General features: G+C 60.3%; 54 protein-coding genes, 1 tRNA gene and 1 riboswitch (2 of these 56 running past the window's edge). Of the genes, 27 read left to right on the forward strand and 28 right to left on the reverse strand.

Annotation, left to right across the window (positions count from 1 at the left end):
* Together Q1A51_RS03460 and Q1A51_RS03465 are read right to left on the reverse strand one after the other, a co-directional pair.
* Positions 1-1,126: the 5' portion of an ankyrin repeat domain-containing protein gene (locus Q1A51_RS03460; RefSeq protein WP_299603857.1), read on the reverse strand. 416 nt of this gene lie to the left of the window's left edge; the window shows 1,126 of its 1,542 coding nt (coding positions 1-1,126); the start codon lies at positions 1,124-1,126; the stop codon falls past the left edge of the window.
* 219 nt (positions 1,127-1,345) lie between these two features.
* Positions 1,346-2,191, reverse strand: coding sequence for a LysR family transcriptional regulator (locus Q1A51_RS03465; RefSeq protein WP_299603860.1), 846 nt, complete (start codon positions 2,189-2,191; stop codon positions 1,346-1,348).
* A gap of 94 nt (positions 2,192-2,285) precedes the next feature.
* On the opposite strand from Q1A51_RS03465, the gene Q1A51_RS03470 reads away from it, so the two are divergent.
* From Q1A51_RS03470 to Q1A51_RS03500, 7 genes are all read left to right on the forward strand, one after another.
* Positions 2,286-3,755 (forward strand): aldehyde dehydrogenase, encoded by a 1,470-nt coding sequence (locus tag Q1A51_RS03470; RefSeq protein ID WP_299603862.1) that lies wholly within the window; start codon positions 2,286-2,288, stop codon positions 3,753-3,755.
* A 4-nt stretch (positions 3,756-3,759) separates the two neighbouring features.
* Positions 3,760-4,791: an LLM class flavin-dependent oxidoreductase gene (locus Q1A51_RS03475; RefSeq protein WP_299209401.1), complete on the forward strand. Its 1,032-nt coding sequence runs from the start codon at positions 3,760-3,762 to the stop codon at positions 4,789-4,791.
* Entirely contained in the window at positions 4,791-5,387 is a 597-nt protein-coding gene (locus Q1A51_RS03480) for an amino acid synthesis family protein (RefSeq protein WP_299603865.1), read from the forward strand. The genes Q1A51_RS03475 and Q1A51_RS03480 overlap by 1 nt, the downstream gene beginning before the upstream one ends.
* Positions 5,380-6,171 carry an alpha/beta fold hydrolase gene (locus tag Q1A51_RS03485; RefSeq protein ID WP_299603868.1) on the forward strand — a complete coding sequence of 264 codons (792 nt, stop codon included), beginning with the start codon at positions 5,380-5,382 and terminating at the stop codon, positions 6,169-6,171. Before Q1A51_RS03480 ends, Q1A51_RS03485 begins: the two co-directional genes overlap by 8 nt.
* The gene (locus tag Q1A51_RS03490; RefSeq protein ID WP_299603870.1) at positions 6,168-7,856 is read left to right on the forward strand and encodes a thiamine pyrophosphate-binding protein; all 1,689 of its coding nucleotides are present in this window, start codon (positions 6,168-6,170) and stop codon (positions 7,854-7,856) included. The genes Q1A51_RS03485 and Q1A51_RS03490 overlap by 4 nt, the downstream gene beginning before the upstream one ends.
* A 1-nt stretch (position 7,857) precedes the next feature.
* Positions 7,858-8,193, forward strand: a complete 336-nt coding sequence (locus Q1A51_RS03495) for a hypothetical protein (RefSeq protein ID WP_299603873.1) — start codon at positions 7,858-7,860, stop codon at positions 8,191-8,193.
* Between the two features lie 350 nt (positions 8,194-8,543).
* The gene (locus tag Q1A51_RS03500) at positions 8,544-10,301 is read left to right on the forward strand and encodes an ABC transporter ATP-binding protein (protein ID WP_299603875.1); all 1,758 of its coding nucleotides are present in this window, start codon (positions 8,544-8,546) and stop codon (positions 10,299-10,301) included.
* A 177-nt stretch (positions 10,302-10,478) separates the two neighbouring features.
* Here the strand turns inward: Q1A51_RS03500 and Q1A51_RS03505 are convergent.
* A tRNA-Leu gene (locus Q1A51_RS03505) sits at positions 10,479-10,565 on the reverse strand.
* A 119-nt stretch (positions 10,566-10,684) separates the two neighbouring features.
* Positions 10,685-12,046, reverse strand: coding sequence for a peptidoglycan-binding domain-containing protein (locus tag Q1A51_RS03510; protein ID WP_299209418.1), 1,362 nt, complete (start codon positions 12,044-12,046; stop codon positions 10,685-10,687).
* A 155-nt stretch (positions 12,047-12,201) separates the two neighbouring features.
* Here Q1A51_RS03510 and Q1A51_RS03515 point away from each other — a divergent pair, with 155 nt between their 5' ends.
* Together Q1A51_RS03515 and lipB are read left to right on the forward strand one after the other, a co-directional pair.
* Positions 12,202-12,861, forward strand: coding sequence for a DsbA family oxidoreductase (locus tag Q1A51_RS03515; protein WP_299603879.1), 660 nt, complete (start codon positions 12,202-12,204; stop codon positions 12,859-12,861).
* A gap of 4 nt (positions 12,862-12,865) precedes the next feature.
* Entirely contained in the window at positions 12,866-13,522 is a 657-nt protein-coding gene (lipB, locus tag Q1A51_RS03520) for a lipoyl(octanoyl) transferase LipB (protein WP_299603882.1), read from the forward strand.
* 88 nt (positions 13,523-13,610) lie between these two features.
* Here lipB and Q1A51_RS03525 read toward each other — a convergent pair whose 3' ends face one another.
* Entirely contained in the window at positions 13,611-16,091 is a 2,481-nt protein-coding gene (locus tag Q1A51_RS03525; protein WP_299603885.1) for a Hint domain-containing protein, read from the reverse strand.
* 376 nt (positions 16,092-16,467) lie between these two features.
* On the opposite strand from Q1A51_RS03525, the gene ctaD reads away from it, so the two are divergent.
* The 5 genes from ctaD (at position 16,468) to Q1A51_RS03550 (ending at position 20,286) form a co-directional block, all read left to right on the forward strand.
* The gene (gene ctaD / locus Q1A51_RS03530; protein ID WP_299209430.1) at positions 16,468-18,141 is read left to right on the forward strand and encodes a cytochrome c oxidase subunit I; all 1,674 of its coding nucleotides are present in this window, start codon (positions 16,468-16,470) and stop codon (positions 18,139-18,141) included.
* Positions 18,142-18,217: 76 nt separating this feature from the next.
* A complete protein-coding gene (locus tag Q1A51_RS03535) occupies positions 18,218-18,568 on the forward strand; it encodes a hypothetical protein (protein WP_299671142.1) in 351 nt (116 codons plus the stop codon).
* A 6-nt stretch (positions 18,569-18,574) separates the two neighbouring features.
* The gene (locus tag Q1A51_RS03540; RefSeq protein ID WP_299603892.1) at positions 18,575-18,790 is read left to right on the forward strand and encodes a hypothetical protein; all 216 of its coding nucleotides are present in this window, start codon (positions 18,575-18,577) and stop codon (positions 18,788-18,790) included.
* A 297-nt stretch (positions 18,791-19,087) separates the two neighbouring features.
* On the forward strand, positions 19,088-19,693 hold the full coding sequence (locus tag Q1A51_RS03545) for a peptidoglycan-binding domain-containing protein (RefSeq protein ID WP_299209436.1): 606 nt from the start codon (positions 19,088-19,090) through the stop codon (positions 19,691-19,693).
* A 110-nt stretch (positions 19,694-19,803) separates the two neighbouring features.
* On the forward strand, positions 19,804-20,286 hold the full coding sequence (locus Q1A51_RS03550; protein ID WP_299209439.1) for a DUF2244 domain-containing protein: 483 nt from the start codon (positions 19,804-19,806) through the stop codon (positions 20,284-20,286).
* Between the two features lie 215 nt (positions 20,287-20,501).
* Here the strand turns inward: Q1A51_RS03550 and Q1A51_RS03555 are convergent, their stop codons facing one another.
* Positions 20,502-20,972 carry a GatB/YqeY domain-containing protein gene (locus tag Q1A51_RS03555; protein ID WP_299209442.1) on the reverse strand — a complete coding sequence of 157 codons (471 nt, stop codon included), beginning with the start codon at positions 20,970-20,972 and terminating at the stop codon, positions 20,502-20,504.
* Between the two features lie 205 nt (positions 20,973-21,177).
* On the opposite strand from Q1A51_RS03555, the gene carA reads away from it, so the two are divergent.
* A complete protein-coding gene (carA, locus tag Q1A51_RS03560) occupies positions 21,178-22,326 on the forward strand; it encodes a glutamine-hydrolyzing carbamoyl-phosphate synthase small subunit (protein WP_299603895.1) in 1,149 nt (382 codons plus the stop codon).
* 81 nt (positions 22,327-22,407) lie between these two features.
* Positions 22,408-24,297, forward strand: a complete 1,890-nt coding sequence (locus tag Q1A51_RS03565; RefSeq protein WP_299603899.1) for a glycosyltransferase — start codon at positions 22,408-22,410, stop codon at positions 24,295-24,297.
* Here the strand turns inward: Q1A51_RS03565 and Q1A51_RS03570 are convergent.
* Positions 24,294-24,947 (reverse strand): GntR family transcriptional regulator, encoded by a 654-nt coding sequence (locus Q1A51_RS03570; protein WP_299209450.1) that lies wholly within the window; start codon positions 24,945-24,947, stop codon positions 24,294-24,296. The genes Q1A51_RS03565 and Q1A51_RS03570 overlap by 4 nt on opposite strands.
* Before the next feature lie 105 nt (positions 24,948-25,052).
* Here Q1A51_RS03570 and Q1A51_RS03575 point away from each other — a divergent pair, with 105 nt between their 5' ends.
* Together Q1A51_RS03575 and Q1A51_RS03580 are read left to right on the forward strand one after the other, a co-directional pair.
* Positions 25,053-25,700, forward strand: a complete 648-nt coding sequence (locus Q1A51_RS03575) for a pyrimidine 5'-nucleotidase (RefSeq protein WP_299603903.1) — start codon at positions 25,053-25,055, stop codon at positions 25,698-25,700.
* 62 nt (positions 25,701-25,762) lie between these two features.
* On the forward strand, positions 25,763-26,968 hold the full coding sequence (locus tag Q1A51_RS03580; protein ID WP_299603906.1) for a UbiH/UbiF family hydroxylase: 1,206 nt from the start codon (positions 25,763-25,765) through the stop codon (positions 26,966-26,968).
* A 39-nt stretch (positions 26,969-27,007) separates the two neighbouring features.
* Here Q1A51_RS03580 and Q1A51_RS03585 read toward each other — a convergent pair whose 3' ends face one another.
* From Q1A51_RS03585 to Q1A51_RS03595, 3 genes are all read right to left on the reverse strand, one after another.
* Positions 27,008-28,135: an aminotransferase class V-fold PLP-dependent enzyme gene (locus Q1A51_RS03585; RefSeq protein WP_299604051.1), complete on the reverse strand. Its 1,128-nt coding sequence runs from the start codon at positions 28,133-28,135 to the stop codon at positions 27,008-27,010.
* A gap of 115 nt (positions 28,136-28,250) precedes the next feature.
* Complete coding sequence (locus tag Q1A51_RS03590) at positions 28,251-28,709, reverse strand: Lrp/AsnC family transcriptional regulator (RefSeq protein ID WP_299603909.1); 459 nt, start codon at positions 28,707-28,709, stop codon at positions 28,251-28,253.
* Positions 28,706-29,161 carry an Lrp/AsnC family transcriptional regulator gene (locus tag Q1A51_RS03595; protein WP_299604054.1) on the reverse strand — a complete coding sequence of 152 codons (456 nt, stop codon included), beginning with the start codon at positions 29,159-29,161 and terminating at the stop codon, positions 28,706-28,708. Before Q1A51_RS03595 ends, Q1A51_RS03590 begins: the two co-directional genes overlap by 4 nt.
* A gap of 133 nt (positions 29,162-29,294) precedes the next feature.
* Between Q1A51_RS03595 and ilvC the strand changes: the two genes are divergently transcribed.
* Positions 29,295-30,317: a ketol-acid reductoisomerase gene (gene ilvC / locus Q1A51_RS03600; protein ID WP_299546074.1), complete on the forward strand. Its 1,023-nt coding sequence runs from the start codon at positions 29,295-29,297 to the stop codon at positions 30,315-30,317.
* Positions 30,318-30,355: 38 nt separating this feature from the next.
* On the opposite strand, the gene Q1A51_RS03605 is transcribed toward ilvC, so the two are convergent.
* From Q1A51_RS03605 to Q1A51_RS03615, 3 genes are read right to left on the reverse strand one after another with little or no spacing between them, the layout of a single operon-like run.
* Positions 30,356-30,808 carry an SRPBCC domain-containing protein gene (locus tag Q1A51_RS03605; protein ID WP_299603912.1) on the reverse strand — a complete coding sequence of 151 codons (453 nt, stop codon included), beginning with the start codon at positions 30,806-30,808 and terminating at the stop codon, positions 30,356-30,358.
* Positions 30,780-31,118 carry a metalloregulator ArsR/SmtB family transcription factor gene (locus Q1A51_RS03610; protein ID WP_299603914.1) on the reverse strand — a complete coding sequence of 113 codons (339 nt, stop codon included), beginning with the start codon at positions 31,116-31,118 and terminating at the stop codon, positions 30,780-30,782. The genes Q1A51_RS03605 and Q1A51_RS03610 overlap by 29 nt, the downstream gene beginning before the upstream one ends.
* A 30-nt stretch (positions 31,119-31,148) precedes the next feature.
* A complete protein-coding gene (locus tag Q1A51_RS03615; protein WP_299603917.1) occupies positions 31,149-31,832 on the reverse strand; it encodes a winged helix-turn-helix domain-containing protein in 684 nt (227 codons plus the stop codon).
* Positions 31,833-31,903: 71 nt separating this feature from the next.
* On the opposite strand from Q1A51_RS03615, the gene Q1A51_RS03620 reads away from it, so the two are divergent.
* From Q1A51_RS03620 to Q1A51_RS03630, 3 genes are read left to right on the forward strand one after another with little or no spacing between them, the layout of a single operon-like run.
* On the forward strand, positions 31,904-32,227 hold the full coding sequence (locus Q1A51_RS03620) for an NIPSNAP family protein (protein WP_299603921.1): 324 nt from the start codon (positions 31,904-31,906) through the stop codon (positions 32,225-32,227).
* Positions 32,224-32,571 (forward strand): antibiotic biosynthesis monooxygenase, encoded by a 348-nt coding sequence (locus Q1A51_RS03625; protein WP_299603924.1) that lies wholly within the window; start codon positions 32,224-32,226, stop codon positions 32,569-32,571. The genes Q1A51_RS03620 and Q1A51_RS03625 overlap by 4 nt, the downstream gene beginning before the upstream one ends.
* Entirely contained in the window at positions 32,561-33,478 is a 918-nt protein-coding gene (locus Q1A51_RS03630; protein ID WP_299603927.1) for a DMT family transporter, read from the forward strand. Before Q1A51_RS03625 ends, Q1A51_RS03630 begins: the two co-directional genes overlap by 11 nt.
* Before the next feature lie 50 nt (positions 33,479-33,528).
* Here the strand turns inward: Q1A51_RS03630 and glmM are convergent, their stop codons facing one another.
* The 9 genes from glmM to Q1A51_RS03675 form a co-directional block, all read right to left on the reverse strand.
* Positions 33,529-34,875 (reverse strand): phosphoglucosamine mutase, encoded by a 1,347-nt coding sequence (gene glmM, locus Q1A51_RS03635; protein ID WP_299603930.1) that lies wholly within the window; start codon positions 34,873-34,875, stop codon positions 33,529-33,531.
* Position 34,876: 1 nt separating this feature from the next.
* The gene (gene folP, locus Q1A51_RS03640; RefSeq protein WP_299603932.1) at positions 34,877-35,854 is read right to left on the reverse strand and encodes a dihydropteroate synthase; all 978 of its coding nucleotides are present in this window, start codon (positions 35,852-35,854) and stop codon (positions 34,877-34,879) included.
* A complete protein-coding gene (locus Q1A51_RS03645; protein WP_299603935.1) occupies positions 35,854-36,783 on the reverse strand; it encodes a dihydroneopterin aldolase in 930 nt (309 codons plus the stop codon). Before Q1A51_RS03645 ends, folP begins: the two co-directional genes overlap by 1 nt.
* A 92-nt stretch (positions 36,784-36,875) precedes the next feature.
* On the reverse strand, positions 36,876-37,517 hold the full coding sequence (locus Q1A51_RS03650) for a cell wall hydrolase (RefSeq protein WP_299603938.1): 642 nt from the start codon (positions 37,515-37,517) through the stop codon (positions 36,876-36,878).
* A 154-nt stretch (positions 37,518-37,671) separates the two neighbouring features.
* A complete protein-coding gene (locus Q1A51_RS03655) occupies positions 37,672-40,209 on the reverse strand; it encodes a putative PEP-binding protein (protein ID WP_299603940.1) in 2,538 nt (845 codons plus the stop codon).
* 231 nt (positions 40,210-40,440) lie between these two features.
* Complete coding sequence (gene glyS / locus Q1A51_RS03660) at positions 40,441-42,666, reverse strand: glycine--tRNA ligase subunit beta (RefSeq protein WP_299603942.1); 2,226 nt, start codon at positions 42,664-42,666, stop codon at positions 40,441-40,443.
* A gap of 9 nt (positions 42,667-42,675) precedes the next feature.
* A complete protein-coding gene (gene gltS, locus Q1A51_RS03665; RefSeq protein ID WP_299603944.1) occupies positions 42,676-43,878 on the reverse strand; it encodes a sodium/glutamate symporter in 1,203 nt (400 codons plus the stop codon).
* A complete protein-coding gene (locus Q1A51_RS03670; protein ID WP_299603947.1) occupies positions 43,875-44,396 on the reverse strand; it encodes a DUF6446 family protein in 522 nt (173 codons plus the stop codon). Before Q1A51_RS03670 ends, gltS begins: the two co-directional genes overlap by 4 nt.
* Positions 44,393-45,334, reverse strand: a complete 942-nt coding sequence (locus Q1A51_RS03675; RefSeq protein WP_299603950.1) for a glycine--tRNA ligase subunit alpha — start codon at positions 45,332-45,334, stop codon at positions 44,393-44,395. The genes Q1A51_RS03670 and Q1A51_RS03675 overlap by 4 nt, the downstream gene beginning before the upstream one ends.
* Positions 45,335-45,510: 176 nt before the next feature.
* On the opposite strand from Q1A51_RS03675, the gene Q1A51_RS03680 reads away from it, so the two are divergent.
* Both Q1A51_RS03680 and Q1A51_RS03685 read left to right on the forward strand, forming a co-directional pair.
* The gene (locus Q1A51_RS03680; protein WP_299603953.1) at positions 45,511-47,247 is read left to right on the forward strand and encodes a serine protease; all 1,737 of its coding nucleotides are present in this window, start codon (positions 45,511-45,513) and stop codon (positions 47,245-47,247) included.
* A 124-nt stretch (positions 47,248-47,371) separates the two neighbouring features.
* A complete protein-coding gene (locus tag Q1A51_RS03685) occupies positions 47,372-47,650 on the forward strand; it encodes a hypothetical protein (protein ID WP_299603956.1) in 279 nt (92 codons plus the stop codon).
* A 26-nt stretch (positions 47,651-47,676) separates the two neighbouring features.
* Here the strand turns inward: Q1A51_RS03685 and Q1A51_RS03690 are convergent, their stop codons facing one another.
* From Q1A51_RS03690 to metZ, 5 genes are all read right to left on the reverse strand, one after another.
* Entirely contained in the window at positions 47,677-49,344 is a 1,668-nt protein-coding gene (locus tag Q1A51_RS03690) for a thiamine pyrophosphate-binding protein (RefSeq protein WP_299603959.1), read from the reverse strand.
* Entirely contained in the window at positions 49,344-50,792 is a 1,449-nt protein-coding gene (locus Q1A51_RS03695; RefSeq protein ID WP_299603962.1) for a TrkH family potassium uptake protein, read from the reverse strand. The genes Q1A51_RS03690 and Q1A51_RS03695 overlap by 1 nt, the downstream gene beginning before the upstream one ends.
* Positions 50,793-50,896: 104 nt before the next feature.
* A complete protein-coding gene (locus Q1A51_RS03700) occupies positions 50,897-51,124 on the reverse strand; it encodes a hypothetical protein (RefSeq protein WP_299209523.1) in 228 nt (75 codons plus the stop codon).
* Positions 51,125-51,340: 216 nt separating this feature from the next.
* Entirely contained in the window at positions 51,341-52,444 is a 1,104-nt protein-coding gene (gene folE2 / locus Q1A51_RS03705) for a GTP cyclohydrolase FolE2 (protein WP_299603966.1), read from the reverse strand.
* 152 nt (positions 52,445-52,596) lie between these two features.
* Positions 52,597-53,784 (reverse strand): O-succinylhomoserine sulfhydrylase, encoded by a 1,188-nt coding sequence (gene metZ / locus Q1A51_RS03710; protein WP_299603967.1) that lies wholly within the window; start codon positions 53,782-53,784, stop codon positions 52,597-52,599.
* 71 nt (positions 53,785-53,855) lie between these two features.
* Positions 53,856-53,933: riboswitch (SAM riboswitch) on the reverse strand.
* A 113-nt stretch (positions 53,934-54,046) separates the two neighbouring features.
* Here metZ and Q1A51_RS03715 point away from each other — a divergent pair.
* Genes Q1A51_RS03715 through Q1A51_RS03725 form a run of 3 tightly spaced genes read left to right on the forward strand, consistent with a single transcriptional unit; the run spans position 54,047 to position 56,442 of the window.
* Positions 54,047-54,985 (forward strand): alpha/beta hydrolase, encoded by a 939-nt coding sequence (locus Q1A51_RS03715; protein ID WP_299603968.1) that lies wholly within the window; start codon positions 54,047-54,049, stop codon positions 54,983-54,985.
* A 24-nt stretch (positions 54,986-55,009) separates the two neighbouring features.
* Positions 55,010-55,696 carry a glutathione S-transferase N-terminal domain-containing protein gene (locus Q1A51_RS03720; protein ID WP_299603969.1) on the forward strand — a complete coding sequence of 229 codons (687 nt, stop codon included), beginning with the start codon at positions 55,010-55,012 and terminating at the stop codon, positions 55,694-55,696.
* Between the two features lie 29 nt (positions 55,697-55,725).
* Positions 55,726-56,442 carry a cyclic nucleotide-binding domain-containing protein gene (locus Q1A51_RS03725; RefSeq protein WP_299603970.1) on the forward strand — a complete coding sequence of 239 codons (717 nt, stop codon included), beginning with the start codon at positions 55,726-55,728 and terminating at the stop codon, positions 56,440-56,442.
* On the opposite strand, the gene Q1A51_RS03730 is transcribed toward Q1A51_RS03725, so the two are convergent.
* A protein-coding gene (locus Q1A51_RS03730) for an inner membrane-spanning protein YciB (RefSeq protein WP_299603971.1) crosses the window boundary here: on the reverse strand, positions 56,439-56,847 show its 3' portion. The gene runs 212 nt beyond the window's last position; the window shows 409 of its 621 coding nt (coding positions 213-621); its start codon lies beyond the right edge, outside the window; the stop codon is at positions 56,439-56,441. The two genes, Q1A51_RS03725 and Q1A51_RS03730, sit on opposite strands and share 4 nt — an antisense overlap.

Below are 56,847 nucleotides of genomic sequence, written 5' to 3' on the forward strand. Positions count from 1 at the left end.
AGGCGTCCGGAATCTCATCCGGGTCCAAAACGCCGGCATTTGGCGCTGCATCCGCAGCTGCCGCCAGACCTCGCTCAATCGCGCTCAACCTCGTATCGGCACCGCGGTCGGCAAGCAAGTGGGCCAATCGCTCATTCCCGAACACACGGGCATAGGCATACGGTGTCGCGCCCTCAAAGCGGCGGTTCAGATCGGCACCATTCCTCACGATCAGGTCGATCATGTCCGGGTCGGCCATCCGTCGCGCGGCCTGGTGCAGGGCTGGCACGACCCAGGGCGCTTCGCCGCCAACATGTGCGCCGTTGAACTCATCCACCTTTGCACCATGGTCGAGCAGCATCTGCACAGCCGTCGTGTCGTGAAAATCCATCGCGCGCAGCAGCGCATTGGTCCCCTTCGGATCGGCCCCATGCTCAAGCAGCATCCGCAAACCTTCGTGATGGCCCAGCTCGGTCGCATGATACAGGCTCTCGTCATCGTTGGGGTTGGCACCATTTTCAAGCAACCAGCGGCCAAGCGGCATGTTATTTGCATGCCCAATCGCAAAATAGAGCGGCGACAGCTTATGGGGATTGCCGTCATACATCGGCGACCCAAGATCAATGTCCGCGCCATTGGCAAGAAGTGCGCGCGCGATGTCCAGCATGTCATCCGCCAATTCGGGCGCATGATGAATCCACTTCGACCGTGCCAAAACGGTCAAAGGGGGCGCGATGTTGCCAATCAACTGCGCCGCCAGGTCCGGGCTTTCCTGCAAAAACGCCAACACATCCGCCTTGCGATACAGGCCCAGGCAAAGGCTAAAGTCGCCTTCCGCAAGTGTTGGCGTATCCGCAAGCAACTGGTCCGCCACGCTGAACTGACCATTATAAAGCGCCGCCTTCAGACGCTGCCGCTTGGCCGCTGTCTCCATCCCAACCATATCGGCGGCAAATTTGAGTGCGGGCCATGACAGAAAGCCATTTTCGCGGGCGATCACATGCAGGTAGTCCGCGTGTTTGAGGGCAACACCTTCGGGGCGCGGAGGATAGTTTGCAATGCGCTGACCGGCGCGTATCTCACCGGCCTCGTGGGCTGTGCGAAGCGCCTTGGCGTCACGGCGCAATTGTTCAAGGGATTTTGTCATCGGAGTTCTCACTTTTGGCTCGACGGTCCGCTGGGCACGAGCATGAGACATACCGAGATGAATGTGTCGGTCTCTGTACTGGGGTGCCGATGACAGCTTTCCGCGGACCTGGATGCTTTCCCAAAAGCCCCTTCATGGTAGACAGCCACTTTTTCACCGGCAAGGTTTTTCTCGGGGTCCCTCAGCCACTCAAGACAAGTGATACGGCAGTGCAGATGGTTAAGATGAGAGGCCCAGCAACGCTCCCAATGCCAGATCAAACCATGTTGTACTGTCCTTCAATCGTCTGTTGTAGGTCAGAAACACGGCACGGCTGAACGCCGGAGCGTCCGGCAATCGGAACAGACGCCCCTCCTCCACCAGCCCCTCAACCGATCTCCACGGCAAATATGCACTGCCACCATTTCGCAAAATGTGCTCTTGCGCAATCGACGCGTTGCCAAAGCTGATGCGTGCAGTGTCCGCATCAGCATAGTGGATTGCATGCTCCCGGCCAAAGGCCTCCCCGGCATCAACAAGGACGTATTTGGGATCAAACCGGACAGGACCATTCGGATCAGTTGACACCAACACCAATTCGTCAGGCTTCAGGGTCATCTGCTCATGCGCCGACGGGCACGCCGACCTGTAGGTAAACGCAAGGTCAGACTTCCCCTCATCCAGCCATTTCATCACATCCGACTGGCTGCCCAGCCAGACTGAAATGCCCAGATCCGGAAACTGATCCATCAAGGTCTGGGCGCGGCGATCCCCCAACCCAAGCCACAGATCGAATTCGCAGGCGAGGTTGCACACACCCGACATCCCGTCGGGCAGCGCCGTCTCTTGCCGCGCCTGCTGCCAAAGCTTCACGATGGTGTCGGCATAGCGATGCAGACTGAGCCCTGCCGCCGTCAGCGTCGCGCCAGACTTGTTGCGGATAAGCAGGGTCTGCCCAAGGTCATCCTCCAGCGTTTTCAAACGGGCGGTCACGGTGGACTGCGTGACGTTCAGCCTCTCCGAGGCCCGCACAAGGCTGCCTGTTTCGACAATTGCAAGGAATGTACGGAGCGCTTGAAGGTTCATGGATAAGTTCGACTATCTCGAATTTAACATGCAATATTATTCAATATCCTGCTTTTAAGCTTCGCGCTAGCCTGCCGCAAGGGAGGATATGCCGATGACTGCAGAACGGTATCAGATGCTGATCAATGGTGCCTGGGTCGATGCATCGGATGGCGCCCGGTTTGACAGCCTCTGCCCGGCAACGGGCCATGTCTGGGCCACGGTGCCAGAGGCCACCCCGCAGGACGTGGATCGCGCGGTACAGGCAGCAGCGGATGCCATGTCAGGTCCATGGGGGCAGATGACGCCTACAGCGCGCGGTAAGTGTCTGACAAAGCTCGCTGATCTACTGGCTGCGAATTCAGAAGCCATTGGCCGGATCGAAACCACAGACACAGGCAAGATGTTCAAGGAAACCGCGTGGCAGGCGACATATATCGCCGAATACCTGCATTTCTACGCAGGGGCTGCGGACAAGATACAAGGGGAAACCCTGCCCATCGACAAACCGGACATGTTTGTCTTCACCGACCGTGAACCGATTGGCGTAGTGGCCGCCGTTGTCCCGTGGAACAGCCAGATGTTCCTGAGCGCGGTCAAGATCGGCCCGGCCCTCGCCGCAGGCAACACCATCGTACTCAAGGCATCCGAACACGCATCAGCCCCCCTGCTGGAATTCGGCAAGCTGGTGGCACAGGCCGGTATCCCCGACGGCGTCGTCAACATCGTCACCGGCGGCCCGGTTTGTGGAACTGCACTCACCACGCATCCCCTGGTTGCCAAGATCGCCTTCACCGGTGGCCCAGACGCAGCCCGCCACATCGTGCGCAACTCGGCTGAAAACTTCGCCGAGGTCTCGCTTGAACTTGGCGGGAAGTCCCCGTTCATCGTCTTTGACGACGCGGATCTCGAAAGCGCGGTCAATGGTTCTGTTGCCGGGATTTTCGCCGCCACCGGGCAAAGCTGCGTCGCAGGCTCGCGGCTCTATCTGCACGAAGACATCGCAGACGCCTTTCTGGAAAGGATGGTCGCGATTGCCAAGAATATTCGCATTGGTGACCCGCAAGCAGACGAGACCGAAATGGGCCCCCTCTGCACCCCGGGACAATTGCAACACATCGAAGCGCAAGTCGCCCTCGCAACAGAAGAAGGCGGCACAGTGCTGGCCGGTGGCCAGCGGGCCGACCTGGACGGGCTGTATTACCAGCCGACCATTATCGAGTGCCCGCGTCAGGGCATGACGATCGTGGACACGGAGCTCTTTGGCCCCGTCCTCGCCGTGCAACGCTTCCGAACCGAGGAAGAAGTTGTCGCGCTTGCCAACGACACCAAACACGGCCTTGCCGCGGGCATTTTCACCCGTGACGCCGCGCGATCCCTGCGCATGTCCAAGCGCGTCAAGGCGGGCATCATCTGGGTCAACACCTACCGCGCCATCAGTCCGATTGCAGCTTTCGGTGGCCTGAAGTCCAGCGGCTATGGGCGCGAGGCGGGCTTACAAGCCGTCTATGACTACACCCGCCCCAAGACGGTTTGGATGAACCTCTCGGACGCACCCATCGCAAATCCTTTCAAGCCAAGGTGAAATCATGAAATTTCAACTCGCCATCAACCTGGAGCGCATGAACGATACCACCGCGATGACGGATGTACGCGACCATACGCTTGAGATGGTAAAGACAGCCGATCACGCCGGGTTCGAGGTGGTGTGGGCGGCCGAACATCACGCGCTTGAAATGACCATCGCGCCGAACCCGTTCCAACTGATGACATGGTGGGCGAACCACACCCAAAACATCCGTATCGGCTGTGGGGTCGCCAACGCATCCTATTGGCACCCGATCAACCTGGCCGGAGAGGCGGCGATGGTCGATCTGTTGTCCGACGGACGCTTGGAACTGGGACTGGGATCAGGTGCCTACCAGCGTGAGTTTGACCGGATGCACCCGGGCCTTGATCAAAAGGACAGCCATCATTTCATGCAGGAAATGATGCCACTGGTGCGCAAGCTGTGGAAAGGCGATGTCGAACACAACGGCGAAAAATGGCAGTTCCCGAAATCCACCGCCTGCCCCAAACCGTTGCAGGACGAAGTTCCGATGTGGGTCGCCGCGCGGTCGCCCATCACCTTTGACTATGCCGTTGCCAATGATTGCAACGTGATGTGCTGGCCTTTGACGATGCCCATGTCCGAAGCGGAGAAGTACAAACAGCAACTGGATGAAGCCGTGGCCAAGGCGGGTGGCTGGAACCGCACTTTCGCCCTGATGCGCCACACAGCGGTTTATGAGACAGAGGCCGACAGGGCCTCCGTTTTGACCGCCGTGCGCAGCGCCCTCGGCCGGTTTGGCAATCTGATGATGAAAAAGGGGGACGTCATCAATGGCTTCCCCGAAATCGTGCCGTTGGATGAATTGGAAGGCAATGTCAGGGTGGACCCGGACATGCTGGAAGAGAACCTTGTATTCGGATCCCCCGAACAGGTCATCGCCAAACTGAAAGCCTACGAAGCCTTGGGCGTTGACGCCTTTATCTACTACGCCTCGATGGGGCTCGATATGGAGGTACAGAAACGCTCCATGGACCTGTTCATCACCAAAGTCATGCCGGAGTTTGCCTAATGCCTGCCGAAATTCGCAGAACGATCCTCAACATTCAGGACACCCATATCGAGGGTTGGAAGAAGGTCGAAACGCCCACACGCCTTGTCGCAGCAATGGCCATCATCAAAAACCCATGGTTCGGGCGCGGTCATGTCGAAAACCTGCGCCCCGAGATCCGCGAGATCGGGCCGGAAATTGGTGCGCTGCTGACCAAGATGATCCTGGATGTGACCGGCGACAAACTCGAAGGCTACGGCAAGGCGTCTGTTGTCGGAATGGGCGGTGAGATTGAGCACGCCCAGGCACTGACGCACACGCTTTGGTTTGGCAACAAGTACCGCGAAGCCGTGAACGCGCAGTCCTACCTGGTCTTTGCAAACACACGTGGCGCTGCCGGAACATCACTGATGATACCGCTGATGAACAAGGACGATGGCGGCATGCGATCACATTACCAGACCATCCACCTGTCGGTCCAAGACGCCCCGGCCGAAGATGAGATCATCGTGGCATTGGGCGCATCGATCGGCGGGCACCCGAACCACCGGATCGGCAACCGTTATGAGGATCTCAAGGAAATGGGACACGACGTGGATAACCCGGCCGGTGTCTGAGGTTGCGCCAGACGGCACGGCGTATGACCTGACAGGCCCAGCGGATGCGCCCTGCGCGGTGCTGATCCATGGGCTGGGCCTGTCACGTGGGTTGTGGGACCCACATCTGGCCGCGTTCAAGGGCTGGCGCGTGCTCCGCTATGACCTGTACGGCCACGGCGACAGCGCCCCGGCACCTGCGCCCGCCACATTGACCTTGTTCGCCGACCAGATCGCCACGTTGATGGACAGCCTTGGCATCGATCAGGCGCACATCGTCGGCTTCTCCATTGGCGGCATGATCAATCGCCGCTTCGCGCTCGATCATCCGGACAAGTGCCTGTCGCTCGCCATACTCAACTCACCCCACGACCGTGGGACCAAGGCACAGGCCGAGGTCGAAGAACGCGCGCGTGCAGTCCGCGATCAGGGCGCCTTTTCCACCTTCGACGCCGCGCTCAAGCGATGGTTCACCCCTGCTTACCTTGCCACAGGCGATGGCCCAGCGCAGGTTCGCGCATGGCGCGAGATCGTCGATGCAGAAAGTTATGCACAAACCGCCTGGGTTCTGGCCCATGGGGTCCGAGAGCTCACCGGACGCCCAAATGAGATTGCCGTACCTACCCTTGTGATGACATCCGAAAATGACAGCGGTTCAACGCCTGCCATGGCCTATGACATTGCCGCCGAAATTCTGGGCGCTCAGACGATCATCATCCCGCACCTGCAACATCTGGGCCTGATGGAAGACCCCGACGCCTTCACAAAACCCCTTCTGCAATTCCTGGGAACCCAAGCCACATGACCACCCAAATGAGCGGCGGACAGGCTGCAATCGAAGCCCTGAAAGCCGAAGAAACCAGCCATGTCTTTGGCCTGATCGGATCGGCCACGATGGAGATGTTCGACGCACTTTACGACGCGAAGGACATCGCCTTCATTGGTGTGCACGACGAACGAACCGGGACGCATATGGCAGACGGATTTGCCCGTGCTTCAGGCAAGGCCGGTGTGGTGTTGGCCGGTCAAAACGGCCCGGGCGCAACAAATCTGGTGACCGGGCTCAGCCAGGCCAAGGCGGCCTTCTCGCCCGTAGTGTCCATCGCGGGAATGCTGGCGCAGGGTCACATCTACCGCGATGCGTTTCAGGAGGTGGATCAGCAATCGCTTTTCACGCCGGTGACCAAGAAAACATGGACGGTCCCCTCTGCCGATCGCGTGCCGGAACTGTTCCGCGAAGCCTTTCGGACGGCCCTGTCACCGCGACAGGGTCCGGTGCAGCTCAACCTGCCCCGCGATGTGTTGTCAGCGCAGGCAGAGGTCCCACCGTTTCAAGAGCCCAAGGGATACAGAAACATGTCTGTCCCCGCAGGCCACCCAGAGAGCATTGCGCATGCGGCCAAGATGCTCGCCGGGGCGACACAACCGGTCATCATCGCCGGTGGCGGCATCAAAAACACGCGCGGGCACGAGGAGTCGATTGAACTGGCTGAAACGTTGAACTGCCCCATCGTGACTTCGCCCGGGCATGGTGATGCGATCCCCTTCGGACATCCCCTGAACGCCGGGCAGATGGGTCCACGCGGCAATGCCGTCGCCTCGCGTCTGGTCAAGGAAGCGGATGTGATCCTTGCGCTGGGCACACGGCTGGGGTTCAATGCGACGTTCTACACTTACGACAATATCAACCGCGATGCGGCGATCATCCAGATCGAACTTGAGCCAACCGCCATCGGGCGCTTCTTTCCTGTCGATCTTGGCATCTGGGCCGATGCGCCCACCGCCGCCCGGCAACTCACAGATGCGCTCAAAGGATTGCAAAACCGCGCCAAGGCCGACGCCTGGACGAAGGCATTCCAGTCAGAGCGCGCAGCCTTTCTGGCCCAGCGCGACACGGACGCCATCGAAACCAACCCGACCCAGCCGTCCGGCCTGTTCAAGGCCTTGCGCGGAGTCCTGCCCCGCGACGCGGCCATCACGATGGACGCAGGCACATTGTGCCTGCAAGCCACCGATGCGCTGAACTACTGGACCCCCGGCAGCCTGTTCACACCGCTCGATTTCGGTCTGGTCGGCTTTTCCATGGCCTGCGGTATGGGGGTGAAATGCGCGCAACCTGACCGGCCGGTCGTCAGCCTCATGGGCGACGGCGGGTTCGGTATGACAGTCAGCGAACTGTCCACTGCGGTCGACCACAACATCAACACGGTCACGGTCGTGATGAACAACCAATGCTGGGGGGCTGAAAAAGCCTACCAACGCGATTTCTTCAACGGGCGCTACATCGGGGCTGATGTCTCCAGTCCGCGCTTTGATGAACTGGCGGCACTTTACGGGGCCAAAGGATACCGCGCCGACACACTCGCCGATGTCGCCCCGGCGATCGAAGCGGCATTGGCCTGCGGCAAGCCCGCCGTCGTGGACGTGGCTGTTGACCCCAACGCGCTCTACTCCTTCCGGCGCGACAGCTTCAAACACAGAGGTGGCTAAGATGATCACGCGCTATGCGATTTTCGGCGGCAAGGTCAAAGACGGCAAAGAGGCCGAAATGCGGGCGTGGGTCACAGAACACCTCACCCCGCTCTGGCGCAAATTTGCCTGTGCCGAGGAGGTGCGCGTGCTCTACGGGATGGATCAGGACGCCGACGGGCCAAACATCCCCCTGATCCTTGCAATCACCTATGCGGACCGGGCAGCCATGGAAAAAGGGATTACCAGCCCCGCCCGTCACGCCGCCAAGGCGTTGCTGCCAGAGTTGTACGACCGGTTTTATGACAAGATCGAGCTCTGGCACTACCTGATGGATCGAGAGCAGTATTTCGACTAGCGCAGCAAGACGCCGGCCTCACCCACCACATTAAGCCGTTCACATCCGAACGTCTTTTGGATCCGCAAAAGGTCTACGGACACAGCTCTCGGCGCAGAATTGCCTACCGCTGGATGCGGCGCTTGACTCGGACATTCCGATACTACTACTTCAACCTCAAGGTGTCGTATAGCAAGGAGGGCAACTATGATTATCAGCATGTATTTCCTCCCGGGACGCTTCCGTGTCGGAGCTTCCCCGTCCTGACAGCACAAGGCTAACGCAGCCTTTCACGTCAGTTGCAAACGTCCACCCTTCGGACACCCTTCCATTTGAATAATAGGCGCGGCTTTACTGTCCGCGAACGTTCCATGTCCCGCATTACTGCCAGTGGCGCCTTTGCGCGCGTGCTCACCTTTGCCCTGCGTCTTTGGTTGCGCAGGCGTGGCCTTCTTGCGGCCATTCTCTTGCTTGTCCTGACCTCAACCGCAGCCGACGTGGCAATCCCGGTCGTCACCGGGCGCCTTGTTGCCGCCGTCTCTGAAACAGCCTCCCCCTGGGGTGCGTTCGGATTGCTTCTTGGCCTGGGCGTGGTGTCGATTGCTGCCAAAATTCTCAGCTATTTCTCAATCATTGCGCTGACCATTCCAACAATGCGTGTGGCCGAGGCCGAAGCCTTCGCGCATGTCCAGCGACTGCCTGCAGACTGGCACGCCAACGCCTTTGCCGGTTCGACCGTGCGCCAGATCACGCGCGGCACCTGGGCTCTGGATGACATTGCCGACGTATTGCTGCTGGCGCTGCTGCCTTCCACGCTGGTCCTGCTGGGCACGATCGGCACATTGACGGCCTTCCAATGGCAAGTCGGCCTTGTCGCGGCCCTGGGGGCGGCACTGTTCCTCACGCTGTCCCTGCTGCTCACGCTGTTCTGGGTCGCTCCGGCGGCGCGGCTGTCAAACGCGCAGGACAGCCGGGTTTCGGGTGCCCTGGCCGATGCGATCACATCGAACGCCGTTGTCCGTGCCCATGCGGGTGAAGTGCGCGAAGACGACCGGCTGGGCCGTGTCCTGTCGAAATGGGCGCACAGGACACGCCGGACATGGCGGCGTGGCACCTGGTCCGGGTTGACGCAGGACCTGTCGCTTTGGACCTTGCGTGCCGCGGTACTTGGTGGCGCATTGCTTGCATTCGTCAGGGGCCTCGCCGGTGCCGGAGAGATTGCCTATGTCGTGTCGGCCCTTGGCATGCTCGATGGCTACCTGCGGCAGATCGGCAATCACGTGCGTCAGCTCCAGAAGTCGGTGAACGATGCCGAGGAACTGGTCGATCTGATGTCCGCCGTCGCCGAGCGTGACGTGGCCCGCCTGCCCGCCACAGTATTGCCCGCACGCGCGGCAACGCTTGCCTTCAATCACGTGGATTACGGCTATGCCGGGGCGCAATCGCCGCTCTTTAGCAACCTCAATGTGCACATACCCGCTGGTCAAAAGGTGGGGCTGGTTGGGCGTTCGGGCTCGGGCAAGACGACCTTTGTCAAATTGATCCAGCGGATTCACGAATTGACCGATGGGTCGATCACGTTGGGCGGCACGGACATTGCGCAGGTTTCGCTGTCCGAACTGCGCCGCCACATCGCGCTTGTTCCACAGGAGCCCGTGCTGTTTCACCGGTCGCTGGCTGAAAACATCGCCTATGCCCGTCCCGGGGCCACTTTGGATGAGGTCCGCGAAGCGGCAGAGCGTGCAGGCGCGGGTGACTTTATCGCCCGTCTGCCCAAAGGATACGGGACCGCAGTGGGCGAGCGCGGCGTGAAGCTGTCGGGGGGTGAGCGTCAGCGCGTGGCCATCGCGCGCGCCTTCCTGTCGGATGCGCCTGTCCTCGTGATGGACGAGGCAACGTCTTCGCTCGACTCGGAAGCCGAGGCAAAGGTTGCCGAGGCCGCCGAGCGGTTGATGGAAGGGCGCACGACACTGGTCATCGCCCACAGGCTTGCGACGGTCGAAAGGATGGACCGCATCCTCGTCTTCGACCGCGGCAGAATCGTGGAGGACGGCACCCCCGCCGAACTGATGGAACGCGAAGATGGCCTGTACCGGGCGCTCCGCCAGCGCCAGATGCTTGCAGCTTGATGAAAACAGGCGGGGCGCATCTCCTTTTGTTGGAGATATGCCCCGCCATATGTCTGATTTGCGCGGAAAACGCTGCCACTCACGTTCAAGGCTCAATAGCCCACGAATGAACAGCGGCCTTCGCAACGCGCAGGCATCTGCCGTGACGTCTATGGTCTCGAAACAAGATGTGGGAAATGGTGCGGCCGGCGAGACTCGAACTCGCACGAGTGTTACCTCACAGCGACCTCAACGCTGCGCGTCTACCAATTCCGCCACGGCCGCACGCCTTGACTTGGTGAGCGGGGTTTAGCGATGAACGCGCCCCTTGCCAAGACCGAAAACTCAAAGAAAAACCGGGGCCGTGGATCGGCCCCGGTGTCTGTCCTCGAACGAGGTGTCTATCAGTCGCTCGCCAGACCAAAGGTCGGCAACGCAGCAGGCTGCACCGTGGGTTGGGCAGGTGCCACCAGACCGGAGTTTGACGTGCCCAGACGCAGCGATGCCTGACGCAGCAACTCGACACGCTCGGGCTGACCGGGTGCGAACACGGCCGGCGCGCCGGAATCAACGGCCTTCAGCCCTTCGGCATACCAGACACGGGCGCTATCAATCCGTTTGCTGGTGCCAAAGCCCTGCGCCAGATGGTGGCCCATCATCTCACCATAAACCTGGTCGCCCATGGCAAACAGCATCAGGGCCGAGCCCAGCGCGACATCCATGTTGTCCGTCCGGTATCCGACACCCATGCAAATCTTGGCGGTGCCCTGCAACTGCGCGGGGGACATGCCTGTTGTCAGGATGAAGCCCGCAACATCCTGAACCACTTCAGGCTGCGACTTGAGCGCGAGGGACGCCACATAGGGCTGCATCGCCGGACCAAACTGCTCGCACTGCGAGGCAACCTGAGCAGGGGTAAAGCCCTGCACCTTGGCAATCATGTCCTCGCTCGTGGCGATGGCATAGGTCCGCGCCAGGCAGAACTGTTCGTTCAGCGCGACATCCGGGTCGGTCATTGCCGCCGCCGTGGTGAAACCACCATTGGTGTTGGTCAGCAGCGACACGGTGTTGCAATGCGATGCAAGCGATGCGGTTGCACCACCACCAAGGAAGTTGGGCAAGGCGGGTGCGGCCGCTTCGGTGGGTGCCGCGGGTGCCGCTGCTTCGGGTGCTGCTGCGACAACCGTGGTTGTCGTGGTCGTGCCAACGGTCGGCGTGACCGGCTGCGGAGCAACGACAATGGTCGTGTTCGGCGCCAATGGCACCGCAGGCTGTTGGCCCGCCAACTCGGCGCGGTAGGTCTTGAGAAGGCCGCGCGTGCCATCCGGTGTCGTCGCGATCTGCTGCGTGACGGCATAGCCACCCGCCTGCGCACGGTTGTAGGACGTGATCAGCAGGTTCTGCTCAAACGGGGTCAGTTGGCCGGTTGCGGGATAGCCAAGATAGGCTTGGTAGGCCGACACCGCATTTCGGGACCGGCGACCCAATTGCCCGTCGACCGTGCCCGCGTTGAAGCCGAAATAATTCAGCGATGCTTGTATCTCGCGCCCTTCCTGCGTGGATGGCAGGCGTGGCTTGTAGGTCTTCTTGGTATAGGTGCGCTGTGTCGCCTTTCGGCGCTGGTTCTGCTTGGTGGCCGCGTGACCGACGATGCCGCCAATAATGGCACCGGCCACGAAGTCTCCGGCATCCGCGGTCACACGCGTCGCGGGAACAATGGCCATGGACAGTGCAACACAGGAAACAGCAATGGATTTTGTAAACATGAATAACCCTCCAGAATATGCGCATATGCTATCAATTCCGCGCGATTTGGGGAGTCACAAATTCCATACCTGCCCGTTCAGAGGCCCAAAAGCTTGAAACTTGGGCTCATGAGGGTGATGTAGGCCGAACCAACAGCGCCACAGGAGCGCAAATCATGCCCGACACAGACTCACCCGTGATAGATATCGACATCGTTTCAGACGTGATGTGCCCTTGGTGCATCGTGGGATTCCGTCAATTGGAACAGGCTCTGGGCACAACAGGCATGGGCGCGCGGGTGCGGTGGCACCCGTTCGAGTTGAACCCGGACATGCCACCCGAAGGTCAGAACCTCGCGGAACATATGGCCGAGAAATACGGCTCTTCCCCCGAACAATCCGCGCAAAACCGGGCACATATGCAAGCCTTGGGTCGCGATCTGGGCATCGACTTCGCGTTCTCGCCCGACAGCCGCATCGTCAACAGCTTCGACGCCCATCAGCTTCTGGATTTTGCCCTGGCCCAAGGGTTGCAACACCCGCTGAAGCTGGCGCTGTTCAAGGCCCACTTCACCGACCAACGCGATGTCTCTGACCGCACCGTTCTCCTGGATGTCGCCGAAGGCGTCGGTCTGGACCGGTCAGAGGCAGAAGAGGTCCTACAGTCGGGCAAACTCAAGGATAGCGTCCGCGAGAAACAGGCCTTCTGGACTTCGAACGGTATTTCCGGGGTCCCGTCCATGGTCTTTGGAGGCAAATACCTGGTCACAGGTGCGCAAGGGGCGGAGAACTATGCCCAGATCCTCCGCAAGGCGGCCGAGGACGAGGCGAGCTGACGCAATGGTCGAATGGATCACGACCCCAGGGCTGACCGATTACCGAGAGGCCGAGGCCTGGATGGAAGCGCGCGCGACCGCGATTGCGGCGGGTGAGGCCGAGGAATGCATCTGGCTGGTCGAACACCCGGCACTTTATACCGCAGGCACGTCAGCCAGGCCTGACGATCTGACCGACCCTGATCGCTTTCCCGTTTTTGAAACGCGACGTGGCGGCCAGTACACTTATCATGGCCCCGGGCAGCGGGTGGCTTATACCCTGCTGAACGTGGGCAAGCGCGGGCATGATGTGCGTGCCTTTGTGCAGGACCTCGAGGCATGGGTGATCGCCACTTTGGACACGTTCAACGTCAAAGGCGAGATCCGCGAGGGCCGCGTCGGGGTCTGGGTCACACGCCCCGAAAAACCGCTCCGCCCCGATGGCGGCCCGGCAGAAGACAAGATCGCCGCAATTGGCATCCGGTTGCGGAAATGGGTCAGCTTCCACGGCCTGAGTATCAATGTCGAACCCGACCTGTCCCATTTCGACGGCATCGTCCCCTGCGGCATAGCCGAGCATGGGGTGACGTCATTGGTGGACCTTGGCCTGCCCGTGACGATGGAAGACGTGGATGTGGCCTTGCGCCAAAGCTTTGACAGCGTGTTTTCAGACCAATCGTGATCCCAAGGCCGCTTACGCGACACCATGTTTAGGGGGGCTCTGCCCCCGCCTGCGGCTCCCCCGAGGTATTTCCAGCCAGAAGAAGAGCTTAGCCGACCATCCCGGCCAGCGCCCGTGCCTCGTAGCCTTTCATGACCGGGCGCACGCAACGGCTGGCGCACATCAGCAATTCCGGGAACAGCCGGGCGATTTCGGCGGCCACCGCCCACTCTTCGCCGTCACCATGTTCTGCAGCCTCAGCGGCTTCACGAGTGAGATGGAAGCTTTCCGTTGGCGTACCTTCGGCAAAGATCACTTCATGTCGGTCCATCAGGATATGGTAGTAGGTCACCGTCCGCATCGGTGCGCGGTAGATCAGGTCGCCCCGCACAAGGTTTGCAGCACTCACCAGCACTTCGTCAGCGCCAAACAGCATCTGCGCCCGCCAGTCCGAGATCAACATGCGGTGCGCGGGCGATACAATCAGGTCACGATCATTGCCCAGCGCACCGGCCGAGATATGGACAGGCGCAAGCGTGCCCGATCCATCAACCTGACGGCGCAGGACAGCCCTGACTGGCCGGTCGCCATTGTCCCATGTGCGCAGGCGCATGCCTTTGCGCAGGTTTTGCACCTCGACCGGCCCATCGACCGTGTCGATCAGCGCGCCTTTGGTGAAACAGGCCACGTTGGTGTTGTCAAAGGTCAGATCGCCGCCCGTGACACCGGTCATGGTGATCGACCCGCCCAGACCGGTATTGTCGCCGAAATCGCCCACCGACTGGTTCAGGACACCGTCATCTGCCAGATCCGCGCGCAGCTCGAAGATGTTCGTGTAGTATGAACTCAGGTCGATGAAGTCGTTGTTGGTCTGGTCGCCATCCGTGATGGAGCCCGTGTTGCCCGCGTTGAAATCCGTGATGACATCGTCATCGTCGCCCGGGTTGAAGACATAGATGTCATCACCCGCCCCGCCGGTCAGCGTATCGTCGCCTGTTCCACCGGCCAGCGTGTCATCGGCGGTATCCACCCGCACAACGCTGAAATTGTCGATGGCAAAGCTTTCATTGGTGATACCGGAATTGAGCGTGCTGCCCAGTCCCAGGTCCAGCGTTTCCGGCGGATTGTCGATCGTGATCACAACATTCATGATCGTGTCTTGCGAGTTCGACACCGATCCGCCGGTAGTATAGCCCAACTCACCCGTTGCGGTGTTGGTGAAGTCCAGCGTGTAGGTCGCCCCGTCCGCCCCGACAAAGCTCTGGCTGGCCGGAGAGGACGTGTCACCCGCGAGGTGGCTGAAACGGACCTCTTCCCCATTCAGGGTGATGATGAAATCTTCGCCATCCCAGCTGTCCAGCAACAGCGCGTCAAACTCGACCTGCACCTGCTCGGCATCTGCACCCAGATCAAAGCTGCGCTCGGTGGCGATGGTGCCGTCCGGTGATCCAAAGCGGCCCAGCGATGTGCCAAGGTCCGGGTCCGTCTCGGTTGTGTTGTTGGTCCAGCCGCTGGCGCCGCTTTCAAAGTCGTCTTCGTAGAGTGTTGTGGTGTCGGACCCATTATCGCCGACCAGAATGTCTGCCCCCGCACCGCCCGCAAGACTGTCCGATCCCTGTTCCCCTTCCAAGGTGTCGGCGCCACCGCCGCCTTCAAGGGTGTCATCTCCGGTGCCGCCGCTCACACTGTCACCGCCGCCACCGCCGGTCATCGAATCGTCGCCCGATCCGCCCGTCAGCGTGTCGGCACCACCGTTGCCTTGCACAACGTCATCCCCACTGCCGCCATCGACACTGTCATTGTCGGTGCCGCCGGACAGGGTATCATTGCCGCCGTCGCCGGTGATCGTGTCGTCACCCGCACCGCCGTCAATCACATCATCGCCTTCGACGCCGGCAGGCGTGCCCGTCACCGAGTATTCCGGACCCGGCGGCGTGCCGATCATGGATGAGGTCAAAAGGTTTTCGCTGACATTGCCCGTATCCGGCCCACTGATCGTGGCCGACAACGTGTCACCCCCCCGGTTTTCCCAATACCGGATCTGGACCGTGTAGGTTTCGTTCGGGTCCAGCGTGACATCGCCAAAGCGCGTGGTCGTCCCTTGGTGAAAGTCGTTGTTCAGATAGTCCAGCGTGCCGCCGGTCTGGTTGCTGAACTGAAGAGGATTTCCATTGGAATCAAAGATTTGGATGGTTGATCCATCATCTGACGACGTGGTCAGACGGTAGGTGCCGCCGCTCGCAACGTTGAGCGTGCTGGTATAGATGACACCGAAATCTTCGGGGTTGCCGGTGGTGCCACGCACCGTGTTGGTCAGCCCGCTTTCGTTGAAATCAGTGACATAGCCCGATCCGGTCCGCACACCGCTTTCGATGTCAAAGGCCTGCCCCGCCGACGACGAAAAGTCGAAATCGAATGTCTCGAAATGCCAGGCACCTTCGACCGGGCCGTCCCCGCTCAGGACATCGTTGCCCGAACCGCCCGTGATGGTGTCAGAACCCAACCCACCGGTCAGCGTATCGGTTCCGGTAGTACCCGATATGACCTGATCGCCTTCGGTGCCCGGATTGGTATTGTCGTTGGTTGCCATGTTTTGCACTCACTGCTCGACGCATTGATGCGTCTTTGCGGTCGGTTTGGCTGCGGATTCGGGCGTTACGAAGGATGAACAATGCCTTGAATGGCCCTTTATTATGGCATTTGAAGGGCAGTACGAGCAAACTGGAAACGATGCAGCGGTAAACTGCCGATCTGTTTCTGCTTCATAAACGTGCAACCCCCGACCCTGAGTTCGGATCAAGAAGTCAGATCAAAGGGTGCAGGATGTTTCACACGCGACAATTCATCCCGGCCCTTGCGCGTATCTTCCATTGATGCGGGCGGGCCAAAACTCTAGAACCACTCAAGAATCCGCGCGCGGAGAGGGAACCCTGCGCGCGAAGTAACCAACAGCCAGGAGGCACCGCATGGCAGACGCAGCCATTCACGGGCACGAGCACGAAGACGAACGGGGCTTTTTCACCCGTTGGTTCATGTCCACCAACCACAAAGACATCGGTATTCTGTACCTGGTCACCTCGGCCCTCGCCGGCTTCATCTCGGTCGCATTCACTGTTTACATGCGCCTCGAACTGATGGATCCGGGCGTTCAGTACATGTGTATGGAAGGCGCGCGCCTGACTGCCGCAGCCGCGGGCGAATGTACCCCCAACGGGCACCTTTGGAATGTTCTGATCACCGGCCACGGCATCCTGATGATGTTCTTTGTGGTCATTCCCGCCCTTTTTGGCGGATTTGGCAACTATTTCATGCCTTTGCAGATCGGTGCGCCGGACATGGCGTTCCCGCGGCTGAACAACCTGTCCTTCTGGCTATATGTCGTTGGCACCACGCTAGCGGTGTGCTCGGTCCTGGCACCAGGTGGCAACGGCCAGCTTGGCTCTGGCGTGGGCTGGGTTCTGTACCCGCCGCTGTCCACCAACGAAGCGGGCATGTCGATGGACCTCGCAATCTTCGCGGTCCACGTCTCGGGCGCGTCATCGATCCTGGGTGCGATCAACATGATCACCACCTTCCTGAACATGCGGGCCCCGGGCATGACACTGTTCAAGGTGCCGCTGTTCTCGTGGTCGATCTTTGTCACATCGTGGCTGATCCTGCTGTCCCTGCCGGTTCTGGCGGGTGCAATCACCATGCTGCTGATGGACCGCAACTTCGGCTTCACCTTCTTTGATCCCGCAGGCGGCGGTGACCCTGTGCTCTACCAGCACATCCTGTGGTTCTTCGGCCACCCCGAGGTTTACATCGTGATCCTGCCGGGCTTTGGCATCATCAGCCACGTGATCGCGACTTTCGCGCGCAAGCCGATCTTCGGCTACCTGCCGATGGTTTGGGCTCTGATTGCCATCGGCGCTCTGGGCTTCGTGGTCTGGGCGCACCACATGTACACCGTGGGGATGAGCCTCAACCAGCAGGCCTATTTCATGCTGGCGACCATGGTCATCGCGGTCCCAACGGGCGTGAAGATTTTCAGCTGGATTGCAACGATGTGGGGCGGCTCGGTTGAGTTAAAAACCCCCATGCTCTGGGCGTTCGGCTTCCTGTTCCTCTTCACCGTGGGCGGCGTGACAGGCATCGTTCTCAGCCAGGCCGCTGTGGACCGCTACTACCACGACACCTACTACGTTGTGGCGCACTTCCACTATGTGATGAGCCTTGGTGCTGTCTTCGCCATCTTCGCAGGGATCTACTTCTACTTCCCCAAGATGACCGGCCGCATGTACCCTGAATGGGCGGGCAAGCTGCACTTCTGGGCGTTCTTCGTCGGTGCAAACCTGACATTCTTCCCGCAGCACTTCCTGGGCCGTCAGGGCATGCCACGCCGCTACATCGACTACCCCGAGGCGTTTGCCTACTGGAACTGGTGGTCGAGCATTGGTGCCTTCATCAGCTTCGCCTCGTTCCTGTTCTTCTTCGGGGTGATGGCCTACGCCCTGCGCCGTGGCGCCGTCGTGACCGAAAACAACCCGTGGAACGAATATGCGGACACGCTGGAATGGACACTGCCCAGCCCACCGCCAGAGCACACGTTCGAAACCCTGCCCAAGCAGGAAGACTGGGACAAAGCGCCGTCGCACTAAGCATTGCGCTAACCTGAAAATCCAAAGGGCTCCGGTGGCGACCGGGGCCCTTTTTAAATTGAACCGTCAAAAAGCTATGCTGCACGCCCCCGTACTGGACCCGTTTTCAATCGCTTGTGTGTTGGTGCTGTTTGCCCTGAGCATCGTCATGTTTCGACGCCAGCTCTCAGCATCAAGACATGCGCTTGTACTTGCGGGATTGTGCGGTGTTATCGTTGCAATGTGGATTGCGGTTAAAACGCTTGGTCTGCTCGCCCAAGGCTCCGACCCAACCACTGACATAATTGCCGCGGCAAACCGCCCCCTCTCGGTCGCCAGCGAATTCACGGTTCCAGCTCTCATTTTTCTATGCCTCAGCGGGTGGCACTGGGTGATGCACCGTTGGCAGAACCTGTCTTTGCGCCCATTCACCTATGCGATGCACTGAAACATTGTGATCGGCTGGCTTGCCGTAAGCCTTCTGCGCCCCACCAACACTTTTGCGCTCACGCACGCGTTGTCAGATATGTCCGACGCTAAACGTGTCGCATTCTTCGAACAAAACTCCGCTGCCGTTCGTTTTCATGAACATGCAGTTCTGGGATACATTGCCCTTGTCATTGCGATCTTTGTGCTGCCTCTGGTGCTCCGCTTGTGCCGAAAGGTCTGACCCCCTTCACTTTAGCCAGATAGACTTCGGGGTTTGGGGAAAAGCCCCAAGAAACACGTGCAAAAACCGCACTCCCACATGCGTTGTTATGCAATATCACGTAACAAAACTGGGCCATTCGCCGCCCACCTCCCGGTCAAAACGCGCAGATCACCGCCCACGCGCGCGCAAGGCACACAAACCACCTTCCACCGTCTGCACACCGTCCCATATGCAAATCACTACTGCTGCCCGCGGACCGCGTTGCCCGAACACCGTGACCGCTTCCCGCAGGACACCAGACGAAAGGAGCATTTCATGCTGTCGAAAACAATTTTATCCGCTGCCGTTGCAGCCTCGCTCGCCCTTGTGCCTGCCACCCGCGCCGCGGCCGACAAAAAGGACTTTATCGCCGGCGCCATCCTTGGCGGTATCGGCGGCGCAATCATCAACAACGAGGTGCGCAAGAACAAACAGCGCCAGGCCGCCCGTTCGCGCGCCGTGGCGCCCCGCACCTACGCGGCCCAACCGCGTAGCTACTCCGCTCCCAAGAAGAAAAGCTACCGACCTTCGATCCCGGCCACGCCCGAAGGGCGCGAGATCCAGTCCTCGCTCAACTACTTCGGCTTTGACGCCGGTCCGATCGATGGTCAGGTCGGGGGCAAGACCCGGGACGCCATCGCAGACTACCAGCGCTACATGGGCTATCAGGGCACCGGCACGCTCACGACGTTCCAACAGCACCTGCTGACAACGTCCTACCTGCGTGCCGAAGCGGGCGGCAGCCGCACGCTGCAGGACATCGCAAGCCTGCCTGACGGCACCCGTGGCCTGCTGAAGCTCTACCGCGAGGACCTTGCCTCCGGCGGCACGCAACAGCGCAGCCTGAGCCCGGAACCGTCGGCCTCCTATACCGACCTGTAACACCCCCGCCGCTATGCCACCGCCCCTTATACTCCTCCAGGGGGGCGGTGGCACCCTAGCCGCGACAACCTGACCTTCGACTTGTTTCGTGCGCGGCGTATAACATCCATATGCCGTACCGCTGGACAACAGAACCCGAAGCACAGGTGCAGGAACTCCACCTCTGGCCACACAACTCCCTTCCACAAAGGGGTATGGCCGCGTTCGTGCTGGCAACCTTCACCCTCATTCTGATCCCGACACTGCCCTTATTGGGCTCTGTCGTGTTGTGGGGTCTCCTCCCCTTCGCCATGGGGGCCGTCTGGGCGATGTATTTCGCCCTGCGCCGCAACCGTCGCGCGCGCCAGATCATCGAAGTGCTGACACTGGATGCAGACGAAACCCATCTGACCCGCACCGATGCCAATGGCGAGGTGCAGGAATGGGATTGCAACCGCTACTGGACCAAAGTGACCAAGTACGAAGATGAAGGGCCGGTGCCGCACTATGTCACGCTCAAGGGCAAGGGGCGCGAAGTCGAAATAGGTGCTTTCCTGAGTGAAGAAGAGCGCATCGCGCTCTACGACGACCTGACACGCGCCCTGCGGCGTTAACCGGTCTTAACGCCGTCTTTGGGGTGGGGTCCGGAAAATGTGCAGTTTCGGCTCGAAAACACGCAGTTTCGCCAAACAGACCCAAAATCAGTCGTTTCAGGGGTTGGCAAGAGTCGCAGTTTCGGGCCGAAACTGTGCGTTTTTCACAAACAAGCCACCCTTTAGGAGTGCGAAAAAGCGGGCATTAACCTGCTTTAATGCATCGTGCGATCCCCTTAGTGGGCCGCCGCGCAGAGCCGTTCCTTGACCATCGGACCCACCGCGCCGAAATCCATCTGGCCGGTGTATTTCGACTTGAGAACACCCATGACCTTGCCCATGTCCCGGATGCTCTCGGCACCAACCTCGGCAATGGCATCATCCACCGCTTTGGCCGACGCATCCGCGCCCAGTTTTTGTGGCAGGAACTCTTCGATGACCTTGATCTCGGCCAGCTCGCGCTCAGCCAGATCAAGTCGTCCACCTTCTTCATAGGTCTTCGCACTCTCGTTGCGCTGCTTGACCATTTTGCCAAGGATCGCAAGGACTTCACCCTCGCCAACCCCGTCATCCTGACCGGCGGCACGGGCGTCGATATCCTTGTCCTTGATGGCGGCGTTGATCAGCCGCAGCGTCGAAAGTCGGTCTGCATCCTTGTCTTTCATGGCCTGCTTGAGCGCGGCCGAAATCTTGGTGCGCAAATCCATTTGATGTCCATCCCCATGGGCACGTGTTGAAGGGTTAAGGTACGTGATACGCTAGGTTGAAGCAAGGGCACGGCAACTCTGTAAATTATTGATTTAAAACAATAAAGTAAATTCACCAATAGGCTTGACCAATACCAGCCCCCACATTAGTTTCCGCCCAATTTGCCTGCACCCGCTGTCTTTGCCCGCATCAGGAAGCCCTGCCATGACCCCTGCCAAACCCACTGCATGCCTTGCCCTCGCCGATGGCACCCTGTTCTACGGACAAGGCTTCGGGGCGACCGGCCAAACACAGGCTGAACTGTGCTTTAACACCGCCATGACCGGCTATCAGGAGATCATGACGGACCCTTCCTACGCCGGTCAGATCGTCACCTTCACCTTCCCCCATATCGGCAATGTGGGCGTGAACCCGGAAGATGACGAAACGGGTGATCCGGTCGCCTCCGGCATGGTCGTCAAGTGGATGCCCACCGACCCGTCGAACTGGCGCGCAGCCGAAGGGCTGTCGGGCTGGTTGGCATCGCGGGGACGCATTGCAATTGGCGGTGTCGATACTCGACGCCTGACCCGGGCCATCAGGCAGGCCGGCGCACCGCATGTCGCCCTCGCCCACAACCCTGACGGTGTTTTTGATATCGAAGCGCTGGTCGCTTCTGCCCGCGACTTTGCAGGGCTGGAAGGCATGGATCTGGCCAAGGACGTCACCTGCGCCCAGTCGTACCGCTGGAACGAAAAACGCTGGGCCTGGCCTGACGGCTACACCCCGCAGACAGAGCCGAAATTCAAGGTTGTCGCGGTGGATTACGGCGCAAAACGCAACATCCTACGCTGCCTCGCATCCGCCGGATGCGACGTTACCGTGCTGCCCGCAACCGCAACAGCGGACGAGGTGATGGCGCACAAGCCCGACGGTGTATTCCTGTCGAATGGCCCAGGGGATCCCGCAGCTACAGGCGAATATGCCGTGCCGATGATCAGGGACGTTCTGGACAAGGACGTGCCCGTCTTTGGGATTTGCCTCGGCCACCAGATGCTGGCCCTCGCCCTTGGGGCCAAGACGGTCAAGATGAACCACGGTCACCACGGCGCAAATCATCCTGTGAAGGACCTCGATACAGGCAAGGTCGAGATCACGTCGATGAACCACGGCTTTGCAGTTGATGCACAAACATTGCCAGAGGGCGTTGTGGAAACACATACATCACTCTTTGACGGGTCCAACTGCGGTATCCGCGTCGAAGGCAAGCCGGTCTATTCCGTGCAATATCATCCGGAGGCCAGCCCCGGCCCCCAAGACAGCTACTACCTGTTCGAGCGGTTTGCCGAGGCAATGGCCGCTCGCGCCCGTTGAAAACCAAGCGATTACAACAGTCTTAACGACCTGTTAACCACGAGACGCCATTGCTGAAGGTTCCTGAGCCTGGGACCCGCAATGAGCGATCCGCTATTACGTCTGTCTTATCCACAGCCGGTGACCCGGCCTGTGCGTCCTGCTGTGCCCGTGGGACGACAGTTGGTAAACGCCGGACTGATCAGCCAGACTACCTTGCTTGAGGCGCTCGCACTGCAACATCAGCTCGATGCCCCGTTGGGCGAGATACTGGTAGCCGAAGGACATGTTGAGCCTGATGACGTGCTGGCCGCACTTGCGGTGCAACACGATGCAGATCGTGTAGATCTGGCCATCGATCCACCCAATCCGCTGATGAAACAGGCCATGCCTGCACAGATATGCCAACATTTTGGTGTCGTGCCATGGCGTTGGATCGGCAATACGCTTCTGGTGGCAACGGCCCGGCCGGATCAGCTGTCTGCAGTGAGCGACATGCTCGATCAATCCTCCATCACGCTGTTGCCGGTCATCGCATCCATCGACCAGATCCACGACCAAATCACCGCGATCTATGGCGTGCAGCTTGCACATCAGGCCGCGCACAAAGTGCCGCAAGAGGTCAGTTGCCGGACATGGACCCCAAGCGTGTTCGCCGCACTCACTTTGCTGGCTCTTTTGATGCTGTCTCTGGTGCTGTTTCCCGCCTGGACCGCAACGGCACTGATTGGCTGGGCGGTGTTTACACTGGCACTGACCACGGGGCTTAAACTGGCCGCGGTCGTTGCCCGGCTGATGCACCGTTTGCCCGCGCAACCCGAACCTGTTTCCACGCCGTTGGCCGGCCGCTTGCCCCGCGTCTCGGTGATGGTTCCCCTGTTCAACGAAGAACGGATCGCAGAGGCACTGATCACACGTCTGTCTCGCCTGACATATCCCAAGGCCCTGCTGGATGTTGTTCTGGTCCTCGAAGCCAAGGACAGCGTGACACGTGCAACCCTCGCCCGCACGCGCCTGCCAAAATGGATGCGCGTCGTCGAAGTGCCCAATGACGGCACCATCACCACGAAACCCCGCGCTCTCAACTACGCGTTGGACTTCTGCAAGGGCGAAATCATCGGAGTATGGGACGCCGAAGATGCGCCCGAACCGGATCAGATTGAAAAGGTCGTGTCGAAATTTGCGGCTGCGGGCCCTGACGTTGCATGCCTGCAGGGTATGCTTGACTACTACAACGCTCGGCACAACTGGCTCGCGCGCTGCTTCACGATAGAATACGCAAGCTGGTGGCGGCTGGTACTGCCCGGTGTCCAACGTCTTGGGCTGGTTTTGCCCTTGGGCGGCACGACTCTGTTCTTCAGGCGTGCGATCCTCGACGAATTGGGCGGTTGGGACGCACACAATGTAACCGAAGACGCGGACCTCGGCATACGGCTGGCACGCCGTGGCTACCGCACCGAATTGATCCCTACCGTCACTTATGAAGAAGCAAACTGTCGCGCCTGGCCTTGGGTGAAACAACGATCTCGCTGGATCAAAGGGTTTTTTATTACCTATTGCGTACACATGCGGCGCCCCAAGGAGCTCTTGCGTGATCTTGGCTTCAAAAAGTTTCTCGGCGTACAGGCGATGTTTCTGGCCACGGTCTCGCAGTTCGCGGCGCTCCCATTGCTTTGGAGCTTCTGGCTGCCCGCCGCGGGCCTGCCACACCCGGTTACGGCGACACTGGGCGAAACCGCTCTCTGGTCCGCCGCATCATTCTTCATAGCAGCGGAATTGTTGAACATGGCCATCGGGATGCTTGCAGTATCGGACCGTGATCACCGTCATCTCCTGCCTTGGGTTCTGACCGTGCCGTTCTATTTCCCGCTCGGCGCCATCGCCAGCTACAAGGCCATCTACGAACTGGTGCGCGCCCCGTTTTACTGGGACAAAACCCAACATGGCACGGCAAGCGGCGATGTGGTCGAACCGGTCAAAAATACGAACTAAGCTTCGTCGCGCCTCGTCTCTGCATCCTGCTTCAATCGGGTCATGAACGCGACCGAGATATGATCACGCAGCGCCTGCCCTGCCTCGGCTTCGTCCTTGGCTTCGATCGCGCGCACGATACGGTCATGTTCATCCTGGGCGATGCGCGTGCGCCCATCCGCAGCCAGCGACGTGGTCGCCATCAGCGCCATGGTCCTGTGCACAAGGTCAAGCTGTTGAACAAGGTAGCGGTTGTGTGACGCAAGATGGATCTGCGTATGGAAGCGCCGGTTCGCGCGTGCCAGCGCAGGCGGATCATTGATCAACGCATTGTCGGCCTCCACCATCTCGCGCAGGATGCGCACCTCTTCCGCCGTCGCATGCTGTGCGGCCAGTGATGCAGCCAAGCCCTCAAGCTCACGCCGGACGACGTAGAGCTCGGACATCTGGTTGTGATCAAGCGACGCCACGATCAGGCTGCGCCCGTCCCGCGACAACAGGGACTGGGTTTCCAACCGTTGCAACGCCTCGCGCACAGGTGTCCGCGAAACGCCAAACCGTTCCGCCAACTCGCTTTCCACCAACCGATCACCGGGCCGGTAGGTCCCGATGTCGATCGCTTCGAGGATCATCGAATAAGCATCGGTATGTGTCGGGCGTGCGGCGCGCATGGCATCCTCGCAAGTCATTGAATTTCCAAACCATAGTGTGCACGCCCATACTCACGCAACCCCAAGCACTTGCGTACCGCGCGCGCCACGCCTATCCACAACCCCATGCCAGCTGATGATTTTGCACATGTCCGCGCCTGGGTCTTTGATCTGGACAATACACTCTACCCGCCCGCCGTGCGCCTCTTTGATCAGATCGAAGTGCGGATGACGGCCTATGTCATGGAGGCTTTGAAGGTCTCGAAGCGCGAGGCCGATCGGCTGCGCAAGCACTATTGGCACATTCACGGTACAACGCTTGCAGGCCTGATGCGGGAACACGAGATCGACCCAGTGCCATTTCTCGAGGACGTGCATGACATTTCGTTCGATGAGCTGACACCCGACGTGGATCTCGCCGCACGCATCGACACGCTGCCGGGACGCAAGATCGTCTATACAAACGGATGCGCCCCTTACGCCGAACGGGTGCTCGCGGCGCGCGGGCTCTCGGGCAAGTTCGACGCGATCTATGGCGTCGAACATGCAGATTTTCAGCCCAAGCCGGACCGCGCCGCGTTTGATCGCGTCTTTGGCCGCGACGGGCTCGAACCCGAACGCGGTGCGATGTTCGAGGATGAGCCGCGAAATCTGGCCGTGCCCCATGCCATGGGTATGCGCACGGTTCACGTCGCCCCGGCGCGCGCCGATGGGGACCACATCCACCACCATACCGATGACCTCGCTGATTTCCTGTCCCGGCTCACCGGGTAGGACAGGATGCCACCTTGGCACCGGGACGGGGCGGCGTAGTTTGCGGGTATCGGAGGTGCGATATGACCGAAACCTGTGACATCCTGATTTCCGGCGGCGGCATTGCAGGCCTGACAGCCGCAGCTGCTTTTGGTTCGGCTGGGTTCAACGTCATCTGCGTTGATCCAACCGCACCCGTGACCGAGCGCGAGGCCGAGGGCTCGGATATGCGCACCACGGCGATGCTGCAACCGGCGCGTGACTTGCTTGAGCGTGCAGGCGTTTGGGACGCGCTCGCCCCGCACGGCGCTGCACTTGAGGTGATGCGCATCGCTGACGCCGCCACCGACACAGGTGCGGCACGCGAGGTCAAATCCTTCCGTGCGTCGGACGTGTCTGATCTGCCCTTTGGCTGGAACTTTCCCAACTGGCGCTTGCGGCGCGAACTGGTGGCAAGACTTGATGCCCTGCCAAATGTCGACTTCCAACCGGGAACCGGCACCAGCCGCTTCCTGGGTCGCACAGCAGAAGCGCGGGTCACGCTGAGCGACGGAACAAGTATCAAAGCCAAACTGGTTGTGGCCGCGGATGGCCGCAACTCGCCCGTGCGACAGGCAGCCGGAATTGGGGTCACAACCAAGCGCTATGGTCAAAAGGCACTGGCCTTTGCCGTCACGCATCCAATTCCGCACGACAACGTCTCGACCGAAGTGCACCGCACGGGTGGCCCGTTTACGCTCGTTCCGCTGCCAGACCACGAAGGCATGCCATGCTCAGCCGTTGTGTGGATGGATGACGGTGCAAAGTCGGTGGCCCGCATGGCGTTGGAGACCGCGGAATTCGAAGCAGAGATGACCGAACGCAGTTGCCATATACTCGGGCCGCTCACCCTCGCCTCGCGCCGCACGATCTGGCCGATCATCAGCCAGATTGCCGAACGTTTGAGCGGTACACGGGTGGCTCTGATTGCCGAGGCCGCCCACGTCGTACCGCCGATTGGGGCGCAGGGGTTGAACATGTCGCTAGCCGATACCGCGACGCTGCTCGATCTGGTGATGGATCAACCCGAAAACCTGGGGGATGCGGCAATGCTCGCCCTCTACCATAAGGCGCGCTATGGCGATATCCGCATGCGCGTGACAGGCATCGGCCTCTTGAACCGGGCAAGCCAGGCCACATCACCACTGGCTCGCGATGCAAGGGCGCTCGGCCTGAACGCGTTGCATGAGATCACTCCTATCCGCAAATCACTGATGGAATTGGGGTTGGGCGTACGACGCGCGGGGTAAGGCAGACCCTTGGTCCGCAGGGCGCACGGCACGTGCGCCTTACAGCACCTGATCTACGACACGCCGGAGCCGCGCGATCGTGCCGTCCACGTCATAAAGTTTGTCCAAGCCAAAAAGCCCGATGCGGAACGTCCGGAAATCAGCGGGCTCATCACATTGCAAAGGCACCCCCGCAGCGATTTGCATGCCCTGCGCCGCAAAACGCTTGCCGGTCTGCACATCCGGATCGGCGGTGTAGCTCACCACCACACCCGGAGCGCCAAACCCATCCGCCGCAACCGACGTCACACCTTTCTCAGCCAGCATGGCCCGCACGGCATTGCCCAACGCCCATTGCGCGTCCTTCAACTTGTCGAACCCGTACGCTTGCGTCTCAACCATTGTGTCACGGAAATCACGCAGCGCATCTGTTGGCATCGTCGCATGGTACGCATGACCACCGTTTTCATAGGCCTGCATAATCTGGTGCCACTTCTTGAGATCAATGGCAAAGCTGTCGGATGTTGTCTCTTCCATCCGTGCCACTGCGCGCGCAGATAACATCACCAAGCCAGCACAGGGCGAGGCACTCCAGCCCTTTTGCGGGGCAGAGATCAGCACATCGACGCCCAGTGCACGCATATCCACCCACGCACAGCCCGACGCAATACAATCCAGAACCATCAACGCACCAACCTCGTGCGCGGCCGCCGCCATCGCCGCCACGTAGTCGTCGGGCAGGATCACACCGGCGCTCGTCTCAACATGCGGAGCAAACAGGACATCCGGTTTCTGATCGCGAATGGTGGCCACAACCTCGTCAATCGGAGCCGGGGCAAAAGGCGACGGCGACGCGTTTCCGGTCTGCCGCGCTTTCAACACGGTCGTATTGCCGGTCAGCCCCCCGGTTTCGAAAATCTGGCTCCAGCGGTAGGAAAACCATCCATTGCGCACCACCAGCACATCTGAACCGCGTCCAAACTGGCGGGCCACCGCCTCCATCCCAAAGGTGCCGCCCCCTGGCACAACAATCACCGCATCAGCGGCATAGACCTCTTTCAGCATGGATGAGATGTCGTTCATCACGCCCTGAAACGCCGCACTCATGTGGTTGAGCGACCGGTCGGTGAAAACGACGGAAAACTCCTCAAGACCTTGCGGATCAACGGTATCAAGCAATGCGGGCATCATGCGTTCCTTTCTCTTTCCGCAGGACATAGCGGCTTGGGCCAGGCAGAACAAAGCCTATCACCGTATACATTCGCGGCAGTGCGGCATGGCGCGTCGCCTATTGGAACGGTTTTCAGCCGATGGGCCCCGGCCGGCGCTCTTCGCTCAGCAGCACGTTTGCTTCAACCTCCCCTGCGCCGGGCAATGTCATGATCCGGCGCCGCAGCACGCGCTCAAAGTCAGGTAAGTCGCGCGCCACCACCCGCAGGCGGTAGTCATACAGCCCCAGCACATGCTCAACGGTCTGCACTTCAGGGATGGCCGAGACCGCGCGTTCAAAATCCTCAAGGCTCACCCGACCCTTGGTCGCCAACTTCACCCCCAGAAAAACTGTCACACCGAAACCCAGCTTTTCCGCATCAAGGCTCAACCGCTGTCCACGGATCACGCCAGCCTCGCGCAACCGCTTGATGCGCCGCCATGCGGCAGGCTGCGAAAGCCCACAAGCCCGCCCGATGGCTCCTGCCCCCTGCCCCGCGTCGTCGACCAACAAACGCAGAATGGCGAAATCCGTATCATCCAGATCAATCACAGCGGCAATGCCTCATCACTCTTGATCCGCGCCACCTGCATCAGCGCCTCGATATCCGCGATATGGGGCAAGGTCAGGATACGGCTGCGATAAAGGTGCTGATAGTGCGGCATGTCGCGCGCGATGACGGACAGGCGTACGTCCACTCGCCCCAGAAAGGTCTGGATCTCGATCACTTCCGGCACCTCTCGTGCCGCTTCGATGAAGTCATCGAAAGCACGCGCTTGTGTCTTATCCAACGTGACGCGCAAGGACACCTCGACCGCGTAACCCAGTGCGGCCCAGTCAATCACAGCCTGCACCGACTTGACCAATCCCGCTTCGCGCAGCTTGGCCTGCCGTCGCGCAAGTTGCCCGGGGCTGACGCGCGCCCGCTCCGCCAGTTCCGCGGGGGCGAGCGTCGGGTCGGACTGCCATTGCCGCAGGATACGACGATCCGCATCATCTAACATGATTTTCCCGTCTTTCATTTATTTGACGCATGAAACTGCCTTCATCTTGCCAAATAAACTCAAAATAAAACGCTGACCAGAGGCAATAGCCTGAGTATAACGCCCCTCAGCAACCAAACCCGGAGGGACCAACATGCGCGTGTATTATGACCGCGATTGCGACATCAACCTGATCAAAGACATGAACGTGGCCATCCTCGGCTACGGCTCCCAAGGCCACGCCCACGCGCTGAACCTGCGCGACTCGGGCGCCAAGAACGTCGTCGTCGCCCTGCGCGAAGGCTCGGCATCCATCGCCAAGGCCGAAGGCGAAGGCCTCAAAACGATGGGCATTGCCGAGGCGGCAGCCTGGGCCGACCTGATCATGTTCACAATGCCCGATGAACTGCAGGCCGAAACCTACAAGAAATACGTGCACGACAACATCCGCGAAGGTGCCGCCATCGCGTTCGCTCACGGCCTGAACGTCCACTTCGGCCTGATCGAACCCAAGCCCGGCATCGACGTGGTGATGATGGCGCCCAAGGGCCCCGGCCACACCGTGCGCGGCGAATATGTCAAAGGCGGCGGCGTGCCCTGCCTCGTAGCCGTCGACAAGGACGCATCCGGCCGTGCTCTGGAAATCGGTCTGTCCTACTGCTCCGCTATCGGTGGCGGCCGCTCGGGCATCATCGAAACCAACTTCCGCGAAGAGTGCGAAACCGACCTGTTCGGTGAACAGGCCGTTCTCTGCGGTGGCCTCGTGGAACTGATCCGCATGGGTTTCGAAACACTGGTCGAGGCGGGCTACGCACCCGAGATGGCGTATTTCGAGTGCCTGCACGAAGTGAAGCTGATCGTGGACCTGATCTACGAAGGCGGCATCGCCAACATGAACTACTCGATCTCGAACACGGCCGAGTACGGCGAATACGTCTCCGGCCCACGGGTCCTGCCCTACGACGAAACCAAGGCACGGATGAAGGCAATCCTGACCGACATCCAGACCGGCAAGTTCGTGCGTGACTTCATGCAGGAAAACGCCGTTGGTCAGCCCTTCTTCAAAGGCACACGTCGCATCAACGACGAACACCAGATCGAAGAAACGGGCGAAAAGCTGCGCGGCATGATGCCGTGGATCTCGGCTGGCAAGATGGTCGACAAGTCCAAGAACTGAGTTGCCCTACGGAAAAGGCGCCCAATTGGGCGCCTTTTTCATCCAACAGCGGCGGCGTAACGCTCGCCCAATACGAAATCCCAACCGCTGTCATAGTTCTCACGCTTGGCGTGGGCCTCATCTGCCCAGACTTCCCAACCGCTATGGGTCAGCGTGACACGCGTCTTGGCCTCGTTGATCACATCGAACTGAACATCAACGCGTGTTGCGGAATCCGCATTGCTGCCCGGGTGCCAAGTCATTGCCAGATTTCGGCCCACCTCGAACTCCAGCACTTTGCCCCAGTCACTGCGTGTACCGTCATACATCGTCTCATACACCGCCCCGCCCACGTGCGGTTCGATTGTCACTGCAAGCGCAGCTTTCCCTGTCGCGGCAGACACAGCGTGCCGATCCATCGGCCACCATGTCGCAATTCGAGTGACAAAAATATCGAATGCACGGTCAGCCGCACATGGTACGTCAATTGTTTTGATGATTGGACTGGTCATGCGCCGTGCTCTCCATTTGCTGAACATCCTCGGCAAACCCCTGCATCACCGCATCCCAGAACTGATCAAGATAGGCCCGCAACTCCGCGAGTCCTTCGGCCCTGACCGAGTAGATGCGCCGCGTTCCCTCGGCGCGCACATAAACCAGGCCAGCATCTGACAGAACCTTCAAATGCTGTGAAACCGCCGGTCGAGATACAGGAAGGTTGCGCGCCAGAACTGCAACTGAACTGGGCGAATGGGCCACTGCCTCGAACACGGATCGCCGTGTTGGATCAGAAAGGGCTGCAAGCGATTCTTCGTAAGCCATGACTTACGGTAAGCGATGACTTACGGTTTGTCAAAGTCGTGGAAATGCAGCTGCAAACGCCTGTTGCCCCTTGGGTGTCATCAAAACGGCGCGGCTGCCCGCATCCCGTCGCATCCACCCCTGCCCCTCCATCCGGGTCAGCATGGCACGACCAAGGGAACCGGCCAGATGGTTGCGCCGTTCGGACCAGTCAAGGCAGGTCCGGCACAAAAGGGTCCGCCCCTTCTCCAGCGCCACCAGATCAATGCCGAAGCCGGATGCAAAGTCGCGCCCAGTCCCGGTCAGTATGACGTCTTCACCATCTTCAGCCAGCAAGTCACGCGCGATCAGGCTGCGATACATCTGCACCCCCATCCGTCCGGCCAAGTGATTGTAACACACCCGCGCCACCTGCATCTGAGCATCCTTCGGCCCTGTCCGCACCCGCGTGGCGCCACGCCGTGCGGCCAATCCCATCAGCGCTTCCAGCACACCCGCAACCTCGGCATCCGCAAGATGAAAGTATTTGTGACGCCCTGATTTGCGCGGGCTGACCAGATCCGCGTCCGTCAGCTTGGACAAATGCCCACTGGCCGTGGACAACCCCACGCCCGCTTCTTCGGCCAATTCGGACGCGGTCAATGCGCGCCCATCCATCAACGCAGTGAGGATATTGGCGCGCGCCGGGTCACCGATCAGCGCTGCAATTTGCGAGATATCTGGACCTTCCTTCATAGTTCGACCGTAACCGAAGTATTGATGCAAGTCAAAATGCTACATCGGCAGCATGAACGAAAGGACCCCACATGCTGACCTGCATCATTCAATATCAGATCGACCCAACCAAACGCGCGGCCTTTGCCGAGTATGGTCAACGATGGGGCGAAGCGATCCCGCGCTGTGGCGCAGACCTTGTGGGATATTTTGCGCCACACGAAGGATCATCCACACTCGCCTATGGCATCTATCACATTGAAAACCTTGCCACTTATGAAGAATACCGCGCCCGCCTCGCCGCGGACCCGCTGGGACGCGAGAATTACCTGTTTGCACAATCCGAGAAATTCATTCTCAAAGAAGATCGGACATGGCTCACCAACGTCTCAACGCCGCAGGGAGGTTCCACATGATCGCTGTCATCTTCGAGGTTTGGCCCAAGGACGGGCATCGCACACCGTATCTGAACCGGGCTGCCGCGCTCAAAGAACACCTTGGCGATATCCCCGGGTTCATTTCGGTCGAGAGATTCGAAAGCCTTGTGGAGCCGGGCAAGCTGCTGTCGCTGTCGTTCTGGGAAGACGAGGCCGCCCTCGAACATTGGCGCAAACTGCCGGAACACCGCGACGCACAATCCGCAGGCCGCGATATCCATTTCGACAACTACCGCCTACGTGTGGCGGGGGTGATCCGTGACTATGGCATGACGGAACGAGACGAGGCGCCCGCCGACAGCAAGGCGCTGCATGACCGATAGCCCGCGCATCACCGCCGCAAGTTGGGTGATGGTGGCCATCCTCGGTTTCACCTGGGGTGGCACCTTTCTGGTGACCGAGATTGCCCTGACCGGGATCACCCCGTTCTGGCTGGCCGCTGGGCGCATTTGCTTTGCCGCCATATTGATGGTCGCCATTTGGACTGCACTTGGTGCCCCACTGTTCAAAGGCCCTGTCCCATTAAGTACCTGGACATCATTGGGGGCGATTGGTGGGTTCAGCTCGGCCATTCCGTTCATGCTGCTGGCATGGGGCCAGCAATATGTCACCTCAGGCTTTGCCGGCGTCTCAATGGCATCCGTCGCGCTGATCGTACTGCCGCTGGCACATCTGCTGGTTCCTGGCGAACGCATGACCCTGCGACGTAGCCTCGGCTTTGTCATCGGGTTTGTAGGGGTCTGTATCCTGATCGGCGGCCAAGCTTTTGAGGCCAGCGGTGCGCAGTTAGAGACTGCTGGACGGATTGCCTGCATCGGGGCCGCCAGCTGCTACGGCATCTCATCCATCCTGATGCGGCGCCTGCCGCCGGTGGATCCGATCGGGCTTTCGACTGTTCTGCTGCTGATCGCCGCTCTGATCGTGCTGCCCGCCGCCTGGATTGTTGAGGGGCCGCCGCCCCTGCCGAACACACAGACTGTCGTGGTCATCGCCTTTCTCGGGCTGATCCCCACAGCCGCGGCCAACATGCTGCGCGTCTTGGTGATCCGCAGCGCAGGGCCAGTCTTCATGTCAATCACGAACTACCAGGTGCCGGTCTGGTCCGTCGTCATGGGCGCTGCACTCCTGAACGAACCACTGCCCCCAAGCCTGCTTTGGGCCATGTTGCTGATCCTCGCCGGTGTGGGCCTCAGCCAATACGGCGCATTGCAGCGGTTGTTCGCACGCTGATCCCAGCTTCATTTCGCCAGACAAACCGCCCCCGGAGGGCCCGATTGACATCAATGCGAGACGGCAGCTTCCACCGCTTTGACGACATGGTCAACGCTGGCGTTCAGAACGGTTTCGTCTTCGCTTTCCGCCATGACCCGGATCAGCGGCTCGGTCCCGGATTTGCGGATCAGCAACCGACCGTTGCCATTCAACTGGCCCTCGGCCTCGGTGATGGCCGTCTTGACGCTGTCCATATCCAGCGGAGCCTGCCCGGCAGCGAAACGTACATTCTTGAGAAGTTGAGGAACGGGGTCAAAAACATGCAGTACCTCGCTGGCCTGCTTGCCGGACTGCACCAGTTCCGCCAGGAATTGCAGCCCCGCCATAAGCCCATCGCCAGTCGTGGCGTAGTCGGTCATCACGATGTGACCCGATTGCTCACCGCCCAGATTGAAGCCACCCTCGCGCATGCGTTCAACCACGTAGCGGTCGCCCACACCCGTGCGCTCCAGACCGACACCGCGCCCTTGAAGGAAGCGTTCAAGGCCCAGATTGGACATGACCGTCGCGACAAGCGCATTGCCCTTGAGCCGCCCCTCAGCCGCCCAGCGGGCCGCCATGAGGCCCATGAACTGATCGCCATTGCCAACACGCCCCTTTTCATCCAGCAGGATGACGCGGTCTGCATCTCCATCAAGGCAAATGCCGACATCGGCACCATGCGCCACAACCGCTTCCGCTGCCGTTTGGGGCTGCGTGGACCCGCAGCCCTCGTTGATATTGTGCCCGTTCGGCGCCACCCCGACCGGGATGACCGTGGCCCCAAGTTCCCAAAGGGCTTCGGGTGCCACGCGGTAGGCCGCGCCATTCGCGCAATCCACAACCACCTTCAGTCCGTCCAGCCGCATCTGGCGCGGGAACGAGGATTTTACACGTTCCACATAGCGGAAGCGACCATCATCGATCCGCTTCGCACGCCCGATTGTCCCCGCGGGGACAGGGTCAACCCCTTGGGATACAAGGTTTTCTATTTCCGCTTCCGCCGCATCGCTCAGCTTGTAGCCATCGGGACCAAAGAACTTGATGCCGTTGTCATGGGCGGGGTTGTGGCTGGCTGAAATCATCACACCCAGATCGGCCCGCATGGATCGCGTCAGCAACCCGACGGCGGGCGTTGGCACCGGCCCCAGCAGCAAGACATTCATGCCGGTGCTGGTCAGACCTGCCGTCAGCGCGTTTTCAAACATGTAGCCCGACAGGCGCGTGTCCTTGCCGATCACCACGCGGTGCACACTGTCGCCATCCCTGCGAAAGTACCGCCCCACTGCCGCACCGATGCGCAGCGCCATCTCGGCCGTCATGGGTGCGGTGTTGGCCGTGCCCCGGACGCCGTCCGTCCCGAAAAGCTTTGTCATGTTAGCGATGTGCCACGGAAGCGCGCCACAGCGCAATGGCCTGCGCGTGGTCGGCGACGTCATGCGCACGAATGATCTGTACCCCTTGGGCAATGGCGGCAAGGGCCACGGCCACCGAACCGGGCGCACGTGCGGACGCTTCCGGCGCGTTGCCGATGTTGCCTATGAACCGCTTGCGCGACGCGCCCAACAGGATCGGCACACCAAGACTATGAAACAGGCTGATCCGGTTCAGCAGGGTCAGGTTGTGATCCAACGTCTTGCCAAACCCGATGCCTGGGTCAGCAATGATCTTGTCCCGTGCAATGCCCGCAGCCTGCAGGGCGGCGATCCGTGCGGCCAAAAAGTCATACACGTCCAAAAGCACGTCATCGTAGACTGGATTGTCCTGCATGGTTTGCGGATCGCCCTGTGCATGCATCACGCAAACAGGCACGCCACGCTCCGCGCAGAGCGCGGCAAGATCAGGATCGTAGGTGAAGCCCGACACATCGTTGACGATGGACGCTCCGGCATCCAACGCCGCCTCGGCCACTGCGGCCTTGCGCGTATCGATGGAGATCGGCGTGGCCACGCCCGCAGCACACAAGTCACGGATCACCGGTGCGGTACGCGCAATCTCTTCTTCTACATGCACCGTCGCAGCACCGGGGCGCGTGCTTTCCCCACCAATATCGAGGATATCTGCACCCTGCCCGATCAGCACCTGTCCATGCGCAACCGCATCCGCGCGCGCATTGTGCTGCCCGCCGTCCGAGAAGCTGTCAGGCGTCGTATTCAGGATGCCCATGATCTGCGGCGCAGACCCCCCGCTTCGAAATGGCGCGCGTTCTGCATCCGTCAGGTCCGACGCCGGAATGACACGTGCGGCATCGCTGCGCGACAGCACTTCAACATGCGTGAACCAGCACGCGCCAAAGACAATCGCATCGTCCGGGCGCGCTGGTCCCACCTGCATCAACGGGCGGATATAGCGCATTACAGCTTGGCCTGATCCACTGGAACCGCGCGCAGAGCAACCGGCGCATCCGTGGGGCCATCACCGCCAATCACCAGCATTTCCAGAACGTCGAAAGTTGCGGCAAACCACGACGCCAATGCAACGGCATCCGCACCTTTTGCTGAAGGACCGTCCACGGCATCCAGAACGATCTTGGAAGGCGCCCAGACACAGGCCTGACCGTTGCGCATGGCCCAATCCAACTCGGTGCGCGTGTCCACGACCTTGCACCTTGCGTCGCGGGCGGCCAGCACCCACGCATTCTGTTCGATGGCAAGCAAGTCGATGCGCCGCTGCGCCAGCGGGTGGTCGGCCTGGGGCGCATCAATATCGGCGGGCCCGACACAGAAGATCAGCGGGCGGCCCATCGCCTCAAGCTGATCGATCCAGCCGCTCAGATTGTCCGAGGCAATGGCGTCGTTCGACAGATACACCAGTTCCGGGTGCATCACGTCCTCTTCCAGATCCTCAGCCGCGACGGGGCGGGCGGTGCCGCGGCTGCGCACAATCTCGACCCCCAGCGCACCGGGGCCACGGTCCAGCTTTTCGATGCGGACAAAGACACGCATCGCCTGCGGTTCCATCAGGATGCGGTCGGCCACACGTTCGGACAGGGTTTCGAGCAGGTTCAGACGCTCGGCGGCCAGTTCATAGGCGATCGCCTCAGTCACCTTGTCGTAGGACAGGATGCGATCCACGTCGTCATCAATGGGTCCCGTAAGCGGGCGCACTTCGACGACGATATTGAAACAGATGCGCTGGGTCACCCCCCGCTCGGCCTGAAAGGCGCCTATTTCAACCTCGACCGTGTGGTCACGGACCGAGATGCGGTCCAGCGGCGCTGATGTGGCAGTTGCTTCCGACCGTTCAGACGGATGGGAAAAGGCAAGACGGATTTCGGACGCCATGATGCGGACCTATGCAGTCAAAGTTGCGCCCTTCTACCCAAGCTGTCCCCGCGGGGACAGGGTCAAAGACGCCACCCTTCGGCCCGAAAACGTCAGTTTGAGGCAGTACGGAAGGTGTGGCGATAGAAGACATGCACGCCGATGGCGGCCGTCTTGGTGTAGACCCGGCTCCAGCGTGGGCGCACTGCGGTCGTGTGATAGTGCGTGGCACCTTCTGTCAGGGCAGGTGCGCGACCATCCAGAACAGTGCGGGCCACTTTGGATACACGCTCAAAGGCGCGTTGCTCGCGGATGGTTTCCGGCGCGCCATCGCAGGTGTAGGTGAATTGGCACTGGTACTTGCGACCGGTGCCCTGATTGATAACACCGCAGACATTGTTAGGAAAACGCGCGCTGCGCACACGGTTCATGATGACCTCGGCCACGGCAAACTGCCCTTTGACAGTTTCGCCACGGGCTTCGAAATACAGCGCCTCGCTCAGGCACTGCCAATGTGCATCACCTATGGCCTTGGGCTGTGCATCAACCCAGCTGCGCGAGAACGATATGTTGGTATTCGTCTCCGGTTCGGTCAGTAATGCCGCAAGCCGTGTTGACGGCACGCTCCGCAATGCACGATTTTCAGCATTCCTCAATGCCTCACCAGTTACACTCGTATTCTCGGCCTCTGCCGCAGCAAGCTGCGTCCCTGCCAGCATGGACCATGCCAGCAGCGCCTTTACCAAACGTCGCATTGATCACCCCAGGATCGTTTCCGATCCGCGGCATTTAGGGAAAATTGAGCAGTTCGTCCAGTTTTTGAGCGATTTGGTCGCACATGGCCGCTATGCGTGGGCACGATATCGCTTGTGATATGACTCACTATACTGTGGCGAATGGAGTGGGAATCTACCCGATTTTGTGGCCAATTGCCAATTGAGCGGAAGCCAGCCGAGCCACCGGAACCCGGAACGGGGAACACGAAACATAGTCAAAACCGGCCGTCCGACAGAAGGCGATTGATTCGGGGTTGCCGCCATGTTCACCGCATATCGACAGGGTGATATCCGGTCGGGCCGCACGCCCGCGTTCGGAGCCGAGCTTGAGCAACTCCCCCACCCCATCAATGTCGAGAGAGTGAAACGGGTCTTCAACAAAGACCTCTTGCCGGACATAGTCAGACATGAACCGCCCGGCATCGTCGCGGGACAATCCATACGTCATCTGCGTCAGGTCGTTTGTGCCGAAGGACAGAAAGCTACAGTGTTGCGCGATGTCGCCTGCCCGCAGCGCCGCACGCGGCGTTTCGACCATGACGCCCAGACGGTAGTCAAAATCCTCTCCCTTTTCAGCGGCAACGGCTGCGGCAATCGCGTCGACGCGTGCGCGCACCAACTCAACCTCCCGCTTGGCGCTCACCAGCGGGATCATGATCTCGGGCACGACCGGCGCACCGTCGCGCCCTGCATCAAGTGCGGCTTCGAAAATCGCGCGGGCCTGCATCTCGTAAATTTCGGGCACGGTCACGCCAAGGCGCACGCCGCGCAGACCAAGCATGGGGTTGTATTCGGTCATGGCCTCGATCCGACGGGTGACATCGGACAAGGGCAGGTTCAGCGCATCGGCAAGCTCGTTTTGTCCATTGCGATCGGTTGGCAGAAATTCGTGCAGCGGCGGGTCGAACAGGCGGATACAAACCGGCTTGCCCTGCATGATGCGGAAAAGCTGACTGAAGTCAGCCCGCTGCATCGGCAAGAGCCGTTCCAGCACCGCCCGCCTATCGTCGCTGGTTGCGGCAAAGATCATCTCGCGCATGACCGTCAGTCGACCCGGTTCGAAGAACATGTGCTCTGTTCGGCACAGACCAATGCCTTGGGCATTGAAATTGCTTGCGGTTTGGGCGTCGGCCGGTGTGTCGGCATTGGCGCGGATGTCAATATCGCGCTCGGCGTCGGCCCAATCCATCAGGTCGGTGAACGCGTCATCAAGGGCCGCTTCCTGCATCTCGGGCGCGCCCAAAAGGATCGTGCCATTGGTGCCGTCCACCGTGACAACGTCGCCCGCGGCGACTGTGCGCCCGTCCGGCGTCGTCAACAGCCCTTTGCGGGTCTGGAAGCGGATGTCGCTCACCCCCACCACGCAAGGCAGTCCAATGCCGCGCCCGATCACAGCCGCATGGCTGGTGATCCCGCCGCGTTCAGTGATCACGGCCTTGGCCGCATGCATACCCCGAATATCCTCGGGCGAGGTTTCGCGGCGGACGAGGATGCAATCCTCGTTTCGAGCCGCACTTGCTTGTGCTTCATTGGAGGAAAACACCAGCTTGCCTGTGGCAGCACCAGGGCTGGCGGCAATTCCAGTGCCGAGAATGTCACGCTTGGCATGGCGATCCACCTGCCGGTGCAACAACTCATTCAATGCACGCGGTTCGATCCGCATCAGTGCCTCTTGCCGCGGGATGATTCCGTCACGGGCAAGCTGTACGGCAATCCGGACCGCTGCGCGGGAAGAGCGCGCCACGCGCACACCATCAAGAATGTGCAAACCCCCGTTTTCAATGGTGAATTCGACCTGCATCTCTTCGCGCAGTTTAGTGCGCATCAGGCGGGCATGCTCAACCAATTGGGCGAAAACATCCGGCACCAGCTCCTCAAAAGAGGGGCCACGGGGGTCTCGTGTGATGAATAGCGACTTTGCATCGCTCCGCAGGGCGTCGCGCCCCTGGCTTTGGCGCAAATAGCGCCCCGTGATCTGCGGCATGCCGGTCTTTGACGACACCAGCTGCAGGACGCCCGACCCGCTTTCGCCCTGCCCGACGCCGAACGCCATTTGCTGTACGATTAGGCCCAGACCTGCTTCCGCGGGGGCGCCTTTGGCCTGCCGCAGCAGGCGGGCGGAGGTGCCTTCCCACGCACGGGCCATGGATTTGAGAACGCCTGCCAGTTGCTCGGCCTGCGTTGCTGGGAACGCGAATTCCGTTTCAATTTCATAAGCTTCCAAGGTCTGTCGCAGCGCGTCCGGGCCTTCGCCCGTCACGTCATCGAACATGTCCGGGTCCAAGCGGTCGACATGGATGGCGTAGCTTTGCACGAAACGCGTGAACAACGCCGCAGCAGCGTCAGCGCCAAGCGTGTCGCAGAGCGCCGCGTACCGTGTTTTGTTCATGCCGACATTGAGGATGGCGGAGGGGCCGCCCCAATCCGGGTCCTCGGACGAGGGACGGACGCAGAGCAGTGCCTCGTCCGGGAATTGGTCAAGAATCGCTGGAATATCAGGGAGATGGCCGCTGGCGATGTCGTGCACGGCATCGAAGGACAGCGCCACCGTGGGCGGCACTGGCAGGTCGAGCCGGGTCAGCCGTTGCAGGCATTTTGCCCGTCCGCCATGGGTTTCGGTGGTGATGGGGGCGGTGGGGGTGACCAAGGTGGTGTTCGGGTTATTCTGCACTGCGGCATCGCTCCTTTGCGAGGCGCAGCATAGCCGTAAACCTTGACCGCACAAGGGTTTAGGATGTGCAACTTTCGGCCTGTGACAGGGGGACACCCCCCCGTGCAGCATCCGTACACCCCCTGTACACCGGGCGCGGGCGCAGAAACGCGGGTGCGCGCAACGGTTTTCGAGCGTTGGAAGGGGGCCAGCCCCCTTACCCCCGAAGTTTACTTGGCAAGATGAAGGAGATCAGCCTTCGACCTTGGTGAGGTCCGCGACCGACAGGCACAGCGTGCGGATGCGGCTGAGCAGGTTGAGGCGGTTGCGGCGGACCGTTTGGTTGTCAGCGTTGATCTGGACGGCCTCGAAGAAGGCGTCGATGGGGCCGCGCAGGGTGGCCATGGCGGACATGGCGGCTGCGAAGTCTTGTTCCTTCATTGCCGGGGCGATCTTGGCTTCGGCGGTATCGAGGGCTTCGAACAGGGCGGTTTCCTGCGGTTCCTCGGCGAATTTGATGTCGGCGCCGTAGGAGTATTCGACGCCGTCCGCTTCCTCGGCTTGGGTCAGGATGTTGTTGGCGCGTTTGAAGCCCTGGGTCAGGTTTTCGCCATCGTCTGTGGCGAGGGTTTCAGAGAGAGCACGGGCCCGTTTGACCAGCAGGGTGAGGTCGTCGTTGTTCGGCATTGCAATGCAGGCGTCGATGATATCGTGGCGGATGCCCTGGTCGCGGAGGTAGACTTTGAGGCGGTCGTGGAAGAAGGCGAGGAGGTCGCTAGCAAGAGGTAGTGTCTTTGAGCCAACATCGTTGAAACCGAAGGAATGCAGTACTCCCTCTCTATCCGCCTTGATCGCATCAAACTTGGATTGAAAATCGGCATCAAGCCGCAGGTTTTTTTCAAGGTCCTCGCACTCGTCCGAGGATGTGCTTTCCGCGAGCATGGCAACGTGAAGACCAATGCGTGCCGCAAAGGCATTTTTTAAAGCAAGTGCCAACTTGTTATCCAACACCAGCCGAATAATGCCCAACGCCGCCCGACGCAGCGCATACGGGTCTTTCGATCCTGTCGGCTTCTCCTCAATCGCCCAAAAACCAGTCAGCGTGTCCAGCTTGTCCGCCAGTGCGACAGCAACCGACACCGGCGCAGTCGGCACATCATCCGACGGACCCAGCGGCGAATAATGTTCCTCGCACGCTTCCGGCACGCCGTCATTGTGACCCGCGGCTTCTGCGTAGTATTTGCCCATGATCCCTTGCAGTTCAGGGAATTCGTAGACCATTTCGGAGGCGAGGTCGGCTTTGGCAATCCGGGCGGCCTCGGCGGCGAGGTCGGGTTTGGCGCCGACCACTGGCGCAAGTTCGCGGGCCAGTGCTTCGATCCGGGCGACGCGCTCGGCTTGAGATCCAAGTTTGTTGTGGAAAGTGACGTCGGCCAATGGTTTTGCCATGCCTTCAAGTCCAACTTCACGAACGGTGCGCAAGTCATTCTCCCAGAAGAACTTTGCGTCCGCCAGTCGCGCGCTCAGAACCTTTTCGTTGCCCGCCAAAATCGTGACGCCGTTGTCTGCCGTTTCGCGGTTGGCAACCGTGATAAACCGTTCGATCCGACCTGTTTTGGGGTTCCGCACCGAGAAGAACTTTTGGTGCTCTTTCATCGAAGTTTGCAGCACTTCGGGCGGCAGGTCTAAAAAGTCGTCTCCGATCTTGCCCATCAGGACCACGGGCCATTCGACCAGCCCTGCAACCTCGGCCAGTAGGCCCTTGTCCTCGACCACCTCAAGCCCGTTGGCGAAGGCGGCGTTTGTGGCGTCGTTCCAGATGGTGTCTGCGCGCTCGGACGCGTCCAGCACCACGTGGGCGCGCGTCAGCTTGGCGCTGTAGTCGTCGAACGAGGTGACGGGGAAGCGGCCCGGGGCCATGAAGCGGTGCCCTTCGGTGGTGTCGCCAAAGGTAATGCCGTCCACCTCGCCCGGCACAACGCTGTGCCCGGCCTCATCCGTGAGGATGCAGAGGATCGAATGCAGCGGGCGCACCCATTTCAACGGGGCGCTGCCCCAGCGCATGGATTTGGGCCATGGGAAATTGCGGATCGTCGCCTCGAGCACCTCGGCAATGATCTCGGCCGCGGGGCGCCCCGGTTTTTCGATCACGGCAAAAAGGACGTTGCCCTTGGGCGTCTCGCGTTCCTCCACCTGATCGCGGGTCAGGCCCGCGCCGCGCAGGAACCCTTCGATCGCCTTTTCGGGGGCGTCGGCCTTGGGGCCCTTGCGCTCTTCCCGCGTGGTGGGGCTTTGATCGAGCAGACCCTCGACCGTCAGCGTCAGGCGACGCGGCGTGGTGAAGGCGGCGGCGGAAGCGTAGGTCAGTCCCGCCTCGACCAGACCGTTTGTAACCAGCTTTTGCAGGTCCTCGCCTGCGCGCTTTTGCATACGTGCAGGGATTTCTTCGGAGAAGAGTTCGATCAGAAGGTCAGGCATTGGGACGCTCTAGAGATTGACGAAGAATTGGATAGCGATGGCGTTGGCAATATCGACAAAGAAGGCCGAGACCAAGGGCAGGATGACAAAGGCCATGGGCGATGGGCCATATCGTTTGGTCACCGCCGTCATGTTGGCGATGGCCGTGGGGGTGGCGCCAAGGGCAAAGCCGCCGAACCCTGCCCCCAGAACGGCGGCCCGGTAGCCGCCGCCCATGAGCGGGAACAGGATGAAGATCACGAAAGCCAGTGTGGCCAGCGTTTGCAGCGCGAGGATCAACCCGATGGCCGCCCCCAGTTCAACCAGTGTCCAGAGTTGCAGGGACATGAGCGACATGGCGAGGAACGCGCCGAGTGCGATTTCAGAGATGAGCGCCAGTGCGGGGGTCCGCGCCACGGGGATTGCGTTTGGAAACAGCGCGCTGCGGGTGTTGGCGATCAGGATGGCCATGATCAGGCAGGGCACGAAGAGCGGCAGCTTCACACCCGCTTCGATCAGGCCAAGATGGACCGAGAAGCCGCCGATGATGGCGAGGTTGAGGTAGAGCAGCACGCGCGAGACGGTGATCGGGTCGATGGGTGTTTTGGGGCCGTTGTCGGCGGGCAGGCCAACCGTCAGCCCTTCGTCCGGTCGATCCGGGGTCAGGGTTTTGCCTTCGACGAGGTAGCGCGCAATGGGGCCACCAATCAGCGCGGCCAGAACGAGCCCAAGCGTGGCAACGGCAATCCCAAGCTCCGGGGCATTGGTCAGTCCGCTGGCTTCGGCCACCTCGGGCGACCACGCAATTGCCGTGCCGTGCCCTCCGATCAGGGCGGCGGAGCCGAACAAGACACCCGTCGCGGCGGGATAGCCCAACAGGATTGCCCCCACCGTGCCGATCCCGTTTTGCACGAGGATCATCACCAGAGTCAGGATCAGAAGCATTGCCAGTGGCTTACCGCCGGTAAGCAGGTCTTCGAACCGGGCATTCAGACCGATGCCGGCAAAGAACAGGACGAGGAAGAAATCTCTGGCGTCCATCTCGAACGCGAACTGTACATCAAGGAACAAGTAGAGGAGCAGCCCGATCACGGCGGCGATCAGCCCGCCCGACACAGGCTCGGGGATGTTGAACCGTCGCAGGACCTCGAACTTTGCGTTGAGAATTGTCCCGAACAGGAAAACGGCGAGGCCCAGCGTGGCGGTGATGAAGGCTGGAACGGCCAGTGTCATTGACTGATCTGGTCACGGTCCGGGCATTCTTCGCCCACGATGGTGCCGTCATAGGCCTTGTCGCCGCAATCGTTCAATTCGTGCCAGACATAGCCGCGCCCGTCTTCGGTGATCGCGACGATGCGGTCGACACCGAAATCGACGTTCTTTTGCCCGAGGAACGGGAGGGCGGTGCCCGCGTCAAGTTCTGCCGCGATGGCTTCGGCGTCGAAGCAGTCGAACCAGCCCGGCGCGTTGCGCGGCGTTGCCTGTTCCAGCCCCACATAGGTTTCGGTCAGCAGGGCCAGCGACATGTCCGTTGTAAAGCAGGCCCGATAGCGGATGGGCGAACTGTCGGCGTCGATGGCCTGGAAATCGGCAAAGGGGATGGGTTCCGGCGTGTCGGAGACGACGGACACCAGCTGCACCTCAGCCGTCTCAACCTCTTCGTAGAAGCCGTAGATTTGCAGGTAGTAGAGGGTTGCGCCTGCGATGATGGAACTCAGCACGATGACAATCCCGATGATTTTGCCGCTCACGCCGCATCCTCCGGCTGCCAGCCACCGGCCCGCGTTTGCACGAAGGCATCGGCGCATTGCTTGGCCAGCGCGCGGACCCGCCCGATATAGGCCTGCCGCTCTGTGACCGAGATCACGCCGCGGGCGTCCAGAAGGTTGAAGATGTGGGAGGCCTTGATGCACTGATCATAAGCCGGGTGCACCATGATGATGCGCTTGCCGGTTTTGGGGTCGTCATGCGCCTGGGCTAGAATTTTTTCGCACTCGGCCTCTGCCTCTTCGAAATGACGCAGCAACACCTCGGTGTTGGCGACATCAAAGTTCCAGCGGGCGTATTCTTCTTCCGTCTGTTTGAAGATGTCGCCGTAGCTGAGGGCGATGGGTGCTTGCGGGTCGTTGAAGGGCATGTCCATCACGTGATCCACACCCAGGATGTACATCGCCAGACGCTCCAAACCATAGGTCAGCTCGCCCGACACCGGATGACAGTCATGCCCGCCAACCTGTTGAAAATAGGTGAATTGCGAGACTTCCATGCCGTCGCACCACACTTCCCACCCAAGGCCCCACGCGCCGAGGGTCGGGCTTTCCCAGTCATCCTCGACAAAGCGGATGTCATGCAGGTCCATGTCGATACCGATGGCCCGGAGCGAGCCAAGGTAGAGGTCTTGCAAGTCCGGTGGGCTGGGTTTGATCAACACCTGGTACTGGTAGTAGTGCTGCAAGCGATTGGGGTTTTCACCGTACCGCCCATCTGTGGGGCGGCGCGAGGGCTGGACATAGGCCGCAGCCCAGGGTTGTGATCCGAGGCTGCGCAGGGTTGTGGCGGGGTGGAAGGTCCCCGCCCCCACCTCCATGTCATAGGGTTGCAGCACCGCGCAGCCCTTGGACGCCCAATAAGTCTGAAGGCGTAGGATGATTTCCTGGAAGGAACGGGGCGGTGTAACGGTGTCGGACATGGGTCAAGCCATCGATTGAATTGCGTGACTTACCTACGGCCCGCCCCCCGAATGGTCAATTGCGCGCGAGGTGGGTTTTTTATGGGTATTCCACCATTTCCATTAGAGCGGAATCCTGCTTAATCTGCCGCCCACGGAAAGCATGGCACCAAGACCAACCAAGGGGATATCGGGTGATGTTGAAGCGTATTGTGCTGGCGTGGGTTGTCCTGCTTGCGTCGGTGGTGACCGTGAGTGCCCAGGACGACGCCGTCTGGATCCAGATCGAGGCGCGACCCAACCTGAACGAAGCGACCGCGCGTGCCCGTGTCTATGCCGCTGATCTGCCTGATGTGAATGGCTTTTCCCTGGGTGGCGGCTGGTACGGCATTGCCCTTGGCCCCTATGCCCGATCAGATGCCGAACAGGTGTTGCGTGTGTACCGGTCCGAGGGCGTGATCCCGCGCGACAGCTTCATCGCGTTCACCTCGTCTTTCCGACAGCAATTCTGGCCCATCGGTGCGAATGTGCTGAACCGGGGCGTGGTACAGGCCCCTGTGCCAACCGAGCCCGAGGAGACCACGCCCGTCCTAGACACCCCTGCCCCGCCGCCCGCTGACGAAACCCCGGCACAGGCTCAACGCAGCGAACGGCAGTTGAGCCGCGCCGAGCGCGAAGACTTGCAGATCGCGTTGCAGTGGGCCGGAACCTATCAGGGGGGCATTGATGGCGCCTTTGGCCGTGGCACCCGCAACGCAATGGCACGGTGGCAAGAGGAAAAGGGCTTTGACGTTACCGGCATTCTGACGACACAGCAGCGGGTTGTCCTGTTACAGGACTACAATTCCGTTCTGGATGGTCTGGGCCTTGAGGTCGTGCAGGACGAGACAGCCGGGATCGAGATGCTGATGCCCACCGATGCCGTTGCATTTGAGAAATACGAGTATCCGTTCGCCCATTACACAGGCATGGGGGACATTGAAGCAACCATACTGCTGATCAGCCAGGAGGGCGATCAGACGACCCTTTTTGGCCTCTACGACATCATGCAGACCTTGGACATCGTGCCGCTGGACGGTCCGCGCGAGCGCAAGGACCGGTCCTTCGTCCTGGTTGGGGAAGATGCAACGCGCGTGTCGGAGACCCGGGTTGCGCTGGAAGATGGTCAGATCAAGGGGTTTACCGTGGTGTGGCCCGCGGGTGATGAAGAGCGTCGCACACGCTTGCTGGACGAAATGGAAAAGAGCTTTGTTCGGACCGAAGGCGTAATCCCTGCCAGCGCCAGCACGCAGGAACAGGCGATTGATCTGGTCTCCGGGCTGGAGGTGCGCAAACCGCGCTTGTCGCGCTCCGGGTTCTTTGTTGACAATCGTGGCACTGTTCTGACCACCTCCCAAGCCGTGGACAGCTGTACACGCGTAACTGTCGATTCCGAAACGGATGCAGAGGTTGCGGTGGTAAATGAAACGCTTGGCGTTGCCGTACTGAAGCCCACATCCACCCTCGCCCCGTTGGCAATCGCGCGTTTCAGCGATGCACAACCGCGCCTGCAGTCCGAAGTGGCCGCCGCCGGGTTCAGCTTTGAAGGCGTGCTGGGCGCCCCTTCGATGACGTTTGGCACGCTCAGCGATGTGCGTGGTCTGGGCGGTGAGCAGAACCTGTCGCGCCTTGCCATGAATACGTTGCCGGGTGACGTGGGCGGTCCTGTTTTGGACGCCGGTGGCGGTGTTCTGGGGATGCTCTTGCCCCAAGAGCAAGGCGGCCGCGCCCTGCCCGATGGCGTGCGCTTTGCACTGGATCGGGAGGCGCTGCAGGACGTGCTTGCCCAGGCAGGGTTGGCTGCGGCCAGCACCAACAGCGCGGCTCCGATCGATCCGGTTGATCTATCTGCTGCGGCAACCGGCATGACGGTGCTGGTCAGCTGCTGGGACTGACAAGGGTTTCAATCAAATCGAACACACTTCGCCGACGGTCGTTAGGACTGCGTTAACAGGCATGAACACAGATTAAGGCCAAGGCGTGGGAGCGCTGTACCTTATTCAGTGATTGGAGTGTGTCATGTTCAAATCCTTTTTCAAAACCGTCGCTGTGCCTGCCGCAATCATCCTGGCCGGAACCGCCAGCACTGCAACGGCAAGCACTGCGGTCGTTAAACCCTCGCCCGCGTATCAGGGCCAGTGGTGGACCCATCCGCTGGGCTGCGAATACAGCCGCGCGGGGCGCCCCGGCGAAACAATGTGGTTTCTGATCGTCAACACCCGCAAGAAGGGGTGTCCGGCCTATATCGCAGGCACCACGTGGGGCGGGATCTACCGCGCGCAAGGTTCCAAGATGTAATTTGGCGGGCGCACCACAGGTGCGCCTTACCCGGAAATCTCGGGTGTGAGGTGGATCAGGGTTGGCCCGTCCGCGTCGAATGCAGCGCGGACGGCGTCCTGCATCTCTTGTAGCGTCTGCGGAGCAGCCGCATGGGCCCCGAACGCTTCCGCCAATTTGCAGAAATCCGGGTTGCGGGCAACCACGGCGTTGGGGGCGATCTGGGCGCGCACCATACTTTCTTCGATCTCCTTGAGCTTGCCATTGTCCCAGAGGATGATGGGCAGGGATAGGCCAAGTTCGACGGCCACGCCAAGTTCCTGCATCGTGTAGTGAAAGCCGTAATCGCCGATGATCGCCATTGTTGGCTTGCCTTTGCGCGCAACAGCCCCGCCGATGGCCGCTGGAGTTGCGTAGCCGAGGGTGCCGAAGCCAGTTGGGTGGTGCCAGTGACCGGGGCGGTCCATGTCCCAGACTTCCTTGGCCGTGTAAGCGAATTGGGTCATGTCGGAATAGATCATCGTGCCTTTGGGCAGGCAGTCTCGCAGAGAGTCGCAGACTGGGACGATACCGGGACGTTCGGCGTCAACCTCGGCGCGCCAAATGGTGCGCATTCGGGCAATTTCGTCTTCCGTCCATTCTGACGCGGGCTCTCGACGTGTTTCAGCAGGCCATTTGGCGAAAACGTTGGACAAGCCTTCGAGAAAACGTAAAGCGTCTTCTTGGATACGCGTCGACGATGGGTGCTCTTTGATGAGAACGTCAGTGTCAGTGTTCACCACGATTGCATCGGATGCATGCCCTGCGGTTGCCCGCCACAGATCGACTTCTGCCAAATCGGTGCCCACCAAAACAACGCAATCTGATTGCCGAAGAATGGCTTCGCTCGTCGGTCTCGCCAGCGTCGCGCCAAAGCAATATGGATGTTGCGCTGGCAGAATACCTCGTCCGGCGTAAGTAAGAAATGCCGCAGCACCGGTTTGCTTTAGTACGTCAACGGCAGGGCCAAAACGCCCACCGGCGCCAACAGAGCCGCCTCCAAAGACAAAGATCGGACGTTTCGAACGCAAGATACGCCCGGCAATCTGTCGTATTTTTGCTCTGCGTAAATCGGTCAACCCACTGTCAAGAGCGCCGGATTGTGGAAGGCGTCGAACGGTTCCGAATCCTTCATCTTGCCGGCTCAACATCGAAAAAGTTGCAGCTGGTGTTTCCAAACGCTGGATCGGAACCTGAATATGCTTCGGTCGCCTTCGTTGCGTACCAAATTCCGTCAGCGCCTTGTCAATCAGCGCATATGCCGCCTCTGCCGTGCGCGCCTCTTCCGACCAGTCACACACCGTTTCAGCCGCTGCGCGCTGATCCTTCATCTGGTGCAATTGCCCCTTCTTTGCCGCCGTTTCATCCAGACAGGACGAAATCACCAGCATCGGCACACTATCCGAATATGCCTGCCCCATCGGTGTCATGATGTTGGTCAGCCCCGGCCCGGTGATCACATAGGCCACGCCGGGCTTGCCCGTCGCCCGCGCGTAGCCATCGGCCATGAACCCGGCTCCCTGCTCGTGCCGTGCCAGCACATGAGTGATCCCCGCCTCTTCGATCCCGCGATACATTTCCTGATTGTGCACCCCCGGGATACCAAAGATCACATCGACGCCACGGTCTTTGAGCATATGCGAGATTTGCGCGCCAAGGGGGCGAGTTTGGGCCATTAGGCTCTCCAGAATTGAATGGTAAAGATGACGTAGACGGCCATCAGTTCCAGCCTCCCGATCAGCATCGCGGCAGCCAGCAACCATTTGGCCGTGTCATTGAGACCCGCGAAATTGCCCGAAGGGCCGATCTGGTCGCCAAAACCCGGACCGATATTCGCAAGAGCCGTGGCCGCACCGGACAGCGCCGTCACGAAATCGAGGCCCGTCATCGCCAATGCCACCGATAGGACACCAAGCGTCACCACGAAAAACATGAAGAAGGACATGACCGAGTTCAGCACATCCTCGCCCACAGGCCGCCCCGCGTAGCGCGGGGTGAAGATGCCATGCGGGCTGCGCGTCTTTTGCAGCTGTGCCTTGATCGAGGCGAACAGCAACTGATAGCGGAACACTTTGATCGAGCAGGCGGTTGATCCGGCGCAGCCGCCAATGAGGCCAGTAAAGAACAACACGGCAACCGCGAAACTGCCCCACTGACCGTAGTCGGCGTTGGCATACCCTGTGCCCGTCATCAACGACACGGTATTGAACAGGGCCGCCCGCACAGCCCCCTCGTTCACTGCATTTTGCTGCAGCAGATTCCACCCGGCGATCAGCGTGACGATAACCAAGGCCGTGACCAGAAAGACGTGGATTTGCCGGTCCTTCAGCAAGGGACGCGCGGTGCCCGCGCTGAGCTGCACAAAGCGCACGAAGGGCAAGGCCGCGAGGATCATGAACAAGGTCGCGACATAGGATGGCGCAGGGCCAAAGACGGCAAAGGACGTGTCGTAGTTGGCAAATCCGCCCGTTGCGATAGTGGTCATCGCATGCACCGTGGCATCGAATGCGCCCATGCCTGCCGCGATGTAGGCCAGCGCACAGATCAACGTCAGGGCGACATAGATCACCGAGATACGGCTTGCAATCTCGGTCGCACGAGGCAGGATTTTTCCAAATGTATCGAAGGCTTCGGTACGGAAAATCTGCATCCCGCCCACGCGCAGTTCGGGCAGGAACACCATGGCCACAACGATAATACCAATGCCGCCCAGCCATTGCAGGATGCCGCGCCACAACAACAACCCCTTGGGCAGCGCATCGAGGCCCGACAGGACTGTCGACCCGGTTGTGGTCAGGCCCGACATCGCTTCGAAAAAGGCGTCGACAAATCGGGCTTCGGTTGCACCGAGAAAGAAGGGTAGCGCACCAAAAATGGGTAGTGCCAGCCAGACACCGGTGGTCAGAAGAAATGTCTGCTGAATGGTCAGCCCTTGCTTGAGACCATTCTGGCAACTGAGTGCGATCATGCCTCCGACCATGACAGTGATCAGCGCACATTCGGCGAAGACGGGCCAATGCCCGCGTCCTTCTGCCAGATCAACCAGCATGGGCAGGACCATGGCCAGACCAAGTACAGCCACGAGCAGGCCAATCACATATCCAACAGGGCGCAAGTCGATCATTGCGCTCAGCGTTGGCGGGCCGCGCGGGCGGTGTCAAGCAGGTGACACCGCGCCGTAGGGTAAGTCCTCAAACGGCCGGAAACATTACCGGGCCGGATCGGAGTTCACAGATGCATCATGTCGCGGAACACATATGCCGCGATGTCTTCGCGGCGCAGGTTCATCGCAGCCAACTCTTCGTCTGTTTTGGCATTCAATGCTTCAATGCGATTGAAGCGGCTTTCCGCGGCGGCCGACATGGCAGCGGAGTGACCCAGAGCGGCAAAGAAATTGGTGATCCGGTCGAGGATCGCGCTCAGGATAGATGTGTTGGAATGGGTGACATAAGCCATTGGGATACCTTGCATATCATGCGTTTAACTGTGTCCTCCCGTTGACCGAAACATAGGTGTTGGGCCGCAAAAACACCAATGCCGATACTGCATGGCCGCCTTGCGCAATTGTACGCTGTGAGGCGGGGGTGTCCCCCGCCGAAACGAAAAAAGCGTGCCTGTAGCGGCACGCCTTCATGCTTCGTAAGGCGGAGGTGTCCTCCGCCCTGCCGACGATCAGCCCACGTGGAAAAGCGTCTGGAACATGCGTGGGTCGATACTGTCGCCAGCGAACGTGTCCCCTTCGGTTAGGACTGAAACAGCGTCATGGCTGTGCAGGCTTTCCTGATGGCTGGCGACCACACGGAAATCCCCGATGCGTACATCTGCCAATAGCTGTTCGCTGAACAGACGCGCCGCATCCTCGACAAAGATCGGGTTGGCTGCGTTCAGCTCGGCAAATGCCTGTTCGTCCTCGCGCTTGACCATCACCTGCGTTTCCGTTGGGACTGCACGACGGCAGGCGTCAATCAGATCTTCGAACCACAGCGTGTCTGCGTCATCCTCGAGCGTAACCGAGATGCGGGCCACTGACCGTTGCGAGTGGGGTGTCGCCAATTGACCACGGGTTGCGCGGGCATGTTCGCTCAGTTCCAGCGAACATGGGCAGGTCGAGGAATAGACATAGTCGAGATGCACAATGCGTTTGCGCACGCCCGCCTGCTCGACCAATTCCAGCGCGATGTCATAGTATTGGTAGCCCGACAGACCTGAACGCAGGCTTTCCACCTGCACCGGCATGCTGAAACGCATCTGAATGCGCGCGTCAAAGCTGTCGAGATCGGCCTTGTAGTCATCCAGTGCCGCCTCGATTACGCCAAAGGAGAACGTCTCTTCTGCATGCTTGTAGAACGACCGCATGATGCGGGACATGTTGATGCCCTTCTTGTCCGCCTCAAGGCTGACCGTGCCGGTCACGGATGTTTCCAAAGTCAGGGGCGCGCCATCGCGGCTTTCGATGCGCAGCGGCAGACGGAAATTTGAGATGCCAACGTGTTGGATACGTGTCTTTGCCCCTCGGATCAGGCTGGATGGCCCGTTCTGCAGGTCTGGCAAAGTGTTTTTGTATCCCTCATCCACGTCGAAACCGTCGGGATAATCGCGGGAAAAGGCCGGGTACTCGACCCCATCGCTGCCCGGCACAAGCCGCGCGACCGATGGATCGAGTTCGATGATATCTGTTGTTGTGGCGTTCTCGGCCCAGCGGCGGAGAAGATCCAGTGCTGCTTCGGCCTCGTCGCGTTCGGGTATTGCGGTGATGTCGGGCGTATGAATGTTCATAAAGTAGCCCCCCTTTCTGTCTGCGTGCCCAAGGTAGGTAAGCCGCCTTAGGCACATTTCCAATATTGCTAACAGTTACGTGTGAACCTGCAATATGGATGACAATTAAAAGGGGGCGCTGTCAGATTGTGGCACCATGACCCAAAGATGCATTATTGTGCCTTTTCCAAGGCTTGCAGGATATCCGCAACCAAATCGTCACCATGTTCAATCCCTACAGACATGCGCACAAGACCAGGCGTGATACCCAATGCGTCCTTCTGATCCTGCGGCAAACGCTGGTGCGTCGTTGTCGCGGGATGGGTAAGTATCGACTTGGCGTCGCCAAGGTTGTTCGAGATGACCGGGATCGTGAGCGCGTTCAGGAACCGGAACGCAGCCTCTTGCCCACCCGCAAGATCGAGCGACAGGACTGTGCCCCCGGCCCCGCCCATCTGGCGAGCCACCAGATCGTGTTGAGCGTGGTCGGGATGACCGGGGTAAATCACACGCGCCAGCGCGCTATGCCCATGCAGGGCCTCGGCCAGTTGCAGGGCAGATGCGGCCTGTGCCCGCACGCGCAATTCCATCGTTTCCAGCCCTTTGAGCATCACCCAGGCCGTGAAGGGCGACATCGAACCACCAGTATGCTTCATGTAGGGTTCAACCGTTTTGCGGATGAAGTCCTGCGTGCCAAGGATCACACCGCCAAGGGCGCGCCCTTGCCCGTCCACGTGTTTCGTCGTGGAATAGATGACAACATCCGCACCTTGGGCGATGGCATCTGAAAAAACCGGTGTGGCAAAGACGTTGTCGACCAGAACGGTTGCCCCGACAGCATGCGCGAGTTCGGACACCGCGGCAATGTCCACCACCTCTAGTGTCGGGTTGGAAATGGATTCGAAAAAGACCGCCGTGGTGCCCGGCGTAATGGCCGCACGCCACGCCTCTACATCTGTGCCGTCGACAAATTCAACCTCGACCCCGTAGCGGGTCAGGACTTCTTCCAGGACATACAAACATGACCCGAACAGCGCGCGCGCCGACACCACCCGGTCGCCAGCTTTCAACATGGACGTCAATGCCCCGGACACAGCCGCCATGCCGGATGCTGTGGCAAAGCCGTCTTCCGCCCCTTCCAGCATCGCAATCCGCTCTTCAAACATGCGTACGGTCGGGTTGCCGTAGCGGGCATAGATGAACTCGTCATCCCCCGCTTTCTCAAACCGCTGCGCGGCCTGTTCGGCGCTGTCATAGACAAACCCTTGGGTCAGAAAGATGGCTTCGCTCACCTCGCCGTACTGGCTGCGGCGGACGCCGCCATGGACGGCACGGGTGCGGGCATTCCACTTGTCGGACATGTTCAAACTCCATCGCGGGCCTGAAAGGGGTCAGGCCACAAAAAACCCCCAGACGCGGGTCAAGCGAAAGGGGGGCTTTCATCCTGACCTTTTAGCGGAAATGTTTAACGTGGCCCGCAATCCGGTAACAAATCGCCACGTGGTTGGATTACGCCTGCCCGCCAGGGGCGTCAACACCGTCACGGTGCTGTAACTTAAATTTCATGCCTGCGTCATATGGCTAGAGCATAGGAGCTCCACAAAATGTGGTAGGAGGTGCAGCATGCCCATCCTGAGACTGAACGCAGGCCCGGAGGGGCTTGTGCTGCATGGCTCTCCGGCCCCGGCCCTGCCCACGCTGCGGAACGCGGCGCGGGGCAACGGCCCAATCATCATCCTGATCCACGGCTTCAAATACGACCCCGGCACACCGCGCTTTTGCCCCCATGGCCGTATCTTCGGACGCACGCGCCACCCCGAAAGCGCGTATCACACACAGTGGCCGCGTGCGTTGGGCTTTGCTTGCGGCCATGCGGACGAAGGATTGGCGATCGCCTTTGGCTGGCGCGCCCGCGGAAATCTGTGGCGGGCACAGCGCTCGGCGTGGGCGGCAGGTGTCGCATTGGCGCAGGCGATCCATACGATCCGCATCGTTGCCCCCCGTCGTCCGATCCACGCCATCACCCATTCCATGGGGTCCGAGGTGATGTTCGAAGCATTGCACCACCTGCCCGCGCATGCAGTGCAGCGCATCATCACTATCACGGGCGCAAGCTATGCCAGCGCCGTGAAAACGGCGATGGAAACACCAGCAGGCCGCACTGCTGAGTTGCTCAATGTAACCAGCCGCGAAAACGACGTGTTCGATGCCATGTTCGAAAAGCTGATTGCTGCTGACGTGCCGCAAGACCGTGCGATGGGGGCGGGTATCAATCTGGCAAATGCGGTTACGTTGCAATTGGATTGCCCACGCACATTGGGCGCATTGACCCGGTTTGGTGGTCACATCCACATGCCCAAGCGCCGGGTCTGCCACTGGTCGGGCTACACCCGGCCCGGTGCATTGCAGTTCTACGCTCGTGCCCTGCGTCACAGCGAAGAGCTGCAATTGCATGCTCTGCAAGACGCCCTGCCGGATGCCTCTGCCCCCCGTTGGTCCCGCATCTTTGCAATACCACATATGCCATCGGACTTGCTTGGTTGGCAGAAAACCGCATCATGACCGCCGGACTGCCCGGAGGATTGCATGATCGACCTGTACTATTGGCCCACGCCCAACGGCTGGAAGGTCTCAATTGCGCTACAAGAATTCGGACTTCCCTACAACGTCCACCTCATCAACATCGGCGCGGGCGATCAATTCAAACCCGAGTTCCTGAAGATCGCACCCAACAACCGGATGCCCGCGATCACCGATCCGGATGGACCGGACGGTGCGCCAATCTCGATCTTTGAAAGCGGCGCAATCCTGCAATACTTGGCCCGCAAGACGGGTCAGTTCGGTGGCAAGACCGAACGAGACCGTATCGCCGTTGATCAATGGCTGATGTGGCAAATGGGCGGCGTTGGCCCAATGGCCGGTCAAACCCATCACTTTCTCAAATACGCGCCGCAGATGGGGCAGGACATTCCCTATGCCAAGGACCGGTACCGGAACGAAACCGCGCGCCTGTATGGTGTGTTGGACCGCCAATTGGCCGGGAATGAGTATGTGGCCGGGGATTACTCCATCGCGGACATGGCGATCTGGCCGTGGGCGTCGCTTTGGGAAGGGCAGGAACAGACCTTGGACGACAAGCCGAACCTGGCGCGCTGGTTGGACACGGTCGGCAACCGACCAGCCGTGCAACGGGGACATGCGCTGCATCTGGACCTGCGCACAACCAAGCAAAGCAAGTCGGCACAAGACACCTTGTTCAACACAAAGAACTGACCAAGACGCCCTGGGGGGAGAAACAAAACATGTTCATGGTCAGCGACTACGTGGCTCCTGAGGCGGTGATACTGTCCGCCGGCGCCGTCTTTACCATCGGCTATCTGATCACAAACCAGATCGTTCTGCGGCTCATGATCCTGCTGGGGACGTGCCTTTACACCTACTACTACTTCACCGCCGCAGACACGCCGTTGTGGGAGGCGATTTATACGTCGATGGTCATGGGCACCGCGAACCTTATCGGTCTGGGCAGCTTGCTCTGGCACCGCTCTAACCTTGCCGTGCCTGCCGCGCACCGCGACATCTACCCCCTGTTCGAAGGACTGCCGCCCGGTGACTTTCGCGATTTGGTTAAACGCGCACGTCGCCACGTGCTGGATGAACGGGCGCAAGTGACAACCGAAGGGGTCCAGCCGGATAAGCTGTACTACGTGATTTCCGGCCCCATCCATATCACGAAACGGGGTGAGCGTTTCACGATGCCGCCCAACCTTTTCGTGGGCGAAGTTGCCTATGCGACTCATCAAACAAGTGCCGCCACAACCCGTCTGGATGCGGGCAGCGAAGTGCTGGAATGGGACGTGGCCGAGTTGCGTAAGCGGGCGCAGAAAAACTCGCGCTTTGCGCTGGCAATCGAGGCGATGATCACCAAGGATCTGGCACTCAAGGTCGCGTTTGCGGTCGCGCCTCACTCCGGGGATTGGAACGAAGACGCAGCAAATGCGCGGAGTGCGCGGGCTTAGGCCCCCTTGGCATCCTCGTCTTCGTCCGAGATCATGTGATCCTGAAGGGCTGCGAACTGCAGGAAGATGAACAGCATCATCGCGATCGGAAATCCGAAGGTTTCGATCTTGACCCACGCATCCGTGGACATGGTCCGCCAGATGACCTCGTTCGCCACAGCAAGGGTGGCGAACATCGCACACAGCCTGCGGGTCAGGATCATCCACCCCTCGTGCCGCATGGGCACTGCATCACTGAGCACAAATGCCAGCCAGCTTTGACCGCGCAGCAGGCCGATTCCCAGAAGCAGAGCGAACATACCGTAGACGATACTTGTCTTCATCTTGAAGAACCGCTCGTCATTGAACCATGCGGTGAGCGCGCCAAAGAAGATGACCATGAACGCGGTGAAAATTTGCATCCGG

The organism is uncultured Tateyamaria sp., from assembly GCF_947496075.1.
Taxonomy (GTDB): Bacteria; Pseudomonadota; Alphaproteobacteria; order Rhodobacterales; family Rhodobacteraceae; genus Tateyamaria.

Excerpts from the sequence above, each read along its gene's own strand:
- Q1A51_RS03725 (WP_299603970.1), top strand. The coding sequence starts at position 55,726 with ATGTTCATGGTCAGCGACTACGTGGCTCCTGAGGCGGTGATACTGTCC.
- Q1A51_RS03515 (WP_299603879.1), top strand. The coding sequence starts at position 12,202 with ATGCCCGACACAGACTCACCCGTGATAGATATCGACATCGTTTCAGAC.
- Q1A51_RS03570 (WP_299209450.1), bottom strand. The coding sequence starts at position 24,947 with ATGCGCGCCGCACGCCCGACACATACCGATGCTTATTCGATGATCCTC.
- Q1A51_RS03575 (WP_299603903.1), top strand. The coding sequence starts at position 25,053 with ATGCCAGCTGATGATTTTGCACATGTCCGCGCCTGGGTCTTTGATCTG.
- glyS (WP_299603942.1), bottom strand. The coding sequence starts at position 42,666 with ATGCCTGACCTTCTGATCGAACTCTTCTCCGAAGAAATCCCTGCACGT.
- Q1A51_RS03580 (WP_299603906.1), top strand. The coding sequence starts at position 25,763 with ATGACCGAAACCTGTGACATCCTGATTTCCGGCGGCGGCATTGCAGGC.
- Q1A51_RS03720 (WP_299603969.1), top strand. The coding sequence starts at position 55,010 with ATGATCGACCTGTACTATTGGCCCACGCCCAACGGCTGGAAGGTCTCA.
- Q1A51_RS03500 (WP_299603875.1), top strand. The coding sequence starts at position 8,544 with ATGTCCCGCATTACTGCCAGTGGCGCCTTTGCGCGCGTGCTCACCTTT.
- Q1A51_RS03465 (WP_299603860.1), bottom strand. The coding sequence starts at position 2,191 with ATGAACCTTCAAGCGCTCCGTACATTCCTTGCAATTGTCGAAACAGGC.
- Q1A51_RS03610 (WP_299603914.1), bottom strand. The coding sequence starts at position 31,118 with ATGGCTTACGAAGAATCGCTTGCAGCCCTTTCTGATCCAACACGGCGA.
- ilvC (WP_299546074.1), top strand. The coding sequence starts at position 29,295 with ATGCGCGTGTATTATGACCGCGATTGCGACATCAACCTGATCAAAGAC.
- Q1A51_RS03620 (WP_299603921.1), top strand. The coding sequence starts at position 31,904 with ATGCTGACCTGCATCATTCAATATCAGATCGACCCAACCAAACGCGCG.
- Q1A51_RS03695 (WP_299603962.1), bottom strand. The coding sequence starts at position 50,792 with ATGATCGACTTGCGCCCTGTTGGATATGTGATTGGCCTGCTCGTGGCT.
- Q1A51_RS03630 (WP_299603927.1), top strand. The coding sequence starts at position 32,561 with ATGACCGATAGCCCGCGCATCACCGCCGCAAGTTGGGTGATGGTGGCC.
- Q1A51_RS03715 (WP_299603968.1), top strand. The coding sequence starts at position 54,047 with ATGCCCATCCTGAGACTGAACGCAGGCCCGGAGGGGCTTGTGCTGCAT.
- Q1A51_RS03675 (WP_299603950.1), bottom strand. The coding sequence starts at position 45,334 with ATGTCCGACACCGTTACACCGCCCCGTTCCTTCCAGGAAATCATCCTA.
- Q1A51_RS03525 (WP_299603885.1), bottom strand. The coding sequence starts at position 16,091 with ATGGCAACCAACGACAATACCAATCCGGGCACCGAAGGCGATCAGGTC.
- Q1A51_RS03615 (WP_299603917.1), bottom strand. The coding sequence starts at position 31,832 with ATGAAGGAAGGTCCAGATATCTCGCAAATTGCAGCGCTGATCGGTGAC.
- Q1A51_RS03625 (WP_299603924.1), top strand. The coding sequence starts at position 32,224 with ATGATCGCTGTCATCTTCGAGGTTTGGCCCAAGGACGGGCATCGCACA.
- folE2 (WP_299603966.1), bottom strand. The coding sequence starts at position 52,444 with ATGAACATTCATACGCCCGACATCACCGCAATACCCGAACGCGACGAG.
- Q1A51_RS03700 (WP_299209523.1), bottom strand. The coding sequence starts at position 51,124 with ATGGCTTATGTCACCCATTCCAACACATCTATCCTGAGCGCGATCCTC.
- Q1A51_RS03510 (WP_299209418.1), bottom strand. The coding sequence starts at position 12,046 with ATGTTTACAAAATCCATTGCTGTTTCCTGTGTTGCACTGTCCATGGCC.
- Q1A51_RS03470 (WP_299603862.1), top strand. The coding sequence starts at position 2,286 with ATGACTGCAGAACGGTATCAGATGCTGATCAATGGTGCCTGGGTCGAT.
- Q1A51_RS03490 (WP_299603870.1), top strand. The coding sequence starts at position 6,168 with ATGACCACCCAAATGAGCGGCGGACAGGCTGCAATCGAAGCCCTGAAA.
- lipB (WP_299603882.1), top strand. The coding sequence starts at position 12,866 with ATGGTCGAATGGATCACGACCCCAGGGCTGACCGATTACCGAGAGGCC.
- Q1A51_RS03690 (WP_299603959.1), bottom strand. The coding sequence starts at position 49,344 with ATGGCCCAAACTCGCCCCCTTGGCGCGCAAATCTCGCATATGCTCAAA.
- Q1A51_RS03535 (WP_299671142.1), top strand. The coding sequence starts at position 18,218 with ATGCTGCACGCCCCCGTACTGGACCCGTTTTCAATCGCTTGTGTGTTG.
- folP (WP_299603932.1), bottom strand. The coding sequence starts at position 35,854 with ATGCGCTATATCCGCCCGTTGATGCAGGTGGGACCAGCGCGCCCGGAC.
- Q1A51_RS03605 (WP_299603912.1), bottom strand. The coding sequence starts at position 30,808 with ATGACCAGTCCAATCATCAAAACAATTGACGTACCATGTGCGGCTGAC.
- Q1A51_RS03680 (WP_299603953.1), top strand. The coding sequence starts at position 45,511 with ATGTTGAAGCGTATTGTGCTGGCGTGGGTTGTCCTGCTTGCGTCGGTG.
- Q1A51_RS03555 (WP_299209442.1), bottom strand. The coding sequence starts at position 20,972 with ATGGATTTGCGCACCAAGATTTCGGCCGCGCTCAAGCAGGCCATGAAA.
- Q1A51_RS03645 (WP_299603935.1), bottom strand. The coding sequence starts at position 36,783 with ATGGCGTCCGAAATCCGTCTTGCCTTTTCCCATCCGTCTGAACGGTCG.
- Q1A51_RS03650 (WP_299603938.1), bottom strand. The coding sequence starts at position 37,517 with ATGCGACGTTTGGTAAAGGCGCTGCTGGCATGGTCCATGCTGGCAGGG.
- Q1A51_RS03685 (WP_299603956.1), top strand. The coding sequence starts at position 47,372 with ATGTTCAAATCCTTTTTCAAAACCGTCGCTGTGCCTGCCGCAATCATC.
- gltS (WP_299603944.1), bottom strand. The coding sequence starts at position 43,878 with ATGACACTGGCCGTTCCAGCCTTCATCACCGCCACGCTGGGCCTCGCC.
- Q1A51_RS03585 (WP_299604051.1), bottom strand. The coding sequence starts at position 28,135 with ATGCCCGCATTGCTTGATACCGTTGATCCGCAAGGTCTTGAGGAGTTT.
- Q1A51_RS03565 (WP_299603899.1), top strand. The coding sequence starts at position 22,408 with ATGAGCGATCCGCTATTACGTCTGTCTTATCCACAGCCGGTGACCCGG.
- glmM (WP_299603930.1), bottom strand. The coding sequence starts at position 34,875 with ATGACAAAGCTTTTCGGGACGGACGGCGTCCGGGGCACGGCCAACACC.
- metZ (WP_299603967.1), bottom strand. The coding sequence starts at position 53,784 with ATGTCCGACAAGTGGAATGCCCGCACCCGTGCCGTCCATGGCGGCGTC.
- Q1A51_RS03545 (WP_299209436.1), top strand. The coding sequence starts at position 19,088 with ATGCTGTCGAAAACAATTTTATCCGCTGCCGTTGCAGCCTCGCTCGCC.
- Q1A51_RS03595 (WP_299604054.1), bottom strand. The coding sequence starts at position 29,161 with ATGTTAGATGATGCGGATCGTCGTATCCTGCGGCAATGGCAGTCCGAC.
- Q1A51_RS03480 (WP_299603865.1), top strand. The coding sequence starts at position 4,791 with ATGCCTGCCGAAATTCGCAGAACGATCCTCAACATTCAGGACACCCAT.
- Q1A51_RS03475 (WP_299209401.1), top strand. The coding sequence starts at position 3,760 with ATGAAATTTCAACTCGCCATCAACCTGGAGCGCATGAACGATACCACC.
- Q1A51_RS03495 (WP_299603873.1), top strand. The coding sequence starts at position 7,858 with ATGATCACGCGCTATGCGATTTTCGGCGGCAAGGTCAAAGACGGCAAA.
- ctaD (WP_299209430.1), top strand. The coding sequence starts at position 16,468 with ATGGCAGACGCAGCCATTCACGGGCACGAGCACGAAGACGAACGGGGC.
- Q1A51_RS03550 (WP_299209439.1), top strand. The coding sequence starts at position 19,804 with ATGCCGTACCGCTGGACAACAGAACCCGAAGCACAGGTGCAGGAACTC.
- carA (WP_299603895.1), top strand. The coding sequence starts at position 21,178 with ATGACCCCTGCCAAACCCACTGCATGCCTTGCCCTCGCCGATGGCACC.